At 68.4% G+C, this 57,250-nt stretch carries 46 protein-coding genes, 2 tRNA genes and 2 pseudogenes (1 of these 50 cut by a window edge); 17 read left to right on the forward strand and 33 right to left on the reverse strand.

All coding sequences use genetic code 11. The features are described from left to right. Positions 1-617, forward strand: a 617-nt coding sequence (locus HYV14_12830) for a PD-(D/E)XK nuclease family protein (protein MBI2386873.1), incomplete at its 5' end; no start/stop codon positions are given. Positions 618-778: 161 nt separating this feature from the next. Here the strand turns inward: HYV14_12830 and HYV14_12835 are convergent. Genes HYV14_12835 through HYV14_12860 form a run of 6 tightly spaced genes read right to left on the reverse strand, consistent with a single transcriptional unit; the run spans position 779 to position 6,765 of the window. Then, positions 779-4,249: a hypothetical protein gene (locus HYV14_12835; GenBank protein ID MBI2386874.1), complete on the reverse strand. Its 3,471-nt coding sequence runs from the start codon at positions 4,247-4,249 to the stop codon at positions 779-781. 57 nt (positions 4,250-4,306) lie between these two features. Then, on the reverse strand, positions 4,307-4,588 hold the full coding sequence (locus HYV14_12840; GenBank protein MBI2386875.1) for a hypothetical protein: 282 nt from the start codon (positions 4,586-4,588) through the stop codon (positions 4,307-4,309). A 4-nt stretch (positions 4,589-4,592) separates the two neighbouring features. Beyond that, positions 4,593-5,168 (reverse strand): peroxiredoxin, encoded by a 576-nt coding sequence (locus HYV14_12845; GenBank protein MBI2386876.1) that lies wholly within the window; start codon positions 5,166-5,168, stop codon positions 4,593-4,595. Between the two features lie 35 nt (positions 5,169-5,203). After that, the gene (locus tag HYV14_12850) at positions 5,204-5,512 is read right to left on the reverse strand and encodes a hypothetical protein (protein MBI2386877.1); all 309 of its coding nucleotides are present in this window, start codon (positions 5,510-5,512) and stop codon (positions 5,204-5,206) included. Continuing rightward, positions 5,509-6,441 (reverse strand): hypothetical protein, encoded by a 933-nt coding sequence (locus HYV14_12855; GenBank protein ID MBI2386878.1) that lies wholly within the window; start codon positions 6,439-6,441, stop codon positions 5,509-5,511. Before HYV14_12855 ends, HYV14_12850 begins: the two co-directional genes overlap by 4 nt. Further along, positions 6,442-6,765 (reverse strand): YbbC/YhhH family protein, encoded by a 324-nt coding sequence (locus HYV14_12860; protein ID MBI2386879.1) that lies wholly within the window; start codon positions 6,763-6,765, stop codon positions 6,442-6,444. Between the two features lie 287 nt (positions 6,766-7,052). On the opposite strand from HYV14_12860, the gene HYV14_12865 reads away from it, so the two are divergent. Continuing rightward, entirely contained in the window at positions 7,053-9,224 is a 2,172-nt protein-coding gene (locus tag HYV14_12865) for a CPBP family intramembrane metalloprotease (GenBank protein MBI2386880.1), read from the forward strand. On the opposite strand, the gene HYV14_12870 is transcribed toward HYV14_12865, so the two are convergent. Continuing rightward, positions 9,205-9,984 carry a hypothetical protein gene (locus HYV14_12870; protein MBI2386881.1) on the reverse strand — a complete coding sequence of 260 codons (780 nt, stop codon included), beginning with the start codon at positions 9,982-9,984 and terminating at the stop codon, positions 9,205-9,207. The two genes, HYV14_12865 and HYV14_12870, sit on opposite strands and share 20 nt — an antisense overlap. A 261-nt stretch (positions 9,985-10,245) precedes the next feature. Between HYV14_12870 and HYV14_12875 the strand changes: the two genes are divergently transcribed. From HYV14_12875 to HYV14_12885, 3 genes are all read left to right on the forward strand, one after another. Further along, a complete protein-coding gene (locus HYV14_12875) occupies positions 10,246-10,566 on the forward strand; it encodes a M48 family metallopeptidase (protein ID MBI2386882.1) in 321 nt (106 codons plus the stop codon). Between the two features lie 122 nt (positions 10,567-10,688). Next, positions 10,689-12,035 (forward strand): hypothetical protein, encoded by a 1,347-nt coding sequence (locus tag HYV14_12880; GenBank protein MBI2386883.1) that lies wholly within the window; start codon positions 10,689-10,691, stop codon positions 12,033-12,035. Continuing rightward, complete coding sequence (locus HYV14_12885) at positions 12,032-12,487, forward strand: barstar family protein (GenBank protein MBI2386884.1); 456 nt, start codon at positions 12,032-12,034, stop codon at positions 12,485-12,487. The genes HYV14_12880 and HYV14_12885 overlap by 4 nt, the downstream gene beginning before the upstream one ends. Before the next feature lie 25 nt (positions 12,488-12,512). On the opposite strand, the gene HYV14_12890 is transcribed toward HYV14_12885, so the two are convergent. The 9 genes from HYV14_12890 to HYV14_12930 form a co-directional block, all read right to left on the reverse strand. Next, the gene (locus HYV14_12890) at positions 12,513-15,599 is read right to left on the reverse strand and encodes an efflux RND transporter permease subunit (GenBank protein ID MBI2386885.1); all 3,087 of its coding nucleotides are present in this window, start codon (positions 15,597-15,599) and stop codon (positions 12,513-12,515) included. Beyond that, positions 15,596-17,011 carry a TolC family protein gene (locus tag HYV14_12895; protein MBI2386886.1) on the reverse strand — a complete coding sequence of 472 codons (1,416 nt, stop codon included), beginning with the start codon at positions 17,009-17,011 and terminating at the stop codon, positions 15,596-15,598. The genes HYV14_12890 and HYV14_12895 overlap by 4 nt, the downstream gene beginning before the upstream one ends. Positions 17,012-17,018: 7 nt before the next feature. Continuing rightward, positions 17,019-17,309: a (2Fe-2S) ferredoxin domain-containing protein gene (locus HYV14_12900; protein ID MBI2386887.1), complete on the reverse strand. Its 291-nt coding sequence runs from the start codon at positions 17,307-17,309 to the stop codon at positions 17,019-17,021. Positions 17,310-17,316: 7 nt separating this feature from the next. Next, a complete protein-coding gene (locus HYV14_12905) occupies positions 17,317-18,216 on the reverse strand; it encodes a DMT family transporter (GenBank protein MBI2386888.1) in 900 nt (299 codons plus the stop codon). A gap of 9 nt (positions 18,217-18,225) precedes the next feature. Continuing rightward, positions 18,226-20,130, reverse strand: a complete 1,905-nt coding sequence (locus tag HYV14_12910; GenBank protein MBI2386889.1) for an OPT/YSL family transporter — start codon at positions 20,128-20,130, stop codon at positions 18,226-18,228. A gap of 68 nt (positions 20,131-20,198) precedes the next feature. Continuing rightward, positions 20,199-20,792 (reverse strand): hemerythrin domain-containing protein, encoded by a 594-nt coding sequence (locus tag HYV14_12915; GenBank protein ID MBI2386890.1) that lies wholly within the window; start codon positions 20,790-20,792, stop codon positions 20,199-20,201. 72 nt (positions 20,793-20,864) lie between these two features. Then, a complete protein-coding gene (locus HYV14_12920; GenBank protein ID MBI2386891.1) occupies positions 20,865-22,016 on the reverse strand; it encodes a PAS-domain containing protein in 1,152 nt (383 codons plus the stop codon). 59 nt (positions 22,017-22,075) lie between these two features. Beyond that, the gene (locus HYV14_12925; protein MBI2386892.1) at positions 22,076-23,806 is read right to left on the reverse strand and encodes a DUF885 domain-containing protein; all 1,731 of its coding nucleotides are present in this window, start codon (positions 23,804-23,806) and stop codon (positions 22,076-22,078) included. Between the two features lie 32 nt (positions 23,807-23,838). Next, positions 23,839-24,483 carry an RNA-binding protein gene (locus tag HYV14_12930; GenBank protein MBI2386893.1) on the reverse strand — a complete coding sequence of 215 codons (645 nt, stop codon included), beginning with the start codon at positions 24,481-24,483 and terminating at the stop codon, positions 23,839-23,841. A 116-nt stretch (positions 24,484-24,599) separates the two neighbouring features. Here HYV14_12930 and HYV14_12935 point away from each other — a divergent pair, with 116 nt between their 5' ends. Then, on the forward strand, positions 24,600-24,746 hold the full coding sequence (locus tag HYV14_12935) for a hypothetical protein (protein MBI2386894.1): 147 nt from the start codon (positions 24,600-24,602) through the stop codon (positions 24,744-24,746). 1 nt (position 24,747) lies between these two features. Here HYV14_12935 and HYV14_12940 read toward each other — a convergent pair whose 3' ends face one another. Both HYV14_12940 and HYV14_12945 read right to left on the reverse strand, forming a co-directional pair. Next, positions 24,748-27,675 carry a DUF1669 domain-containing protein gene (locus HYV14_12940; GenBank protein MBI2386895.1) on the reverse strand — a complete coding sequence of 976 codons (2,928 nt, stop codon included), beginning with the start codon at positions 27,673-27,675 and terminating at the stop codon, positions 24,748-24,750. A 99-nt stretch (positions 27,676-27,774) separates the two neighbouring features. Continuing rightward, entirely contained in the window at positions 27,775-28,656 is an 882-nt protein-coding gene (locus HYV14_12945; protein MBI2386896.1) for a peptidyl-prolyl cis-trans isomerase, read from the reverse strand. Positions 28,657-28,711: 55 nt separating this feature from the next. Here HYV14_12945 and HYV14_12950 point away from each other — a divergent pair, with 55 nt between their 5' ends. The 6 genes and pseudogenes from HYV14_12950 (at position 28,712) to HYV14_12975 (ending at position 36,971) form a co-directional block, all read left to right on the forward strand. Next, on the forward strand, positions 28,712-29,047 hold the full coding sequence (locus HYV14_12950) for a DUF971 domain-containing protein (GenBank protein ID MBI2386897.1): 336 nt from the start codon (positions 28,712-28,714) through the stop codon (positions 29,045-29,047). Beyond that, positions 29,047-30,435: pseudogene (locus HYV14_12955) on the forward strand (tryptophanase). Before HYV14_12950 ends, HYV14_12955 begins: the two are co-directional and overlap by 1 nt. Further along, positions 30,432-32,492: a response regulator gene (locus HYV14_12960; protein MBI2386898.1), complete on the forward strand. Its 2,061-nt coding sequence runs from the start codon at positions 30,432-30,434 to the stop codon at positions 32,490-32,492. The pseudogene HYV14_12955 and the gene HYV14_12960 overlap by 4 nt, the downstream one beginning before the upstream one ends. Then, positions 32,492-34,486: an FAD-binding protein gene (locus HYV14_12965; protein MBI2386899.1), complete on the forward strand. Its 1,995-nt coding sequence runs from the start codon at positions 32,492-32,494 to the stop codon at positions 34,484-34,486. The genes HYV14_12960 and HYV14_12965 overlap by 1 nt, the downstream gene beginning before the upstream one ends. 3 nt (positions 34,487-34,489) lie before the next feature. Beyond that, positions 34,490-35,785 carry a (Fe-S)-binding protein gene (locus HYV14_12970; protein MBI2386900.1) on the forward strand — a complete coding sequence of 432 codons (1,296 nt, stop codon included), beginning with the start codon at positions 34,490-34,492 and terminating at the stop codon, positions 35,783-35,785. After that, on the forward strand, positions 35,775-36,971 hold the full coding sequence (locus HYV14_12975; GenBank protein MBI2386901.1) for a GAF domain-containing protein: 1,197 nt from the start codon (positions 35,775-35,777) through the stop codon (positions 36,969-36,971). The genes HYV14_12970 and HYV14_12975 overlap by 11 nt, the downstream gene beginning before the upstream one ends. Before the next feature lie 4 nt (positions 36,972-36,975). Here HYV14_12975 and HYV14_12980 read toward each other — a convergent pair whose 3' ends face one another. Beyond that, positions 36,976-37,437: a DUF2721 domain-containing protein gene (locus tag HYV14_12980; GenBank protein ID MBI2386902.1), complete on the reverse strand. Its 462-nt coding sequence runs from the start codon at positions 37,435-37,437 to the stop codon at positions 36,976-36,978. A 42-nt stretch (positions 37,438-37,479) separates the two neighbouring features. On the opposite strand from HYV14_12980, the gene HYV14_12985 reads away from it, so the two are divergent. Together HYV14_12985 and HYV14_12990 are read left to right on the forward strand one after the other, a co-directional pair. After that, a tRNA-Gly gene (locus HYV14_12985) sits at positions 37,480-37,553 on the forward strand. Between the two features lie 21 nt (positions 37,554-37,574). Beyond that, positions 37,575-38,027 carry an SRPBCC family protein gene (locus HYV14_12990; protein ID MBI2386903.1) on the forward strand — a complete coding sequence of 151 codons (453 nt, stop codon included), beginning with the start codon at positions 37,575-37,577 and terminating at the stop codon, positions 38,025-38,027. Here the strand turns inward: HYV14_12990 and HYV14_12995 are convergent. The 4 genes and pseudogenes from HYV14_12995 to HYV14_13010 all read right to left on the reverse strand — a co-directional run bounded on the left by HYV14_12995 (position 38,024) and on the right by HYV14_13010 (position 39,907). Further along, entirely contained in the window at positions 38,024-38,440 is a 417-nt protein-coding gene (locus HYV14_12995) for a hypothetical protein (GenBank protein ID MBI2386904.1), read from the reverse strand. The genes HYV14_12990 and HYV14_12995 overlap by 4 nt on opposite strands. Positions 38,441-38,509: 69 nt before the next feature. Next, positions 38,510-38,593 (reverse strand): annotated as a pseudogene (locus HYV14_13000) (SEC-C domain-containing protein). A gap of 354 nt (positions 38,594-38,947) precedes the next feature. Then, positions 38,948-39,037, reverse strand: a tRNA-Ser gene (locus tag HYV14_13005). 69 nt (positions 39,038-39,106) lie between these two features. Continuing rightward, positions 39,107-39,907, reverse strand: coding sequence for a hypothetical protein (locus HYV14_13010; protein MBI2386905.1), 801 nt, complete (start codon positions 39,905-39,907; stop codon positions 39,107-39,109). Between the two features lie 173 nt (positions 39,908-40,080). On the opposite strand from HYV14_13010, the gene HYV14_13015 reads away from it, so the two are divergent. After that, on the forward strand, positions 40,081-41,178 hold the full coding sequence (locus HYV14_13015) for an NrdH-redoxin (GenBank protein ID MBI2386906.1): 1,098 nt from the start codon (positions 40,081-40,083) through the stop codon (positions 41,176-41,178). Positions 41,179-41,233: 55 nt separating this feature from the next. After that, on the forward strand, positions 41,234-43,126 hold the full coding sequence (locus tag HYV14_13020; GenBank protein MBI2386907.1) for a glutamate synthase: 1,893 nt from the start codon (positions 41,234-41,236) through the stop codon (positions 43,124-43,126). A gap of 117 nt (positions 43,127-43,243) precedes the next feature. Here HYV14_13020 and HYV14_13025 read toward each other — a convergent pair whose 3' ends face one another. Continuing rightward, positions 43,244-43,942 (reverse strand): hypothetical protein, encoded by a 699-nt coding sequence (locus HYV14_13025; protein ID MBI2386908.1) that lies wholly within the window; start codon positions 43,940-43,942, stop codon positions 43,244-43,246. A 137-nt stretch (positions 43,943-44,079) separates the two neighbouring features. Here HYV14_13025 and HYV14_13030 point away from each other — a divergent pair, with 137 nt between their 5' ends. After that, a complete protein-coding gene (locus HYV14_13030) occupies positions 44,080-44,496 on the forward strand; it encodes a hypothetical protein (protein MBI2386909.1) in 417 nt (138 codons plus the stop codon). A gap of 6 nt (positions 44,497-44,502) precedes the next feature. Here HYV14_13030 and HYV14_13035 read toward each other — a convergent pair whose 3' ends face one another. The 9 genes in view from HYV14_13035 to HYV14_13075 are tightly spaced (at most 54 nt apart) and all read right to left on the reverse strand, a layout consistent with a single transcriptional unit that may run on beyond the window. Continuing rightward, positions 44,503-45,435: an acyltransferase gene (locus tag HYV14_13035; GenBank protein MBI2386910.1), complete on the reverse strand. Its 933-nt coding sequence runs from the start codon at positions 45,433-45,435 to the stop codon at positions 44,503-44,505. Next, on the reverse strand, positions 45,432-46,697 hold the full coding sequence (locus tag HYV14_13040) for a hydantoinase/carbamoylase family amidase (protein ID MBI2386911.1): 1,266 nt from the start codon (positions 46,695-46,697) through the stop codon (positions 45,432-45,434). Before HYV14_13040 ends, HYV14_13035 begins: the two co-directional genes overlap by 4 nt. Beyond that, complete coding sequence (locus HYV14_13045; protein ID MBI2386912.1) at positions 46,682-47,935, reverse strand: amidohydrolase family protein; 1,254 nt, start codon at positions 47,933-47,935, stop codon at positions 46,682-46,684. Before HYV14_13045 ends, HYV14_13040 begins: the two co-directional genes overlap by 16 nt. Further along, entirely contained in the window at positions 47,935-50,487 is a 2,553-nt protein-coding gene (gene xdh / locus HYV14_13050; protein MBI2386913.1) for a selenium-dependent xanthine dehydrogenase, read from the reverse strand. The genes HYV14_13045 and xdh overlap by 1 nt, the downstream gene beginning before the upstream one ends. Next, complete coding sequence (locus HYV14_13055) at positions 50,487-51,929, reverse strand: pyridoxal-phosphate dependent enzyme (protein MBI2386914.1); 1,443 nt, start codon at positions 51,927-51,929, stop codon at positions 50,487-50,489. Before HYV14_13055 ends, xdh begins: the two co-directional genes overlap by 1 nt. Positions 51,930-51,983: 54 nt before the next feature. Beyond that, positions 51,984-53,222, reverse strand: a complete 1,239-nt coding sequence (thrC, locus tag HYV14_13060; protein MBI2386915.1) for a threonine synthase — start codon at positions 53,220-53,222, stop codon at positions 51,984-51,986. 27 nt (positions 53,223-53,249) lie between these two features. Beyond that, positions 53,250-53,939 (reverse strand): nucleotide-binding protein, encoded by a 690-nt coding sequence (locus tag HYV14_13065; GenBank protein MBI2386916.1) that lies wholly within the window; start codon positions 53,937-53,939, stop codon positions 53,250-53,252. A 50-nt stretch (positions 53,940-53,989) separates the two neighbouring features. Further along, positions 53,990-55,597, reverse strand: coding sequence for a hypothetical protein (locus tag HYV14_13070; protein MBI2386917.1), 1,608 nt, complete (start codon positions 55,595-55,597; stop codon positions 53,990-53,992). Between the two features lie 39 nt (positions 55,598-55,636). Further along, a protein-coding gene (locus tag HYV14_13075) for a cytochrome c3 family protein (GenBank protein MBI2386918.1) crosses the window boundary here: on the reverse strand, positions 55,637-57,250 show its 3' portion. Its footprint extends 252 nt past the window's final position; the window shows 1,614 of its 1,866 coding nt (coding positions 253-1,866); the start codon falls outside the window, past its right edge; the stop codon is at positions 55,637-55,639.

The raw sequence follows: 57,250 nt of genomic DNA on the forward strand, positions 1-57,250 counted from the left end.
ACGCGGCCGCGACCGCCCGGGCCTGGGCCGGGCGCGCGGCGCTGCGCGCCGGCGCCGAGACGCCCCGGTCCCGCGCGGCGACCGCCTACCTGCGCGAGGCGCCGAAGCGTCCAGCCGCGCCCGACGAGCCGGGGGGGAGCCCGACGGGCGTCGAGGTCGGCCAGCTGTGCCATCTCACTCTCCAGGGCTGGGACTTCGCCTCGACCGCGGACCCGGCCGCGGCCTGCGCGGCGGCGCGGGCCCTGCTCGAGCGCCGCTCCCCCGGCCCGCGCTGGGCGCAGGCTGAGCGCGAGGCGGCCTCCGTGCTGAAGACCTTCCTGTCGTCTTCGGCTGCGGAGGAATTGGCGGGGGCCGAGATTCTGGGGCGGGAGGTGCCGTTCGCCTACGCCGACGGCGACACCGTCGTGCGCGGCGCGGCGGACCTCGTGTACCGCTCGAAGGGACGGCTCGTCGTCGCCGACTTCAAGAGCGAGAAGGTCGAGGAGCGCTCCGCGGCGAAGATCCGCGGCAAGTACGCCGAGCAGGGACGCGCCTATCTCGAGGCCGTCCGGCTCGCCTGGGGAGAGGACGCGGAATTCCGCCTTCTCTTCCTTCGTCGTCCCGACCTGTCCGTTTAACGGGTTGGCGGGGACCGCTCGCCAGGCTCTCACATTTCAATCCTTGATCCTCTCGACGAGGGTTTTGATCACAGTTGTGCTCAAAACCCCCGAGGGGGAAATTGAAATCGGACAAAGAGGACGTTCGCCGTGCAGGGGGAATGCGGCGGCCGCCGGGGAGGCTACGCGCCGGGCTTGCGGCGGTTCTCGAGGTCGCGGAGCTTCTGCTCGTAGTCCTTGCGCAGGGCCTCGCGCTCCTCGGCGAGCTTGCGGAGCTTGTCGTCGAACTGCGAGGCGTACTCGATCTTCGCCATGTTGAGCTCCTGGCGCAGGCGGCGTTCCTGCTCGCCGTAGCGCTCGGAGATCTCGGCTTCCTTCTGGGCGAGCAGGGAGCCCTGGCGGGTCTTCTCGGCCTCGAGCTCCTTGACGCGCGCCTCGTGCGAGGCGAGCAGGGTCTCGCGCTCGGAGCCGAGGCCCGACTCGAGCTCGCGGCGGCGGCGCTCGAAGTCGTCCTCGAGCTTCGCGCGGCGCTCGACGAAGGACTTCTCCAGGTCGCGGCGGCGCAGCTCGGCGGCGGCCTCGCGGCGCTCCGACTCCTCGCGCAGCGCGGTCGACTCGCGCTCGGCGGTCTCCCGCGCCTTCAGACGCAGAGCCTCCTCGCGCTCGCGCAGCGAGTGCTCGAACTCGGCGCGCGCGCGGGCGGCCTGCTCCTCGTAGGTCGCGATCAGCTCGCGCTCTTTGGCGATCAGCGCGGCGTCGGTCTCCTTCATGCGGCCGCGCAGGGCCTCCTCGACGAGCTTCTCCCGCTGCGCGAGAGAAGCCTCCAGCTCGCGGCGGCGCTGCTGCAGCTCCACGTCGCGCTCGTCCTCCCACTGCTTGCGCTCGCGCTCGATGGTGTCGCGCTGGGCCTTGAGCCAGACGGCCTCGCGATGCGAGAGCTCCTCCTGCATCTCGCTCTCCTTGCGGATCCAGGCCTGCTGGAGGGCGGACTCGGCGCGGGCCAGCTCGGCCATGCGCTCGTCGATGACCTTCTGCATGCGGCCCTCGAGGTCGGCGCGCAGGGTCTGCGCGGCGGCCTCGCGGTCGCGGGCCTCGATCTGGAGCTGGAGTCTCTGGGTGTCGAGCTCCTGCTGGCGGCGCTTCCAGGACTCCTCCTGCGCGGCGGCCTTGCGGGCGTGCTGGGCGTCGAGCTCCGACACGCGCAGCTCGAAGCGCTGCTCGAGCTCCTGGCGCAGGGCGGTGACGGCCGACTCCTTCTCGCGGAACGCGGCCTCCAGGCGCTCGCGCTCGGCGCGGAAGATGGCCTCGCGCTGGGCGGCCCATTCCTTGTCGCGTGAGGTCCACGCCAGCTGGAGGGCGGCCTGCGCGCGGGCGTACTTGTCCTTGAGCGACGCCTCGAGCCCGGCGGCGCGCTCGGAGAGCACGGCGCGCTCGCGGGCGACGGCGTCCTCATAGGTCTTGCGGTAGCGCTCCTCCTGGGCGGCGGCCTCGGTCTTCACCTGGGCCTCGCGGGCGAACGCGGCCTCGCGCAGCGCGCGCTCCTTCTCCGCGAAGCCGGCCTCGAGCCGCGTCTGCGTCTCGGCGGCCTGGCGGCGCAGCGTCTCGCGCTCCTCGTCGAGGGCGGCGCGCTTGGCGTCGAGCTCGGCGGCGGCGACCTCCTCCGCGTGGGCGCGCTCGGAGCGGGCGCGGCCTTCGGCCTCGCGCGTCAGGGCGGCCTGCTTCGTCTCCTGGCGCTTGAGCTCGTCGGCGAGCCGGCGGCGGAACTGCTCCTCGAGCGCCTGCAGCTTCGCCTCGTGCTGCGCCTCGTGCTGGGCCTCCTGCTTGAGCGCCTGGTCGAGAAGCTGCTGCTGCAGCGCCTCGGCGGCGTCGTCGTGGGCCTTCTTCCAGCGCGCCTGCTCGGCGGCGAGCACGCGGCGCAATTCCGCTTCGCGTCCCATGAAGGAGAGCGACAGCTCCTCCTCGCGCTTCGAGGCGGCGGCCTCCATCGCGCGGCGCTCGGCGGCGGACTGCTCGCCGAACTCGGCGCGGGCGCGCTCCAGGGAGTCGCGGTGCTCCTGCTGCAGCCGGCGCTCGCGCTCGGCCCAGCGTCCGGAGAACGAGGCGTCGATCTCGGCCTGGCGCTTGGCGAGCTCGGCCTCCATCTCGGCGCGGGCCTTCTCGGCGGCCTGGACGTCGGCGGCGCGCTGCGCGGCCAGCTCCTCCTCCTTGACCCGGTAGCGGGCCTCGAGCTCGCCGCGCTCGTCTTCGAGCCGCTGGCGGCTCTGGGCCAGGCTCTCGCGCAGCTTGGCCTGGTGGGCCTCCCACTGCTGCTTCTCGCGCTCGGTCCACTCCGTCTGCATCTGCAGGAAGCGCCGGCCGAGCTCCTCCTCCTTCGCGCGGTAGTGGTCCTGCAGCTCCTGCTGGCGGTGGAATATCTCCTCTTCCTTCTTCTGGTACCCGCCCTCCATCTCTCGCAGGCGCTCGTTGAGCGCGGCGTCGCGGGCGGCGTACTCGGCCTCCATCTCCGCGCGCTGGCTCGCCAGCTCCGCGCGGCTCTTGGCCAGGATGTCCTCGATGCGCTTCTGCTGCTGCTTCCAGACGTCCTTTTCTTTCAGAACGAGTTGATCCTGGAGCTGCTGGTACTTCGCGACGAGCTCGGCTTCCTGCTTCTCGTGATGAGCCAGGACGGCTTTATTCCGTTCCTGCAGCGACTCGTCGAGGCGGGCCTCCTTCTCGCGGTAGTGCTCCTCGAGGAAGCGGCGCTCGGCCTCCAGGCGCTCCTGCAGGCGGCCCCACTCCGCCTCGTTCTTGTGCTGATAGACGCGGTCGAGCTCGGCGGTGCGCTTGGCGTGCTCCTCGTCGAGGTGCCGGCGATGGTCCTCGAGCGCGTGCTCCTTCTGGCGCAGGCGCGCCTCGAACTGGGCGATCTTCGCCTCGAACTTCTCGCCGAGCGCGTGCTCCTCGCGGGCCAGCGCCTCGCGGTTGTGCTTGAGCAGGTCCTCGATGTCGCGCTCGTAGCGGCGGCGGAACTCGCCCTCCTTCGTCTTGATCTGCTCGTCGAGCAGGCGCTGCTGGCTCTCGAGGTCCTTCTCCTTGGAGCGGATGGCGTCGGTCTGGATCTTCAGGCGCTCGAGCAAGGAGGTCTTGGTGTCGGACAGCGCCTTCTCCTGGTGCGCGAGCGCGGCCTGCAGCTCGCGCTCGGCGTCCTGGCGGGCGTCCTTGACCGCGTCGATGACCTCGCGGCGCAGTCCTCCGATCATGGCCTCGCGGGCGGCGATCTCGCGCTTGAGCGCGTCGATCTGCATCGACAGCTGGAGGCGCTCCTCCTTTACATGCGCGTCCTGCTCCCGGGACATCTCGCGCTTCAGCTCCTCGCGGAGCGCGTCCTCCATCTTCTTGTGGTCCGAGATGGACGCTTCCCAGGCCTTGACCGTCTCGCGCCAGCGCTTGACCGTCTCGTCCTTCTCGCGGGAATCGAGGGCCGCCTCGTCGCGCGACTTGAGCGCCTTGGCCGCCTCCTGCCGGGCCTCGTTGAGCTCCGCGCCGAGCCGGTGCAGGCGCTCCAGCGCCCAGCGCAGGGCCAGGCGGGCGGTGTCGAGGTCGTTGACGGTCGAGGCGTCGAATTCCCCGGGGGGCTGGTCGGGGAACTGCGGCGGCTCAGGGCGGTTATCCATGGTCGTTCGACGCGTCGGCGCCGCGCAAAGGAATATTGCCTGATTGCTGTTACGAATTTATGCCGCGCCCGCGATCAAGGGGGGTGCGGCGGGTCTTCCGGGAGCAGGCGGGGGGATGTCGACGACGAACCGGCTCAACGTCGTCCGCGCGTAGACCCAGCTGATGAGGTAGAGCATGACGGCGGGCAGCACGGTCCAGCGCCGGAACGGCGACAGGAGCCGTTTCGTCCTGGGATGGATCGGCGCGCGCTTCTCCGCCTCCCGGACCGCGGTCATCACGAGCACTATCATGAGGCTGACGACGGCCATCGATAGGATGAGGAGTACGAGGAATCTCACGGGATCAGCGCCCTTTCAACCAGTCCAGCACCTTTTCCGCGTCGCTGTCCGGCGGGAATACCGGATAGAAGCACTTTTCGATCTTATCACCCTTGATCAGCAAAGTGCACCGCTTGGTCATCGTCTGGCCGCCGAAATGAAACGTCGGCAGGCGGAGAGCCTGAGTGAGCCTGAGCTCATGGTCGCTGAGCACATCGAAGGGAAGGTGCAGCCGTTCGACCATTTCCTTTTGATATTCGGAGGTTTGCGTGCTCAAACCGAACACTCGCGCGCCGAGACCGGTCAGGGCCGCGTAGTGATCGCGATAGGAGCAGGACTGAGGCGTGCAGCCGCGGGCGCCGGGGATCGCGTTCCACTCGTCCAGGCCGCCGGGGGGGTTCTGGCCCGGGAGCCCGGTCCTCGGGTAGCAGTAGACGACGGTCCAGGACGTTCCGAGCCGGGCCAGGTTCACCTTCTTGCCGGAGGTGGACGGAAGCTCGATGTCGGGAAGAGTCATGCCGGCCAAATGGCGGGCCGCGCCGTCATCGGCGGGAATGGGCAGGTCCGTCGGCAATCGGTGAAGGTCATCTGAGCGGGTCATTGGTTCCTCGGCCATCCGTTCGGCTCTCTGGGAGTTTACGCATATGATTCGTCGATCGCAAGGGTCAGCTCTTTCTTGGTCGCGATGAACGGCTGGACATCCAAGCCGGAGTCCCGTTCGAGCCGAGCGATAAGAGCTCGATCCGTCGGGTCCGCCATCGCGACGGCCAGGACCTTCCCGTCGATGAACAACGGGAGAACGAGGTCTTCCCGGGCAAACACTTCCGGGACCATTGCCTTCAGGCCCTGATCTCTTTGCATCACGAGGATCCTGTTCGCGTGCGAAGCGTACGGTATCCCCAACTGTTTCGCCGTTTCGAGGGCAGTGCTTTCGTCGTCGTTCATCTTTCAGGCTCCAACGCCGTCCCTTTCTCGAGCATGTCGACAGCCAGAACGAGAGCTTCGCGGTGCCCATCGGTTTTCGACGGAGACCGACCCTTGGCGTCGGCGACCATGCGGCGGTAGTGATCCGGGTAGCGCTCCTTGGCGCCGATCAGCTCGCATGCCTGCGCGAAGGCTTCACGCTGCATCGACTCGCGTTCGACCTCTTTGGGAACAGCGGCGGATCGCGAGAGACTCTGGACCGACGCCATCAAGGGAGTCGGGTCCAGTCGTTTCTGCTCTTCATATTGGTGGCCGTACTCGTGGATCATCGTGGCTAGATAGGCTTGTTCGAATCGATAGTAGCTGCGTTTTCGCGTTTGGGCGCGTCGAAACGATCCCCATGGCGCGCAGCGTATGCTGTATTCAGCGACGATCCGCCGGTCATCCACCTCCATGACCGACGGTGGTCCGCCCGCGCAGCCCCACATTTCGTGCTCTTGCGGTCGCCTGTGGGGCAGCCGGTAGACTTGATACTTTCGCCAGCGCTTGATCTTGGGATAGGGGTAGGACAAGTTGCGAGAATAGATATAGAAATCGCTCGTGTCCTGCATGATGACATCCACGCCGGTGATCCCGCCAGGGAATAATCTTGCTTCGGTTTGCAGGGCTCCCGCTATCGCCGCCTCGAGCATGAGAAAATCCTTCTCGGTGGCCTTGTAGTCTTCAAGCGCCGGTCCGTAGAATTCCCGCTTTTCGGCGGCATATGCGGTCACGAGAAGGAGATTTGCGATCAGTAGCGCCGTTATCATGGCTTCATATCGATGCTTGCTCGCGATGCGCGTAACGCAGGGGCTGACCAGCGGCGGCTTCAACAGTCCAACCAAACGAGGCCGCCGGCTGGTCAAGCCAATGGTTCGGCCGGCCGAGGACGGCAAGAAGACGTTGTTCAATCATTTGTAGTGCGTGACCCTAAGAATGCGCCCGTCGTCTTTCGCGATTAGAGCTTCCGCCGTTCCGCCCTTCCATCCTTCCGGGAGCGTTCCTTCCACCGTCCAAACTCCTTTCGATAGCCGGGCGTGAAACGGCTTTTCGCTTTCAATCTTTTCCTTGCCGTAAATAGGATTCCAGACAGCCACGGCGATGGCGATTGCCGTCTCTTCGTTCGGAACGCAGCCTTCTTTGGAATTACACGGATCCTTCGGTGGTCCTTTTGCCGTTGCGGCCAGAGCCGTGCTGAGTGCAAGAGCTACAACGAGTCCTGCGGTCTTATTCATGCGCCTCCGCACTCCGTTCCGTTAATACTTGATGGGCCGCCGAACGAGTATTAGGCTGACCCGCTCAATTCCGGCATAGATTCGGCCATCCTCGGATTGTACAGCCAAAACCAATAAATATCCAGGATTTCGAGCCCGTCAGATAAGAGGCGATAGGCCGCCCGGCGGGGGGGGCGATTGTGTGGTGTCGATGGGTGGTTTGGGCCCAATTGGGGTGGGCCTTTCGGCAAATGGGAGGGGGACCGAAGGCTCAGGTAGATCAGGCGCAGGGGGGCTATTCTAAGGATGTGAAGAAGCATTGGTCCTCCTTAGTCGCCGTATGGCTCGCCCTCAATCCTCTCTCCGCCGTCGCCCAGACGAAGGTCGGCGCCGTCGCCGCCCAAGGCTCCTCCGCCGGCGCCGCGTCAGCGGCAATTTCTGCCGTTATTCCTGGGCCGACGACGAATGCCGTTCTGCCATCGAATTCCGTGTCGTTATCGGTTCAAGGCTTGTCGGCGGCACCCGTACCGACCGCGGTCAAGATATCCGCCGGCAACGCCGTTCAATCCGTTCTCCCGCTCGTCGCGCCCGCTTCCATCGAGGTCCGGTCCCGCAAGGTCACCCCCTCCGTTGCCGTTAAGATGGTCGTTAATCCGTTAAGCGTTCTCAAAACCGGCCCCGCCGTTCCCGTCACCCGCTCAGAAAAGGCCGTCGCGGTCGTCCGCGACGAAGTCGCGAACTGGAGCCCCCGTACCCCCGAGGACAGCGTCCTCGCTCCGTCGTTCCAGCGCTCGTTCTCGAGCCTTTCCCTGGTCCGGTCCGCCGCTTCGACCCCCGAATCCCGCGACGTCGTCCCCGCTCCCCGCGCCCCGGCTCCCGTCCCCGGACGCCCGGCCCTCTCGAAGTCGTTCCTCATCGCCGGCGCCTCTTTCGTCGGCGTCGCCCTGATCTCCGCGGCCGTCCCCGCTCTGATGCCCGCCGCTGTCGTCGTCTGGAAAGGCGCCTTCGCCTGGTCCGGCCTCGCCGCGATGGCCGCCTCCCGGTATTGGCGCTCCCCCGGTTCCGCCCCCGACGTTCCTCGCGGCCCTCCCGCCAAAGCGGGGGGCTCCTTCTCTTCTTTCAAGGCCGCCTGGGCCGCGGCCCGCGACAGCGCCGCCGCCCAGCGCTCGTTCGAGAAACGCGTCGGCGGTTCCTCGTGGTCGTCCTTCCGCGACTGGGCCCTCGGCGGCCTGCGCACTGGCCTGTACTGGATGGCTCCTTCCCTGCTTCTGATGCTCGTCGGCGCCGCCTTAGCCAAGGGCGGCATGCTCCTTCTCGGCCTCAAGGCCGCGGCCGCCGCTCCCGCCGCCGCCGCCATGATCCCCCTGACGGCTCTGCTGGGAACCTACCTGCCGATGGCGCTCGCCGCCGAGGCCGGCAGCGTCGCCCTGTTCTTCGGCGTCGCGGCCTTGGCCCGCAAGCTCGGCGCCGGCCGCGCCGCCCCGTGGCTCGCCGGAGCCGCCGCGCTCGGCGCGTCGGCCGCCGTGCTGATGACCTTGACCTCGGCCCCGTTCATCATCCTCGTGAGCCTCGCCCTCGAGGCCGGCGTGCTCTGGACCGCCTGGCGCTCGGATTCCTTCCTGGCGCCGCTGGCCCTGCGCTCCATCCTGACGATGTTCTCCCTCGAGGCCGCGCGCCTCGGCGCGTGGATCAAGTTCGGCGCCGCGGGCGCCCTCGTCGGCCTGCCCCCGGTGTGGGGTGGCGTCGCCGTGGCCGGGCTCGTCTTTCTCGCGTTCAAGCTCAAGTCCCCGGGCCTGCGCCTGAGCGAGATCGGCTCCTGGTGGAACGCCGAGGACGGGGCCCAGCGGCCGAAATCGCCCGGGCGCATCCTCTCGGCCGGCCTCGTCTGGGGCCTGGTCGTCTACGCCATCGGCGACCTGACCTTCTGGGCGATCAACGCCATCGCCCCGGGCGCCGAGCCCGCCCCCGGCATCCTCGCCAAGATGCTGACCGCGGGCGTGGACCTCGTGCTCTATAACTTCGTCATCGTCGGCCTGCTCGAGGAGTACGTGTTCCGGCGGGGCCTGTTCAAATCGATGAACGGCTGGCTCGACAAGCGGGGCCTGAAGCCCGGAAAAGCCTTCTGGACGGCCGCGATCGGCTCGGCCCTGATCTTCTCCGGCGTGCACTACATCGACTGGGGCGCGATGCTGGGCTGGTTCGGGCTGGGAGACCCCGCGGCCTCGTCCGGCCTCGCCGCCGGCGCCTACGCCTTCACTTGGGCGGGCTTCGTCGCGCGCTCGGTCCTCGGCGTCGTGCTGGCCTGGATGTACAAGCGCTCGGGCCTTCTGCTGATCCCCATCGTCGCCCACTTCTGGGCCGACTCGATGGAGGGCCTGGGCTTGGCCTTCGGTCTTCCCGTCTTCCTCGCGCTGGCCGCCGGCGCGCTGCTCCTGTCCTTCGTGTTCCGCCCGAAGGCGCTCACACCGAAGTCGTCCTGAACAGGGGCTCGAGCCAGGTCTTGTAGAGCGCGCGCGAGAGCGCGTACACGGAGTAGGACGTGAAGAACGCCGCGATCACGTCCACCGTGTAGTGGTTGCGCGAGAGCAGCACGCCCACCGCCATCACGATGGAGCCCCCGAGCATCAGGCGCTTGAGCCCCGGGGTCTTGAACCAGAGGAAGAAGAGGAACGGGATCGCGGTGTGCCCTGAGAACACGAACTCGTTGGTGAAGGTCCAGGTGCCGAGTATGCGCGAGAAGATCGCGTCGTGCAGCCTCATGTCCACCATGTCCGTCGGCGCCCCGATCGGCGACAGGAACACGAACGCGGTCCGCACCACCATGTACACCGTCAGGAGGAAAAGGAGGAAGGGGATGCGCCGCGGGTTATACGCGACGGCCGCGCCCGCCGCGTACAGATGGAGCCCGAACCAGCCCCAGGACAGGATCGGCAACGTGTTGACGAGCGGCAGACGCCTCAGCAGCCAGTCGTTGCCGACCGGCAAAGCGCGCTGATCCGCCACCCAGCCGAGCTTGGTATAGAGCGCGTAGGAGAGGCAGAACAGGAACAGGACGCCCGCCAAAGTGCCGATCCACCACTTGTAGTGGATCCCGTGCCATTCGTCTTTGATCTCGGCGATCTCTTTGCGCGCCGCTTTGGGAAGGAGCTTCCGGAGCTCCTGGATCTCCCGGGCGGAGTCGGTGAAGCGGCGCTCCAACTCCGCCAGCTTTTCCTCGAGGAGATTCTCGGCAGGGGGCATGCCCGGATGATATAAAATCTCGTCGTGGAGCCCACCTCGAGTCCTTCTCTCCTGTCGGAAGTCCGCGACTTCCTGTCAGGTTTAAAGAACGACTGGCCCGAGCTATTCGGCCCGCGAAAATCCGTCCGGCCGAAGGCCGAAGCTCCCGCCCCGATCGCCGTTCCCCAGACGCCCGTTCCCCGTAAGGCTCTCCCGTCCGTCCTCATCCCTTCCGTTGCCGTCGATGCTCCCCTGAAAGCCGGTCTTCCCGAGGAGGATCTTGTGGCGTTATTCCGTTCAAGGGCGGAGTACTGGGCCCCCTATTTGGGGGTAACCTTCAACCGAGTGAGCGTCAAGGACCAGCGCACGCTGTGGGGCTCTTGCACGAGAGAGGGCAACCTCAACTTCTCCTGGCGCCTGGCCCTCGCCCCGGATCCGGTCCTCGACTACCTGATCGTCCACGAGCTCTCCCATCGCGCCCAGATGAACCATTCCCGTCGTTTCTGGGCCGTCGTCGAGACTTTGTGCCCCGGTCACCGGTCCCACCGCCGCTGGCTGCGCAAGAACGGCCGCGCGCTCCACTCAGCGAAGCGGCTTTCTTGACCGCCAAGACGAGATAAAGCGGTCGGAGGGCTCCTCCATCGAACTGTTTCCGGAAACAGTTAGACGGGCTTGACTCTCCCCGAATGCGGGGTTACCCTAGTCGATAGATTATGATTCTTCGCTTGGCGGCAATCGCCTTTCTCGCGGCGGTCTCATCCGCCAAAAACATCGCTACTCCCGCCGGAGATTCCGCCGTTCGCCGCGTCTTGATGGAAGCGCGCGGCTCCGTTACACCTGCGAAGGGGATCAGTTCGTCGCTCCGAGAGCTCATCGACCCGATGCCGCCGGAGACGCGCGCCGCGGCCCGCGTCGGGCTCGACGCTCTCGATCGGGGCTCCCTGACCGACGCTGAGCTCGCCGACCTCAGTCGGGCGTATGTTCACCTCGGAGCTGCCGAGCCCGGCGTGCGGGCTGGTCTGACGCTGCAGGAGCGGGACCCGAAGGGCACCCAGGGACTGGTCCTTGCCGCCTCGGCGAAGCTCGAGCAGCGGGACTTCGCCGCGAGCGCCTCTTTGGCCGAGCAGGCCCTCAAGATCAACCCAAGTGATCTCGACGCCAGAGCTGTTCTTGAGATCTCCAAAGGGCGCGGCGCCCCGGTGAAGACCGCCGGCTCCGTCGTCCCGAGCGGAGAGGTCGGGGGCTTGAACCCGGAGCGTCCCCTCGACGAACGGCCGCTGAAGCCGGCCATCCGGCTCGGTCCCTCGTCCGCTCCACCCGAGGTCTACCATGACTCCACACAGACGTCATCTCGCGGCATGCCGTGGCTGCCTTATGCCTTGGGGGGAAGCCTTACGCTTATCGGCTTCGGCCTCGCACTCAAGCACGCCCGCGAAGAGGCCGGGGAATTCGTGCAGAAGACCGAGGATCAGGCGGTTGACCGAGCGGCTAATCTGTATTTCAAAGCAGAGGAATTCGTCAGAGAGAATCCCAAGACGACGATCGCCGCGGGCGTCGTCGCCGTCGCAGTCGCCGGTTGGTTGATTTTACCGGCGGCCGGAGTCGGGGGCGGGGGGATGATGCTCGCTGCGGCCGGCGGGCCCGCCGCGGGTTCCGTCGCCGCCGGGAGCGGTATCTCCGTGACACAAGCCGCTGTCGCAGGAGCGGTGGCGGCCGCCCCCCTGCTGATGCGGGCCGGCGCGGACACGGCTCGGGGCAGTGATGTGTCGCCGGATGAGCCCATCTCGTCGAATGGGCGGACGCCCGAGGACATCACCGAAAGTCAATGGAAGCGCATACGCGAGGTGATCAAGCGGATTCGTTCACAGGTCAAGAATCCGTATAAGAAGGACGGAACCCCATTCAAAAATCAGGGTCCGGGCCATCTGCCCGAGAGGCCGGATGGTTACTACACGGAATATACCGTTCCAGGCGCGGATGGGCAGAGAGGTCTTGAGAGGCTCATCGTTGGAGGCAAGGGAGAGATGTACTTCTCTCCCGATCACTACTATACTTTCATCCCCTTACCATGACATCTTACTCACGCCCTCTCTCCGATCGTCTCGCCGATTCCGAAAAAGAACACGTCTGCTGCCTTTCCTCGGATCGAGAGCGCGAAGCGCATGAAGCGGCCTCTCGATTGGGATTCCTTCATCAAACGATCGATTTGGCGGACTCGCTGAGCCCCTCGGGAATCATCGAGGCCTTCGGCAAGGCGCTCGAATTTCCCGAGCCCTACGGCCGTAATTGGGATGCCCTGATCGACTGCCTGCGTTATCTGCCGGATTCCACGGGCTATGTCCTGATCGTCAAATCCATCGATCGCCTTTGGAAGTCCGATCCTAACCTTTACTATAAACTGACCCACATCCTCAGGGACATCGGCCAAGAATCTCATTCCTGGAAGAACGAGCGCATACCCTTTAAGACGATTCTTTTGACCGAGGATTCGGAGCTTATCCGGGTCGTCGGATGCAGCCTCTAGCTCGCCGGCATGGCGCGCGGGCGGATCATGCGCGCTTGAGCAAGCGCGCCCAGCGCGCCTTGACCCACGCCATCCACCCGTCCACCGTCACGTACGCCGCCGGGATGAGGAACACCGTCATCGGCATCGCGAAGGTCAGGCCCCAGGCGAGAGCCAGCGCCATGGGCGCCACGAAGGGCTCGTAGCCGCCGAAGCCGTACGCCGTGGGGAACAGCCCCAGCAAGGTCGTGATCGAGCTCGCGAAGATGGCCCGCAGCCGTTCCGCCCCGGCGTCCACGGCGGCCTGCTCGACGGGCACCCCAGCGGCGCGCTTCTCGTTGATGAAGTTGACGATCACGATGGCGTTGTTGACGACGACGCCCGTCATCGCCACGACGCCGAGCATGGCCATGAACGACGCCGGCTGGCCGTGGACGAGCAGCGCGTAGACCACGCCGATCAGGCCGATCGGGACCGTCAGCAGGATGATGAAGGGCTGCACGTAGGAGCCGAAAAGCACGGCGAGGATCACGAAGTCGAGCATGACCGCGACGCCGAAGGAGCGGGCGAGCGAGCGCATCGACTTCGCGGTCTCCTCCTCCTCGCCGCCGTAGACCAGCTCGTAGCCGGGGAAGCGCTTCGGCACGTCGGCGAACTTCTCCTTCAGGAGGCGGTTGGCCTCGCGCGAGGTGACGACCTCCTCGTCCACGTCGGCGTAGACGGAGACCGCGGGCTTGTAGTTGTAGCGCGGCAGGAACGGGGCCCCGCGCTTCTCCTCGATGCGGGCCACGCGCGACAGGCGCACGGCCTGACCTTTCGGATTGAGGGCGTCGAGGCCGAGCAGGTCCTGCGGCGAGTCGCGCTGCTCGGGCTTCAGGCGCAGGCGTATCTCGACCTCCTCGTCGGGGAGCTGGATGCGGGAGGCCTTCATGCCGTCGACCGCGTAGAACAGGTCGCGCGCGATGCTCTCGGCGTCGACGCCGGCGAAGGCGGCCTCGATCTCGTCGGGGATCACGCGCCACTGCCACTTGCCGTCCTCGAGGGAGTCCCGGATGTCGGAGACGCCCTTCAGGGACTGGAGGTAGGCCCTGATCTCGAGGGCGATCTCGCGGTTGACCGCGGGCTCGCGCCCGCGCACGCGCACCATGATCGCCTCGCCTACGGGCGGTCCCGGGGCGAGCTCGTTGATGGTGACGCCGGCCGCGCCCGGCGGCAGGCCGATGCGGGCGCGCAGGTCGGCGACGATCTCCTTGGTGCGGCGCGGGCGCTTCTCCTCGGGGGTGAGGTACACGCGCACCTGGCCGTAGTTGGTGCCGAGGCGCTCCTGATCCTCCTGCCCCTTCAGCCCGACGGCCGCGGTCTGGACCTCGAGCTCGGAGGGAGGCAGGCCGGCGACGGCCTTCTCGACGTGCCGCACGGCGTCCTCGGTCGCCTCAAGGTTCGTCCCCGGGGGCATCTCGACCTGGATGAAGAACTGGTCGATGAGGCCCTCCGGGAAGAGGACGAACTTCAGGCGCCAGTAGGCGACGCCGGAGGTGAAGAGGAGGAAGGCGAGCAGCAGCAGCGCGAACTTGCCTCGGTGGGAGATCACCCAGGTGATCGCGCGGCGGTACCAGCCCACGCCGGCCAGGTACCAGCGCCCGCCCGCGCTCTCGCCGACGGGCTTGCCGAACGGCAGCAGCTCGAGGACGTGGCCGGGCAGGATGAAGAAGGCCTCGAACAGGCTCGCCGCGAAGCACATGATGACGACGACCGGGATCATGAACAGGAACTTGCCCATGATGCCGGTCATCATCGCGAACGGCAGGAACGCGCACGAGGAGACCATGACCGAGCCGAGCACGGGCCACATCACCTCGCGCGTGCCGTCCACGGCGGCGTCGAACGGCTCCTTGCCCCGCTCCAGGTGCTTGTAGATGTTCTCCGCGACGACGACGGAGTCGTCGTCGAGCATGCCGAGGACGATGATGAAGGCGAGCAGGGACATCAGGTTGAAGGTGAAGCCGAGCGGCACGGCGAAGACGAGGGCGGAGGCGAAGGAGATCGGCACGCCCAGCGCCGCGACCGCGGCCAGGCGCCAGTCGAGGAACAGGAACAGCGCGGCGAGGATCAGGAAGCCGCCCTGGAGCATGTTGCCGGTCATGACCTTGAGCCGGCGCTTGACGAAGAAGCTCACGTCGTCGGAGATCACGAGCTCCAGGCCCTTCGCCGCGGCCCGCGCGGCCTGTTCGTCGCGCAGCCTCATCACGCGCCCGGTCAGCTCGATCACGTCGGCGGACTTGTGCTTGCTGACGTGGAGCTCGATCGAGGGCTTGCCGCCGGCGCGCGTGCGGATGGCCCCTTCCGCGAAGCCGGCGGCGACGCGGGCGAGGTCGCGCACGCGCAGGTTCTCGCGCGCCTCGTTGCCGCGCACGACGATGGAGCCGACCTCCTCCGGGGTGAAGACGGCGCCGCGCACGCGCACCCAGTTCTCGAGGGTGCCGGCCCAGGTCGAGCCGGCCGAGCGGTCGACGTTGCGGCCGCGGATCGCGGCGGCGACCTCGCCCATGGTCAGGCGGTGGCGCGCGAGCTTCTCGCGGTCGACCTCGACCAGGACCTCCCGCTCGCGATCGCCCTTGAAGGCGACGCGGGAGACGCCGTCGAGCTCCTCGACCTGGTCCTTGAGCTCCTCGGCGAAGCGGTCCCGCTCCTCGTCCGTGCCGCCGGCGACGGAGAGGGTGATCAGCGGGCGGTCGGCGGTCAGCTCCTGGACGATCGGCTTGTCGGCGAGGTCGGGCAGGTCCTCGACGCGCTGGGCCGCCTGGTAGAGGTCGTTGACCGCCTTGTCCTTCTCGCGCTGGGTGAGGTCCTCGTCGAGGCGCAGCACGATGATGGAGAGGTTCTCGAGGGACCAGCTCTCCGCGCGGTCGACGCCGGAGACGCCACGGACCTGGTCCTCGATCTTGCGGGTGACGAGGGTCTCGACCTCCTCGGGGGAGGCGCCGGGATAGGGGGTGCTGACGAGGACGATGTCGAACTTGATGTCCGGGAAGGCCTCCCGGCGCGAGGTGAAGAAGTGCCAGCCGCCGATCACGCAGAGGACGAAGGTGATGAGGTTGGAGAGGACGGGGCGGCGGAGGAAGAACTGGATCACGGGCCTCCGGCGACGCCGGCCTGGCGGGCGAGCTCGAGGAGGGCGAGGGCCTCGTCGGTCTCGGCCCGCGTGAGCTCGGCGCGCGCGCGCCGCAGGTCCTGCTGGAAACGGACGAGCAGGTCCGTCGTGGCCCGGCCGCTGCGGAAGTCGGACTCGCCCGCGGCGAGCTTGTCGCGCTCGATCGCCTCGAGGCGGCGGGCGGCCGCGAGGCGGCGGCGGGACAGCGACAGGGTCTCCCGGCCGTCGCGCCAGGCGCGGCGGGCGGCGTTCTCGGCGCCGGCGAGCTCGGCCTCGGCGGCGGAGAGGGCGAGGGCCGCCTGGCGGCGCGTGAGCCGCTCCTGCCGGAAGGTCAGCGGGACGACGACGCTCATGCCCACCGCCGCGACGGGGTGACGCCAGCCGCGCATGTCGCTCCACGCGCCGCCGTAGGTCGAGTCGAGGCCGCCGAAGGCGTAGGACGCGTCGAGCGAGAGGTCCGGCAGGGCGTCGAGGTCCGCGACGCGCGCGGCCCACAGCAGCGCGTCGCGCCGGCTCCGGGCGCTCGCGAGGTCGGGGCGGGCGGCGAGCGCCTCGGTCTCGCCCGGGGGGAGGTCCGCGTCGGCGGGCAGCCCGCTCGGGGCGGCGGTCGAGACCTCGAGGTCCTGCGCCGGGCCCTCGGCGCGAAGGGCGGCGGAGAGCGCATGACGGGCCCGCTCGCGCGCGGAGAGGGCGAGCAGGAGCTCGGTCTCCGCCGACTCGAGGGCGGCCTGGGCCTGGAGCTTGTCCGAGGCCTCGGCGGTGCCGTAGCGGCGCTTCTCCTCGGTCCGCTTCAGGAGGAGCCGCGCGTCCGCCACCGCCTCCTCGCGGATGACCTGGAGCCGCTGGGCGGCGCGCAGCTCGATGACGGCGGAGGCGGCCGCCGACGCGGCGGCGGCGCGGGCGAGCGCGAAGTCGGCGGCGGCCGCGGCCGCGCCGGAGCGGGCGCGGGAGCGCCGGGCGACGTCGGGGCGGCCCCAGAAGTAGCGCAGCAGCCTCTGCTTGAGCTCGAACGCGAGGCGGGAGTCGACGGTCGGGTCGACCGGCCGGAAGGCCGACGGGTTGACGAGGCGCTCGCCGCGCCAGACGAGCTTCGCCTCGGTGCCGAGCAGGGTCGTCTGGGACAGCCCCGTCTCCCAGCGCTCGGTGCGCGCGCGCGCGCCCTGGAACGCGGGCGCCGTTCGCGGCGCGCGGTCGTCCTGATAGGAGTAGGAGCCGAGCGCCTTGGGGTCGAGGTTCGAGAGCAGCAGCGGCTCCTCGAGGGCGGCCGAATCGCGGCGCGCGCGCGCGGCGGCCGCCTCGGGGGAGCGCTCGACGGCGAGGCGCATCGCCTCGGGCAGGGTCAGCGGCGCGGCCGAGGCCGCGGCGGCGAGGGCGACGGCGAGTCCGGCGAGCATCGTCGTCCTAGTCCTCCAGCTTCTTGATGATCTCGGGCACGTCGGCCGCGGTCACCCCGGAGAGCCATTCCCCGCCGGGATAGACGAAGGCGTTGGGGCCCTGCTCGCACAGGTCGAGGCAGCCTGATTTCGCGACGCGCACCTTGCCCTTGAGGCCCTTCTCCTTGACCGCGTGCTTGAGCGACTCGCACAGCTCGACTCCGCCGCGGCCGGGGTTCCCGCAGGCGACGCGCCCGCCATGGCGGACGTTCACGCAGACGAAGACGGTCTTCTTGAAGGGAACGGGCTTCTTGTCCATGAGGGGATTATAGCGCGACGGGGAGGGCTTCGGCGGCGTGCTGACGCGCCTCCTGGGTGAGGCGAGCGGTCCAGACCGCCCCGGAGAACGAGCACGCCAGCCCGATGATCTGGACGCCCTGGATCGCGTCCCGGCCGAGGGCCCAGGAGAACACGAGGGTCAGCGCCGGGTAGGAGAGCATGAAGGTCGTCGCCTTGGAGAGGTCCATGTTGCGGATCGCCATGTACCAGAGGACGAAGTTCAGAGACGACATGAGCAGGCCCTGCAGAACGAGGAAGCCGAGCGCCTCGGGCGACCAGGACCAGCGGCCGTCGTGGAGGAGCGTCCACAGGCAGACCGGGATCATCGTCAGGATGCCGTAGAACACGCGCCCGCCGGACAAGGTCAGCGCGTCGAGGTCCCGGGGAAGGCGCTTGGCGAAGATGTGCGAGAGCTGATACAGCCACGGCGTGCAGAGGATCATCAGGTCGCCCTTCCAGCGCGGCGAGGAGAGGTCGTGCATCATGACGAGGCCGGTGCCGCTCATGACCAGGAGTGCCGCGAGCGTGAGCTTGAGCGTGGGCCGCTCGCCGAGCAGCCACGCGGTCAGCGCGGCCGAGTAGAGGACCTCGACCTGGGCGACGATCGCGGCGTTGGCGGGGGTCGTGTGCGCGAGTGCGGAGATATAGATGACCGTGGCCGCGCCGCTGCACAGTCCCATCATCGCCAGCGACGGGGCGATCTCCCGCGCGACGACGCGCCGCCAGCGGCCCTTGGCCAGCAGCCACGGGGACATCGCGGCCAGGCCGACGACCAGGCCGCCGGTCGCGAAGAGCGCTCCGGAGAAATGCGTCATCCCGAACGCGCCGATCAGCGGCCACAGCGCCGTGATGGCCCAGTCGACGACGAGAGCCGCGATGGGGGACATCCGCGGCGGCTAGTTCAGCATCCCCGTCGCCGCGAGCAGCGCGACGGCCACGCCGATCAGCGACTCGCCGGCGATGAGGCCGGAGCTGACGGTGATGATGTAGCGGTCCGCGAACGCGGGCTTCTTCTCCTCCAGGATCAGCGCGATCAGCGCGCCGAGGAACATGGACAGGGAGTTGAAGAAGGGGATGACCATGGACAGCCCCAGGCCCGTCGCCGAGGGGATGTACTTCTGGTATTTCGGGAGGCTCTTCTCGACGAGCGGGATGAGGATGCCGAGGATGCCGCCGATGATCATGCCGTTGCGGGCCGTGGGATGCAGGGCGTGGATGCCCGTGGCCAGGAGCTTGGCCACCGCCGCCCAGACCTGCGCGGACGGGGCGGGCCACTGGTTGGTGCCCAAGGACGCGGCCGTCGGCACGAGCAGATAGAAGGCCGGGATCACGACGAGGGTGCCCGCGAAGATGCCCAGGAACTGGGCGATGAACTGCTTGCGCGGGTTGGCGCCGAGCAGGTAGCCGCTCTTGAGGTCGGTGAGCAGGTCGGCCGACGCGCCGGCCGCGCCCGCCGTCGCGCTGGCGGTCATCAGGTTCGTCGCGATGTCGGCGGGAGCCAGGAAGCCGAACGCGAGCTGGGTGATCTTGCCCATGGCGCCGATCGGCGTGGTGTCCGACTCTCCGGTCACGCGGCAGGCCACGATGGAGAGGAAGAAGGTCATGAGGACCGCGACGCAGCCCATCCACCAGCGCGTCTCGAAGGCGAAGTAGAGCACGGCGACGACGCCCAGGCCCGACAACGCGGTGCCCAGCAGGAACCACGAGCTGGGGACCTCGATGGCCTCCATCGCGTCCTCGGTCGCGGTGTTCTTGCGCTTCGCGCCCTGGGCGGAGACGAGGGACGCCATGCCGCTGAAGGCGCGCACGATGGTCTTCCACTGGAGCAGGAACATGAACAGGCCCGAGGTGACCATCATCGAGGCGCCGGTCCACGTGGACCACGTCACGATGGCCCGGTAGCCGAGCTTGGTTCCGTCGATGGCGCCGAGGCTCACCATCCACGGGGCGAGCACGCCGTAGTTGATGCAGGCGCCGAGGAGCAAGGACCACGCGATCTTCCAGCCCATGATGGCGCCGGCGGCGAGCATGATGGTGCTCATCTCGAAGGAGATCGTGTACTTGGAGAGGGCGTAGCCGCCGATGGAGCCGGGGAAGTCCAGGCTGCCGGGGATGGCGAAGGGCTTGCCCGCGTCGCGCAGCCAGGCGACGACGCCGCCGACGACGCCGGCGAGGCCCAGCGAGCGCGCCTTCAGGGCCGCTTCCGCGCCCTTGGAGTGGAGGCTCTTCAGGGTCTCGGCGGCGGCGATGCCGCTGGGGAACTTGAGCTGCTCGACGTTGATCATCTGCCGCTTCATCGGGATGGCCATGAACACGCCGAGCGCCGACAGGAAAAGGGTCCAGAAGGCCAAGGTCGGCCAGGGCATGTGGTGCCCGGTGACCATCAGGTAGGCCGCGATCGCGCTCGTCATCGTGCCGCCGGTGGAGTAGCCGGCCGAGGAGGCGGTGGACTGCATGCAGTTGTTCTCGAGGATGGACATCTCCGTCGGGAACCAGCGCGGGAAGGCCGCCATCATCGTCTTGTGGATGGCGTAGGAGAGGATGCAGGCCGTGATGGCGACGCCCAGGCCCCAGCCGGTCTTGAGGCCGACGTACAGATTGGACAGGGCCATGAAGCCGCCGAGGAACGAGCCCATGACGACGGCGCGAAGGGTCAGCTGGGGCATGTCGTCGCCCTGGTAGACCTTCTTGTACCACCGCATCTCGAGCTGGGCCGGGGTCAGCTTCGACTTGAGGCCGGGATGGTCCTCGGGCAGGTCGAGGAATTCCTCGCCCATCACTTCCACTTTGGGTTCGTTCATGGAAGAAATCATACTACACGACGGCCCGGCGGGCGCTGTTTTTCGCGGGGGGCGTCAGCTGTCCGGGCTCAATGGCACATCCCGCCGGAGGGGCGAGCCAGCTCCGGCGCGGGATAAGCGGCCAGCAATCGATCGACGAGCGCGATATACCCGGCCCGGCGCTCGGGGCCCATGCGCTCGGCCTCGACGCGGTCGAACTGTTCCTTAAGAGCCGTCCAGCGCGCCTCGGGGAGGGCTTCCATCGCCATCGGGTAGAGGATGCCGTCCTCCTTGCCGATGTGCGCGGCGAGGAGGGCGGAATAGCCCGAGGCGGCGCGGGCGGCGTCCTTCAGCGCGGCCGTCTCGCCGGCGCGGACGCGTTCGAGCGCCTCGGACAGCAGCTTGACGTACGCGCGTCCTTGGGCGTGCTCCATGAGCATCACCGCGATGGGGCCGCCCTGGCGCGGGAACCCGGCTTCCTCCATCGCGGGGAACAAGAGGTCCTCCTCCTTCCCGTGGTGGGCGTGGTCGGCGAAGACCTTGATGAAGTCGAGCGCGGCGTCGAGGTCGGCCAGCGCCACGGTCTTGCTCTCGCCGAGGCGCAGGCACATCCCGTTGAGCGCGCGCAGCATGCGCAGGATGGTCTGGTGGTCGTCCATGAGTTCTTTGATCGCGGGCTTCATCGTTCGCCTCCTCCTCCGCAGAGCGGTAGGAAGAGTCTAGCAATTCCGGAAATGAATATCCGGTATTATCGGTCAGCGGGCGAGGAGGCCCGCGGGGAGGCGGAGCGTGAACGTGGAGCCGGCGCCGGGGACGCCGTCGGCGGTCAAAGTCCCGCCGTAGCGCAGGGCGACGCGGCGGCAGATCGCCAGGCCGATGCCGCTGCCCGAGTAGTCGCTGGAGGCGTGCAGGCGCAGGAACGGCTGGAAGATCTTCTCCGCGTACGCCGGGTCGAAGCCGATGCCGTCGTCGGCGACGGTGATCTCCAGGACGTCGCCGTCCCGCCGGCCGGCGATCCTCACGACGGGAGGCCGGTCGGGGCGCCGGAACTTGACGGCGTTGGAGACCAGGTTCAGCAGGAGGTTGTGCATCGGGATCGCGTGCGCGCGCACGACCGGCAGGGGCCCAGCCTCGATGCGGGCGCCGGAGGCGGCGATCTCGGCGGCCAGGTCGGACCTCACCTCGGCGAGGACGGCGTTCAGGTCGACGTCCTCGATGGGGAGGGCGTCTCGTCCGATCCGGGACAAGGTGAGCATGTCGGTCACGAGCTTCAGCGCGGCGGCGGCCGACCGCCTGATGCGCTCGACGTAGTCGAGGTCGCCGGCGTCGAGCTTGCTCTTCGCGCGAGCCTCCAGGAGGTCGCCGAAGCCGATGATCCGGCGCAGCGGCGCGCTGAGGTCGTGGGAGGCCGCGTAGGCGTACATCTCGAGCTCGGCGTTGGACTGGGCGAGCGCCTCGGTCTTCTCGCCGATCTCCTTGTCGTGGCGCACGCGGTCGGTGATGTCGTGGAAGTTCCAGATGCGCCCGTAGCGGCGCCCGTCCTCGCCGACCACCGGGCTCGAGTAGCGCTCGAAGACCCGCCCGTCGCGCAGCGCGAGCTCGTCGGAGCTCTTCTCGTCCGGATGCTGATACAGGTGCCGCACCCGCTCGACGAAGCCCTCCGGATCGACGAGCTTCGACAGCACGCTCGCGATCGCCTGCTCGTCGGAGCCGGTCGCCAGCACGGCCTCCGGGATGCCCCACATCTCCACGAACCTCTTGTTTCGCGAGACGATCATCCCCTTCGGATCGACGACGAGGATGCCGTCGGGAGAGCTTTCCAGCTGGGCCGCCAGCAGCGCGGCGTGATAGGACAGCTCGGAGGCGCCGGGGGAACGAGGGCGCGGCACTTTCTTGGGAGCGGCCACGCCGGTATTATATGAAAGTCCCCGGCGAAACAGGACCTTCGTGATCGGACCGGCCCCCGCTATCTCGAGGGGAACGTCTCAAGGACCGAGCCGCGGAGCACGGGCAGGGGAAGAGGGCCGTGCCGCAGGACGGCGTCGTGGAAGGCCTTGATGTCGAAGCGGCGGCCGGTGCGCGCCTTGACCTCGTCGCGCAGGGCCGCGATCTCCAGCTGACCGACCTTGTAGGCGAGCGCCTGTCCGGGCCAGACGGTGTAGCGGTCCACCTCGGCCTCGATCTCCTCCCGCGACATCGGGGTGTTGGAGCGCATGAACTCGACCGCCTTTTCCCGCGTCCAGCCTTTCGCGTGGATCCCGGTGTCGACGACGAGGCGCGCGGCGCGCAGGGCCTGGTCGGAGAGCATGCCGAGCCGCGAGAGGTCGTCCCCGTACAGGCCCATCTCGTCGCCGAGGCGCTCGGCGTACAGCGCCCAGCCCTCGACGTACGCGGTGAAGCCGGCGCTGCGGCGGAACTGCGGCAGCTCCCTGTTCTCGAGCGCGAGCGCGATCTGCAGGTGATGCCCCGGCACGCCCTCATGGACGGCGAGCGAGGTCATCGAGAAGCGCGGGCGCGACTCCGGCTTGTACGTGTTGATGTAGTACGCGCCGGGCCGGGAGAGATCGGTCGGGGGCTGGAAGTAGCGGGCCGCCGCCTCGTTCTTCTCCTGGAACGCCTCGACGGGCTTCACGACGAGGGCGGTCCGCGGCAAGGTCCCGAACCATTCCGGAAGCCTCGCCGTCGCCCTGCCGACGAGGAGCTCCGCGTCCTTGAGCACCTCCTCGCGCGTCTTGAAGAAGTTGGCGGGATCCGCCCGCACGGTCTCGAGATAGCTCTCCAGGTCCCCCGCGTGGCCGGCGCGCCGGGCGATCTGCGTCATCTCGCCGCGGAGGACCTCGAGCTCGGCGAGGCCGATCCTGTGAAGCTCGTCGGCGGACTTGTCCGCGGTGGTGTGGGAGCGGATCTTATGCCGGTACATCGCGCGCCCGCCCGGCACGGCGGACAGGCCGATGTCCCCGCCGGTCCGCGTCTTCTCGAGATAGCCGTCCTTGAGGAAATCCGCCAGCTCCTTGACGGCGGGCAGCACCTCGTCCGAGACGATCTTCAGCAGGCGGGGCTTCCACTCCGAAAGCAGGGGCTCCGGCAGGCGCTCGCACGCCTCCGCGTAGGGCGACTCGTCGACGGGGGCAGCGAGCATCTCTTCGAGCTGGCGGATCAGCTTCTCGGTCGGGACGCGCGCGGCGACGCGGCCGGTCTTCAGGCCCGAGGCGACGTTCTCGCGGTGGCGCTTGAGGTAGAGCGGCACCGCCTTCAGGCGCCTCTCGAGCGCGGCGGCGTCCGCGGCGTCCCTCATCGGCTGGGCGGTCTGGATGACGGTCGGGATCCACGACTGGCCGCCGTCCATGTGGTCGACCTCGAACTCCGGGAACGGGAACGAGAGGCCGTCGAGCTCGTCGTCGAGCATGGCCTTCATCACTTCCACCGACAGGCGCTCCTCGGGCGTCAAGGCCTTGAGGTTGAGCGCGCGCGCCCGCTTGAGCAGGGCCTCGTCGGCCGTCCTGCGTTCGGCGCGGCCGGCGGGGCTGTTGTCGTCGAGCCGGTCGTCGTGCCCGCGCTCGCCGTAGAACGTGGCGAGCAGGGGGGAGAGGCGCATCTGGGCCGCCCAGTAGTCGGCGAAGAGCCGGGAGGAGGCCTCGTCGGCGCGGACGGGAGCGGCGATCAGCAGCGCGGCCAGCAGCAGAGGGAATCTGGCCATGGGTCCGGGATTATCGCGCATGAGCGGGTTCGCTAGTCCTTTTTAGGAACCCACTTCGGGCCCCGCACGGGCGGCTTGCGCTCGAACGGCTTCTTGGCGGCGTCGAAGGGCTTCTTCTCCCAAGGCTTCTTCGCGGCGTCGAAGGGCTTCCTCTCCCAAGGCTTCTTCGCGGCGTCGAAGGGCTTCTTCTCCCAAGGCTTCTTCGCCGCGTCGAAAGGCTTCTTGACCCAGGGCTTCTTCGCGAACGGGGCGGCGGGGGCGGCGGGCGCTGCGGGAGGCGGCGCGGAGTCGCGGCGGTCCGAGGCGGCGGGCTGGCCGCGGCGGTCCTTGCCGGAGCGGCGTTCGACGAAGCCGGGCCGATTCGCCTTCGGCGGATCGCCGGCGGGCGCGGCGAAGCTGGGCTTGGGCGCGTAGCCCGCGGGACGGTCCTTCTGGGGGCGGCCCTCGACGACGAAGATCTTCCGGTCGCCGACGAACGCGCCGTTGAGCTTCTCGACGGCGGCCTTAGCCTCGGCGTCGGTGGACATCTCGACGAACCCGAACCCCTTGGGGCGTCCGGTCTCGCGGTCGAGGATCACCTTGGCGCTCAGGACGGTGCCGCACGCGGAGAAGAGCTTGGCCAGGTCTTCCTTCGTGGTCTTATAAGGGAAGCCGCCGACATAGATGTTGTTAGCCATGAAGGTCATTGTACGATTCTTGACGGCCTCGCAGGAGGTCACGAGGGCCAAATAATAGGTTTACGCTCCCGTTCGGGCGTCCGGGGTTATACTCAAAGGGTTCAGGAGGTGCCTTTATGGCCACCGAAAGGAAGGCGAAGAAGGGTCTGCGGCGGGCGCACCCCGACCGCCCCGGACACGTCGGCGAGGTCCGCATCCTGGAGTCCTCCCGGACGCGAGGCCTGAACATCCGCGTCCACCGTCCCTCGAAGCGCGCGCGCTGAGCTACGCGTCGGGCGTGGAGGCGGGGACCGCGAACTTCGGCTCGCGCCTCGGCGCGCGCGGCTTCATGCCCCGCTCGAACATCTGCAGGAAGGCGGCCGCGTAGCGCGCGATCTCGTCGGCGTCGTTGAAGAAGTTCGCGTTCTCGAAGCTCAGGGTCTCGGCGCGCGACGAGAAGTTGAAGGAGCCGCTCTCGAGCATCTTCCCGTCGAAGATGGCGAACTTGTTGTGCATCTTCTGGTAGCGCGGGTCGCGCGTCCGGTCGGGTCCGGCGATCAGACGCAGATCGAAGCCGTGCCAGGCGAACCACTCGTCGAGCTTCGAGGTCCCGGTCTGGCTCTTGTCCATGACGATCCGGACGTCGACGCCCCGCTCCTTGGCGCGCAGCAGCGCCTCGGCGATCGGCTGGGAGAAGAAGCTGAACATCGCGACCTGTATCGTGGCTTTCGAGGCCTCGATCGCCCGGATCAAGGCCTGCTCGATGCCCGCGTTGGGCGAGAACATGTGGACCGGGAAGCGCTGGCGGCCGAGCTTGATCGGCTTGTCGGTCTCCATCGGGGGATCGGGCGGCAGGGGCTTGCTCCTGCCGGCCATCTCGGGCTCGGCGTCGTCGGCCTCGGGCAGGGCGGCGTCGGTCCGGTTGACCACCTCGTCGAGCTTGTCCATGTCGACGTCCTCGGCGAGGGCGCGCATGTAGTCGAAATACCTGACGTAGCCCGAGACGCGGGCCTTCTCGATGGAGAAGAAGACGTTCTCGTAATGGTCCTCCTCCGACTGACGGGTGTAGTTGAAGGAGCCCATCGAGACGAGGCCGTCGTCGGCGATGATGAACTTGTTGTGCATGATGCCGCCGAGGCGGCCCTTGAGGAGGAGCACGTCGAAGCCTTCCTTGATGAGGTCGACGATCATCTGCTTCGGCTTGCGCGGGGTGACGCCGTCGTCCTCGTAGCCGGTCGTGTACACGTGGCTGCGGTCGAGCACGACCTCGATCTTGACCCCGCGCTTCTTCGCCCGGTGGAGCGCGTCCCAGACGCTCTCCATGTTGAACTCGTACATCGCGATGCGCAGCGTCTTGGCGGCGGCGTCGATCTGCTTGACGAGCTCGGCCTCGATCGGCTCATGAGGGCGGATGGCGCTCGCGGGAAAGTCCACGCCGTTGAAGGCGACCCGGCGGGCCGGGGGCAGCGGATCGTGGCCGGGCTCGGGCGCCGGGGGCGGCCCGCGCGGCTCGAGGGCGTTCTCGCGCATCTGCGCGTCGGTCGGGACCTCGCCCTCGGGGTAGGCCGGGGCCGTCTCCGCGATGTCGAACATGTGCTGGAACGTCTTCGCGAAGGCCGCGACGTCGGTCTTGTCGTCGATGAAGTTCGCGTTCTCGAAGTTGGCGATGCCCGCGTTCTTGCTCGCGTTGCCCGAGCCGGTCTCCACGAGTTCGCCGTCGAAGATGAAGTACTTGTTGTGCATCTTCTCGGCGAGCGGGTAGTCGCTCTCCTCGCCGTTCGGGCCGCCGAGGATGCGGACCTGGATGCCGCGGCGCTGCAGCCAGCCCAGGAAGAGCTGGACGTGCTCGTGCTGGGTCTGGCTCTTGTCGGCGACGAGGCGGACCTTCACGCCGCGCTTGACGGCGCGCTCCAGGGCGTCGATGATCTTGCGGGAGGTGATGACGAAGGCCGCGGCGTCGACGGCGGTCTTGGAGGCGTCGATCGCGGCGGCGATCGAGTCCTCGAACAGCTCGCCGGGGTTGAAGATCCAGGCCGGCAGTCTGGTCCCGTTGAAGACGATCCGCTTCTGCGCGTCGGAGGGAGGCGCGGGGATGTCGAGCGTCCACTGCTTCGTCGCCGACTCGGCGACGCTGACGCTGAGCGCCCGCAGATGCGCCCAGGCGTCCTGGTAGGCCTTGACGCGGTCGGCGTCGGCGGAGAAGAGGACGTTCTCGTAGTGGTTCTTCTCCGAGGTGTAGGTCCAGTTGTAAGAGCCGAACTCGGCCATCTTGCCGTCGAACACGGCGAACTTGTGGTGGTTGATGCCGTACTTGGTCGGGCTGCCGATCACGGTGACGTCGACCTGGTTGCGGATCAGTGCCCAGATCTGCTCGCTGCGGTAGCGCTTGTAGTCGGCGTCGGGCTCGTTGCGCGGGTTGACGCTGGTGTCGCACAGGATCACCTCGACCTTGACGCCGCGCTTCTTGGCGGCGAGCAGGGCCTTGAGGATCCCGCGCGAGGTGAACTCGTACAGCGCGATCTGGATGGAGTCCTTCGCGGTCTCGATGGCCCGGACGATGTGAGACTCGACGGGCTCGTTCGGCCGGAAGGCGACCGAGGGGAAGTTCTCCCCGTTGAACGCGACCGGGCGGGGGGTCGTCGGGCCGCCGCCGTCGTCGCCGGGCTGGGCGGGCGGGGGCGTCTTGACCTTGGCGAGCGGGTGGAACGCGCCCTCGGTGAAGGCGGCCAGGGAAGCGGGGACGTAGGACTCGACGCCGAGCTTGGCCTCGAAGGAGCGCGCGGCGTGCTCGCGGCCGCCGGCGAGGTCGCGAGCGTCGGGGGCCGGGGTCTCGAGCTCGGTCTTCAGGCCCTCGAGGGCGGTCTTCGGCGCCTGCTGCTCGCCGGGGCGGGCGGGCTTGCTCGGCTTGGCCGCGGCGGGCAGGACCGGCCGGGCGGCGAGCGCGGACGCAACGGCGGCGGCCGGCAGCGCGGGGATCGCGGCCGCCGGCGCGGCGAGGGACGGCGCGAGAGCCGGGGCCGTCAGAGCGGAGCCGGAAAGTCCGGGGGCGACCGGGGTCGGACCCGGGACGAACGATCCCGCCGTGCCGAACGAGCCGGAGACCGGCGCGATCGGGGCGCTGAGGCTGACCCGGACGGGTGCCGCGACTTGGGCGAAGACCGGCCCGGGTCCGGCGACGATGAGGGCGAGCGCGAGCCGCCACATTCGACGCATTGACGCCAGTATAGCCTGCGTCCCCCCGGCCGGCTCAGGGGTATAGGGCCCAAGGACCGCGAGGCAAAGGGCCCGGAAAGCCGGGTCCGGAGGACCTAACTACTTGCCTTTGGGCCGGCCGGGCGTCTTGATGTCGGCCTTGCGGCGCAGCTCGAGGAGGTACGGCTGGGAGGCGTCCTTGAGCTTCTCGGCGAGGAGCATCTCGCGGAGGTCTTCCTTGACCTCGTCGAACGACGCGGCCTGGGCGGCGCGCTTGGCGACGACCTGGAGGATGTGCTGGCCGCGGGGGCCGGGAACGATCTTCAGCTCGCCGGCGTCGAGGGAGAAGGCGACCTCGTCGATCTCGGGAGGCAGCATCCCGCGCGAGACGAAGCCGTAGTCGCCTCCGGCGGCCTTGCCGCTGGCGGCCAGCGACTTCTCGCGGGCCAGGGCCTGAAAGTCCGCGCCGCCCTTGATCTTGGCGGCGAGCTCGTTCGCGTCGGCCTCGTTCTTCGCCAGGATGTGGCGCAGGTGCACGGCCTCGGGCTTGCCGAGCTTGTCCTTGTTGGCGTCGAAGGCCTTCTTCAGCTCGTCGTCGCCGACCTTGATGCCTTTGGCGTCCATGACGAGGCGCTCCCGCACGAGCTCCTCGGCGAGGTCCTCCCGGACCTTGGCGACCGTCGTCCCGGCCTGCTCGAGCTGGCTGACGAGGAGCTCGCGGCTGCCGAACTGGGCCTGGAGCCGGGCGAAGCGGCGGTCCACCTCGGCGGGGGCGGCCGTGATCTTCTTGGAGGCCGCGGCCTGGCGCATGAGCAGCTCGTCGATCATCTCCTCGAGCGTCTGGGAGCCGTAGCGCTTCCAGAGGCGCTCCAGCACCTCGGACTGCCGGATGGCCGTGCCGTTGACGCGCACGACGTCGAAGTCGCCGGGGACGGCCGCGGCGTGGGCGGCGGGAACGAGGGCGGCAATCAGCGCGGCGGCGGCGATGGCGTTGCGGTACATGGGCTCTCCTTTAATAGTGCGGAGATGATATAATAAAATTCTGAAGAACCCTGTCATGCTGAATTTCACTCCCCGCTCCATCGAGAAAGTCGAGGACGCCCGCCTGCGCATCGTCTGGGACGACGGCCACCAGACCGAGCTGCCCTTCCATCTTCTGCGCCGCCATTGTCCCTGCGCCATGTGCAAGGACGAGTGGACGGGGGAATCCCTGCTCGATCCCGCGACCGTGCCCGAAACCCTCGGCGCCACGCGCGCCGACGTCGTCGGAAACTACGCGCTGAGCTTCGCGTTCAGCGACGGCCACGGCACGGGCATCTACACCTTCGAGATGCTGCGCAAGCTCTGCCGCTGCAAGGACTGCGAGTATCACCCGGGCTCGGAGACCAACTGATGGACGAGGGCTGGAAGACGATCATCGAGCCGTTCAAGATCAAGAGCGTCGAGCCGCTCGGCTTCACGACGCGCGCGCAGCGCGAGAAGGCCCTGCGCGACGCGGACTAAAACCTGTTCTCCATCCCCGCCGACAAGGTCCTCATCGACCTGCTGACCGACTCCGGCACCTCGGCGATGTCCGCCGAGCAGTGGTCGGCGATCATGCGCGGCGACGAGTCGTACGCCGGCGCGCGCAGCTTCTACGAGCTGGAGCGGACGGTGCGCGACCTGACCGGCCTGCGCTTCGTGATGCCCGTCCACCAGGGGCGCGCGGCCGAGCGGGTCCTGTTCTCCGTCGCGGGCGGCAAGGGCAAGGTCGTCCTTTCGAACTCCCACTTCGACACGACGCGCGCCAACGTCGAGGCGTCCGGCGCCGAGGCGATCGACCTGCCGGTCCCCGAGGCGCTCGACTTCGCGTCGCCCGGCGACTTCAAGGGCGACATCGACCTGCGCGCGCTCGAGGCGAAGCTCAAGGAGCTCGGCCGCGAGCGGGTCACGATGATCGTGATGACGCTGACGAACAACTCCCTCGGCGGCCAGCCCGTCTCGATGGCGAACCTGCGCGCGGCCGCCGAGATCGCCCGGCACTACAAGGTCCCGCTCTTCCTCGACATCGCGCGCTTCGCCGAGAACGCCTGGTTCATCAAGCGCCGCGAGTCCGGGTACGCCACGCGGCCGGTGCGCGAGATCGTCCGGGAGATGTTCTCCTACGCCGACGGCTGCTGGATGAGCGCGAAGAAGGACGCCTTCGTCAACATCGGCGGCTTCCTCGCGCTCAACGACGAGAAGTGGATGAACGAGGCGCGCGAGACGCTCATCCTCGGCGAGGGCTTCACCACCTACGGCGGCCTGGCGGGCCGGGACCTGGAAGCGATGGCCGTCGGCCTGCGCGAGGTCCTCGACGAGCACTATCTCGAGTACCGCATCCGCTCGATCGAATACCTCGGAGACGGCCTGCGCAAGGCGGGCGTTCCGATCGTGGAGCCGCCCGGCGGCCACGCCGTCTACCTCGACGCCCGGCGCCTGCTGCCGCACATCCCGGCCTCCGGCTATCCGGCCCAGGCCCTGGCCTGCGAGCTGTATCTGACGGCGGGCGTGCGCTCGGTCGAGATCGGGTCCCTGATGTTCGGCCGCCGCGAGGACGGGAAGTTCCTGCCCGCGCGCATGGAGCTCGTGCGCCTGGCGATCCCGCGCCGCGTGTACACGCAGAGCCACGTGGACTTCCTGATCGAGGTCGTCTCCGACGTCGCCCGGCGCGCGAAGTCGATCCGGCCGCTGCGGCTGGTGTCGGCGTCGCCGCGCCTGGCCCATTTCACCGCGAAGCTGGCACCCGAGGTCCTGGCGTGAACCCGAAGGGCCGCGTCCTGCTCGTCGGCGCCGATACCGCGCTCGTCAACGAGATGGCGCCGTCCATGGTCGGCCGGGAGTTCGAGCTGGTCGCCTCGCCCGACGCCCGCGCCGCCGCGCTGCGCCTGGCCACCGAGGCCTTCTCCGCCGTCGTGATCGACGCGACCCGCGTGCCGCCGGCGGACCGCGACTCGCTCTCCCACCTGCAGAAGGACAAGGGCGGCTTCGCGTTGTTCGTCCTGGAGCCCGCGACCTTGCTCTCGCCCGCGCAGGCGGCGCCGCTGCGCCGGCTGATGTGGCCGTCGCCGAAGGGCTTCCTCGACCAGGTGCGCGCCGTCGAAGTCCCCGTCGTCTTCCTCGTCGAGCAGAGCCTGTACATCGCCCAGGCGGTCCAGAACGCCCTGCGGCAGTCCGGCATCGTCTTCATCCAGATGGAGACCCCGGTCGGGCTCGTCGAGATGCTGGCCGATCAGAACCGCCTCGCCGAGGAGCAGCGCGCCTCGGCGCAGAAGGCGACCGGCTTCTGGGAGCGGCTCGCCGGCAAGGCCGAGGAGGCCGAGGCGCCGCAGGCGATGCTCGGCAAGGTGGCGGTCGTGCGCTTCAGCCGGGCCTGGGCCGACGCCGCGGCCCTCGACGCCAAGCTGCGCCAGACGATCCCCGGCGCCGTCGCCTACCAGGTGACGACCGTCGATCCCATCCGCGCCGCGACGGCGTCCGTCAAGGGCGGCGTTCCCACGGTCCTGCCGCGCGAGGCGGCCGTTCGCGTCGCCGAGATCCTGACCGACGGGCTCGAGGCGGTGCGCTCCGGCCCTCGCGAGGTCGAGCGCATCCTCCTCATCGACAACGAGCTGACCACGCTGGCGCGCCTCTCCGAGGCCCTGCTCGCGCGCGGCTACGAGGTCGCGACGACGACCGACGGCGAAGAGGGCATGCGGCTCATGGAGAAGAAGCCCTTCGCGCTCGCGGCCGTCGGCGGCAGCGCCCTGGAGGCGACGAAGCTCGCCGGGGCTAAGCTGGCCCTGGCGATGCGCGAGAAGGACAAGGACCTGCGCATCGTCCTCATGATCGACCAGTTCCCGGCCCAGGACGCGCTCAAGGGCGTCAGCCGCGCCGTCGAGCTCGGCCTCGACGACGCCATCCTCAAGCCCATCGACGTCACGCGCCTGATGCTCTCCATCGAGCGCGCGCTCGAGCGCCGCTTCCTGCTCCTCGAGAACCTCCGCCTGCGCAAGGCCGCCGAGGTCGCCGCGCAGAAGCTCGCCGAGGTCAACGGCTTCCAGACCAAGTTCTTCGCGACCGTCGCGCACGACGTCAAGAACCCGCTGACCGCCATCCTCGGCTACTCCGAGGTGCTCGGCATGCGGCTGAAGGACAAGCCCGACGACCTCAAGTGCGCCTCGCACATCCATAACGCGGCGAAGACCTTGAACCTGCTCGTCTCCGACCTCGTGGACCTGGCCGCCATCGAGTCCGGCAAGCTTCGCGTCGAGATCGGGGCCATGGACCTCGCCGCCGTCATCAACGAGGTCAAGTCGCGGGTGGACGTCGTCGCCTCGCGCAAGCAGATCCAGTTCGGGACGGCCCTCCCCGCCGCGATCCCTCCGCTGCAGGGCGACCCCAACCGCATCGGCCAGGTCATCCAGAACCTGAGCACGAACGCGATCCAGTACACGAAAGAAGGCGGCAAGGTCGTCATCGAGGTCCGGGTCGAGCCCGAGTGGGTCATCGTCGGCGTGCGCGACACCGGCATCGGCATCTCCAAAGAGGACCTTCCGCGCGTCTGGGAGCGCTTCTTCCAGACGAAGGAGGCGCAGACGATGCGCAAGGCCGGCTTCGGCCTGGGCCTGAAGATCTCGCGCGAGATCGTGCAGATGCACGGCGGCGACATGGGCATCGAGTCCGAGCTCGGCGTCGGCTCCTTCTTCTTCTTCAAGCTGCCGATCCCCAAGACGCAGCCGGCGACGGCCGCCGCGCCGCCCGCGCCTCCGGCGCCGCCGGGCCCGGCCATGATCCGCATGGCCACGCAGCCCCCGCCGACGAACCCGCCGGGGGCCTGATGGGCCTTGCCGAGCTCCAGGCGCAGGTGGCGCCCGGCTCGCTCCGCTGCGAGCCCGCCGAGCTCGCGGTCTATTCCTACGACGGCGCGCTCGCCCGGGCCCGGCCGGACGCGGTCCTCATCGCGAGCAGCGCGGCGGACGTCCGCCGCGCGGTGGCCTGGTGCGCGGAGAACAAGGTCCCTTTCATCGCGCGCGGCGCCGGCACGAACCTCTCCGGCGGCTGCATCCCGGCCAAGGGCGGCCTCGTGATCTCGCTGGCGCGGCTCAACCGCATCCTGTCGCTCGACGCCGCCCGGCGCGTCGCCTGCGTCGAGCCCGGCGTCGTCAACCTCGACCTCCAGAAGGAAGCGGAGAAGGTCGGGCTGTTCTACGCTCCCGACCCGGCGAGCTTCCGGGTCTCCACGCTCGGCGGCAACGCCGCCGAGAACGCGGGGGGGCCGCGCTGCCTGAAGTACGGCGTGACGACGAACCACGTGCTCGCCGTCGAGGCGGTGATGCCGAACGGGGAGATCGCGCGTTTCTCCTTGGATGACGACGGCCCCGAGCTGCTGAGCCTGCTCATCGGCGCCGAGGGCACGCTCGGCGTGCTCGTCAAGCTTTGGCTCAAGCTGACGCCGCTGCCGGAGGACACGCGCACCGTCCTCGCGGGCTTCCCGTCCATCGACGCGGCGGTCGCCTGCGTGTCGGCGATCATCGCGGCCGGCGTCCTGCCGCGCGCCCTCGAGGCGATGGACCGGCCGACCGTCGAGTCGGTCGAGGTCGGACGCTCGCTCGGCTATCCGAAGGATCCCGCGATCCTGCTCATCGAGCTGGACGGCCCCGCCGCCGTCTGCGCGCGCGAGGCGGCCGAGGTCGAGCGCCTGTGCGCCCAGTCCGGCGCGACCACCGTGCGCGCCGCGACCGACCCCGTCGAGCGCGAACGCCTGTGGGAGGGCCGGCGCGGGGCCTACGCGGCGCTCGCCCGCCTGGCGCCGAACGTGCTCGTCGAGGACGGGGTCGTGCCGCGCGACAAGCTGCCCGACATCGTCCGGCGCATCCAGGAGATCGCGGCCGAGCACAAGGTGAAGGCCTACCTGCTGTTCCACGCGGGGGACGGCAACATCCACCCGAACATCGCCTACGACGAGCGGGACGCGGAGGAGACCGCGCGGGTCAAGGCCGCGGGCCATGAGATGCTCCAGGCCTGCGTGGAGCTCGGGGGCTCGCTGTCGGGGGAGCACGGGATAGGGCTGGACAAGCGCGACGCCATGGCGTGGCTCTTCTCTAATGAAACATTGAAACTCTTTCATCGGGTGAAGGACGCGGTCGACCCCGAGCATCTGGCGAATCCCGACAAGATCTTTCCGGCCGCCGGAAAGGCGGCGGGCGGAAAGTCCTTCATTCGTCCGCTCTCCGGCGCCCTGTCGGAGTACGCGAAGCTGCTCGTCGACAAGGTCCGGACGGCGCCGGCCGGCGCCTCGTTCCGCGTCCGCGGCGCGTCCACGCGCTGGAAGGACGAGACCCCCGAGGGCGCCGTCGAGCTGCTGACCACGGGCCTCGGCCGCATCGCCGACCTCGACAAGCGCAACTACACGCTCACCGTCGAGACCGGCGTCTCGGTCCACGCCCTGCAGCGCGAGCTGGAAAGCCAGGGCGTCTTCGTGCGCCTGCCCAAGTCCGGAGGCACGGTCGGCGGGCTGCTCGCGACGCGTCCCTGGGCCGGCCTGCGCGAGGACATCCTGGGCATGCGCGTGCTCCTCTCGAACGGCGAGGTCGTCGAGCTGGGGGGCAAGGTCGTCAAGAACGTGGCGGGCTACGACCTGGCCCGCCTGCTGCTCGGCTCGTGGGGGACCTTCGGCGTCATCCTCGAGGCGACCATGAAGCTCCACGCCCGCCCCGTCGAGGCTCCTGCGTCCCCGCCGCCCGCTTCGCCGCCCAAGCTCTCGCGCTGGGCCTTGCGGGTCCGCAAGGCGTTCGACGCGGACGGCCGCCTGAACCCGGGGCTGGCGGGCTGACTTATGGCCGAATCCCTCGGACGCCTCATCACGGACCTCGGGGAGCGCTCCCTGTACGACTCGGTGGCCCAGTGCTCCCGCTGCGGCTACTGCGAGCAGGCCTGCCCCACCTACGTCGCCACCGGCGACGAGTCCAGGTCTCCCCGCGGCCGCAACCAGATCGTGCGGCTGATGATCGAGGGGAAGCTCGACGATCCGAAGGCCGCGATGGAGGCATTGTCGACGTGTCTGACGTGCGGGGCCTGCACGACGGCCTGTTACGCGAAGGTTCCCGTCGTCGACATCGTCCTCGAGGGAAGGCGCATGCTCCGGGGCGAGACGCATTGGCTCGTGAAGGCGGCGTGCCGGATCATGGTGACGGGTCCCCGGCTCTTCGCCGTCCTGTTGAAGATCGGTTTTCTGTTCAAAAAGTCCGGCCTATCGGCGTTGGGGCGGCCGGCGCTGCGCGCCGCCGGACTGTCCGTCCTCGCCTCGATGGACGAGCACACGGCCGAATCCCCGTTCTGGAACCTCGACGACCTGACCCACAAGCGCGAGGACCCGGAGTCTCCCGCCTACCGCTACTTCGCTCCCTGCGGCCCCCGCTATCTGTTCCCGCGCGTCGGCCAGGCGACGATGTCCGCTCTGGACGCGCTGATGGGCCAAGGGGCCTACCTCGACAACCCGTGCTGCGGCCTGCTGGCGCACAACTACGGGGAGCTCGAGGACGCCCGCGCGCTCGCCAAAAAGAACATCGAGCACGCGGAGAAGCGGCAGGACGCGGCGCCGATCATCGGCGACTGCTCCTCGTGCGTGGCCTTCCTCAAGTCCTATCCCCAGCTCTTCCTGAGGCCGGAGGACGCGCCTTGGCGGACGCGCGCCGAGGCGTTCTCCAAGCGCGTGCGCGACGCGATCGAGGTCTACGGCGAATGCGCCGACAAGCTTCCCGCCGCCGTCGCGGAGGGCGTCGAGACCACGTACCACGATTCCTGCCGCGCGATCAATCCTCAGGGGATCAAGACCCAGCCTCGTCTCGCCGCCAAGAAGGCCGCGGGCGCTTCCTACTGCGAGATGGCCGGCGCCGACGCCTGCTGCGGCGGCGCCGGGGCGTTCGCTTTCGTCCATGAGGAACTCTCCGAGGAGCTTCTCAAGAAGAAGATCGGCAACGCCGCGGCCGTGCAGGCGGGGCTCGTCCTGACGAGCTCGACTTCCTGCCTCATCCAGCTTGCCCGGGGTTTGAGGAAATACTATCCTGACGCCCGGGTGCTCCATCTCTCCGAGTTCGTCGCGGGGGCCCTCGAGAAAAAACATGGGGCGTAGACAAGAACTGGAGCAGCGGCAGTCCCTTTTGGCCCGGTTCGGCCGCATGGTCGCGGCGGAAACCAGCCTCGACACCCTCCTGACGATCATCGCCGAGGAGGTGCGCAACATCCTCTCCGCCGACCGCTGCTCGGTGTTCCTCGTCGACTTCTACAAGGGCGAGCTGTGGACGAAGATCGCGCTCGGCATGGAGGAGAAGGTCCTTCGCATCCCGATCGGCCAGGGCATCGCCGGCTTCGTTGCGCGCACCGGCTCCGCGGTCAACATCCGCGACGCCTACAAGGACACCCGCTTCGCCCAGGACCTCGACCGCATCACCGGCTACCAGACCCGCACCGTGCTCGCCGTGCCCCTGCGCGGCCGCGACGGCAAGGCCCTCGGCGTCTTCGAGGTCCTGAACAAATCCAGAGGTTCGTTTACCGAAGAGGACGAGGGGCTGCTGCGCATCCTCGCCACCATGGCCGCCACCTTCATCGAGAACGCCACCCTCTACGACGACCTGCGCCGCTCGCACCTCGAGACCATCTACCGCATGGCGCTCGTGGCCGAGTACCGCGACCAGGAGGACACCGGCCGCCACCTGCGCCGCATGAGCCGCTTCTCCGGCATACTCGCCCAGGGCATGGGCCTCTCCTTCCTCGAGGCCGAGGAGATCCGCTACGCGGCGCCTCTGCACGACATCGGCAAGGTCGCCATCCCCGACTCGATCCTCCGCAAGCCGGCGAAGCTCACGCCCGAGGAGTTCGAGGAGATGAAGAAGCACACGATCTACGGCGCGAAGATGCTGGCCAACGCCGAGAGCCGCCTGCTGCGCCTGGCCGCGAAGATCGCCGTCGGCCACCACGAGTGGTACGACGGCACCGGCTATCCGTACGCGCTCAAGGGCGACGCGATCTCGATCGAGGCGCGCATCGTCACCGTCGCCGACGTCTTCGACGCGCTGTCGTCGAAGCGCGTCTACAAGGGCGAGTGGAGCGTGTCGGACGCCGTCAAGTACATCCAGGAGAAGTCCGGGAAGCAGTTCGACCCGAAGGTCGTCGCCGTCCTCGTCGAGAAGCTCGGGGAGATCCTCGAGGCCCGCGACGAGGAGAACCGGCGCATGGTCGAAGACGAGGCCGCCTCCCTCCAGCAGCACTTCCCGCTCCCGCAGCCCACGACGCCGCCGCCCGCCCCCAAGACCGCCTAGGCGCTCAACGCGCCTTCAGGTGGGGGGACAGCTCGATGTCGAGCGCGCGCAGCCCCAGCGACAAGTCGAGCAGGAAGTACGCCACTCCGGCCATCAGCGCGAGCACGTCGAGCGCGAAGACGGTCACCGCCAGGCCTCCGACGGGCCAGCCCGCCAGGATCTTCAGGAAGAGAAGGAAGACCATCAGGCACGACAGGAATAGGCTCGCGCCGTAAAACGTGATGCAGGCCTGCAGCCAGTGGGCGCGCTTCTGCGTGATGACGAGCTGCTCATGGAGCGCCTCGCGGCCGGCGGCGGCCGGGTTCCCGAGCTCGCGGCCGAGCGAGCGGCAGCGGTCGATCGCCCGCCCCAGGCGGCTCGTCGCCGGGCCGAGCAGGAGCCCGACGGCCGTGACCAGCACGGCGGGGGAGATCGCGAACTGGAGGACGCGCGCCAGCGTCTCGGGGTCGGCCTCGGGAAAGCTCATGTTGCCCCATCCTACCAATTCTTGCTATGATGGTCGGGAACCGCGGGCGTGGTTCAATGGTAGAACGGGTCCTTGCCAAGGATCAGACGGCGGTTCGATTCCGCTCGCCCGCTCCAATTTTCTCCCCCTCCCGAAACATGCTGAACGTCAACCGCCGCATCCTCATCAGCGCTCCCTACGAATCGGTCCGCAGCTACCTGCGCGATCTCTCCGAGATCGTCCATTATGAACCCAAGGTCGACTCCATCTCGGTCTCCTCCGAGGGCGAGGCTGCCGAGGCCGCCGGCCATTTCTTCGGGATGCCGTGGCACGGCACCTTCCGCTTCGACTTCGAGCCGGACGGCGGCTACCGCGGCGTCATGCTCTCCGGCCCGCTCAAACGGATGGAGTGCCGCATGCTGATCCGTCCCGTCAACGGCGGCACCATCCTCGAGCACGACGAGGAGTACGAGCTGCCCCTCTTCCTCCGCCCGCTTCAGCCGATGGTCCGCCGCTGGCTGAACCACACCCTCGAGACCGAGCTCGACGTCATCAAGGAGCGCGCCGAGGCCCTCAACCGGCGCATCCAGCTCAAAGTCCTCGAGTCTTAAGCGGCGATCAGCCGATAAGCGCGCTCGAAGACGAGCGCGCCCGCCGCCCACGCCGGAAAGAAGTCCAGGCGCACGAGGCTCATGACGGCCCATTTGCGGCCGCGGTACTCGGGCTCCCACGGCGCCTCGCCGACCGCCGCGCGCAGCGCGAGGCCGGTCAGCAGCTCGCAGATCATGATGACCGCGGCGTAGAAGGCGGCGCGCAGCGGCCACGCCCATCCCCCGACGAGCGGCAGCAGCAGCCGGAACCCCGGGTACAGCAAGGCGTATATGGGGAACATCCACACATAGGAATATCCCAACAGCCGCCGGTCGCGCTTGCCCGAGGTCAGGGCCGTGAAGACCACCTCGGCCGCCACCCCCACGCACGCCAGGAGCATCGTTCTCTCGAGATGGATCATGGTGTCAGGCATTCCGCTTTTTTCAGTTTTCCCTGGTCGGACCGGTCAAAGTGAAAAAAGCGGAATGCCTGACACCAATATTCAGGCGCCGTGGCACTTCTTGAACTTCTTGCCGGAGCCGCAGTGGCAGGGGTCGTTGCGGCCGACCTCGGGCCCGGTCTTCACCACGGTCACGCCGGGCTTGTGCGCCTCTTCCTCGAAGTCGCCCTTCTCGACGCGGTCCTTGTTCTTCTCGAGCCAGGCCTGGACGGCCTTCATGTCCTTGATGTCGACGCCTTCCTTCTGCATGTGGCCGGCGAGGACGCGCAGCTGCTTGAGGAAGGCCGGGTCCTTCCACTTGCGGAAGAAGGTGCCCATCATGCCCTTCATCTTGGGATCGTTGGCGATCTCGGGGGGCAGGGGCGGCATGCCCGCGGGCATGCCGGGGATCGAAGCGCCGCCCTGGACGGGGGCGGGCTCCTCTTTCTTGAACGGGTTCTTTATCTTGGGGAGCCAGGACATGGTGTCACCTGAAAAAAATGGCGGAAGGGGAGGGATTCGAACCCTCGAGGGACTTGCATCCCTGGCAGTTTTCGAGACTGCTACCTTCAACCGCTCGGTCACCCTTCCGTGTACGCGCGCGAAGAGCGGTTGATGAGGGATTTTAGCATACCCGCGAGGGGCGGGGCGCGCCGAGGATCAGCGGGGCGTCAGCGTGCACTCCAGCTCTTCGTCCTGCGAGGCGCTCCAGTCCCCGTCGTACTGGCAGGTGTGGAGGTTCGCCTTGAACTTGCCGGAGGAGCGCAGGGCGGCCTGGGGCAGCTGGAGGACGTCCTCGCCCCAGTAGCCGCGCGGGGTGACCTCGTAGTTGAGGCTGCCCTCGTACGCCGCGGGCAGGGCGTCGCAGCGGGAGTCGATGGCCGAGCCGAGGCGCGGGCTCGCTCCCTCCGCGCGGGAGGTCTTGAGCGCCAGCATGCCGAGGTCGAGCTCGCCCGTGAAGGCGGAATCGGCGCTCTTGCCCGTGCAGCGCAGGGCGGCGGTCTTTGGCTGGGCGGCGGGGCAGGCGTCGTAGGCGATCGCGCCGGTCTTGAAGCGGACCAGGTCCTCGCAGCGGACCGAGTGGGCGGCCACGGCGCTCGTCACCTGGTAGGTCTTGAGGTCCACGCGGTCCACGTCCGCGCAGATGTCGCAGCTCTCGTAGTAGTAATACGCCGCGGAGTCGGTCAGCAGGACGAGCGAGACTCCGACGGAGCGGGACGCGGAGTAGCCCACGGCCCCGAAGCCGCGGAAGGGCTTGCCGTCCGCGGCCGAGAACACCGGAGACGCCCACTTCATGGATCGCGTCAGGGCCGCCTCGCAGACCGGCCTCTGGGGGAAATCGCCTTCCTTTGCGCGGGCGGGCGCGGCGGCGAGCGCCGACTCCAAGGTCGCGACCTGGGCGGGAGCGCGGAGCGGGAAAAGAGCGGCGGCGGCGGCGACGGCGCAAAGGGTCTTCTTCATCGGAGGGGGCTCCATTCGGTCGGTTGGTCGGCGATAAGACATTCTACAGGCGATCGCTCTTGCCCGTGCGACGCGGGCGTGACGATCGCCGCGGGCTTTGGGCCTCCGGCGTTCAGGGCCTTAGGTCCTAGGCCGGCGCGCGGATGGCAAGAACGTCGCACCTTATTCTCCTCATGGCAAGGCTCGCGATCATCCTGGCGCTGGCGCTCGCGGGCTCGGTCCGGTCGGCTGAAGCCCCGCCCGCCGTCGAGGCCTTCACCCGTCCGGGCTGCCCGCACTGCGCCCGGGCCGCGGTCTGGCTGTCCGGGCTCGAGTCGCGGCGGCCGGGCGTGCGGGTCGTCCGGCACGACATCGCGAGCGACCCTCTCGCGGCGGCGCGGCTCGTGCGCCTGTCGCGCCGGGACGGTCATCCGGGGGCGCTCGTGCCCTCGTTCCTCGTGGGTGAACGGCTCGTCGTCGGCTTCCGCGACGGGGACACGACCGGCCGCCTGATCGAGGACCTGCTTTCCGGCGCGGCTCCCGCGTCGCCTGAAGAGGTGGTGCTGCCGGTGCTCGGCCGCGTCAGCGCGGCGCGCTCCGGCCTGCTCGCCTTCACGCTCGCGGTCGGGCTGGCCGACGGCTTCAACCCCTGCGCGATGTGGGTGCTGCTCTTCCTGTTGTCGCTGCTCGCCCACGTCCATAGCCGCGCCCGGATGATCGCGATCGCGGGGACCTTCCTGTTCGTGAGCGGCGCGGTGTACTACCTGTTCATGACGGCCTGGCTCGGGGCCTTCCTCGCGCTGGGAGATTCCCGGCCCCTTCAGGCGGGATTGGGATTGCTGGCGCTGGCGGCCGCGGCCATCCACCTCAAGGACGCGCTGGCCCCCGGCGCCGGCCCGAGCCTGAGCATACCCGACTCCGCCAAGCCGGGGATCTACGCCCGCGTCCGCGAGATCGTCACGGCCCGGAACCTGCCGGCCGCGCTGGCCGCCGCCTGCGCGCTCGCCGTCGGGGTCAATCTCGTCGAGATGCTGTGCACGGCGGGGCTGCCCGCCATCTACACCCAGGTGCTCGCCTCCCACCACCTCGGCTTCTGGGAGCGGCAGGGTTACCTGCTGGTCTACATCGCCGCCTACATGCTCGACGACGGACTCATGACCGCGGCGGCCGTGGCGACCCTGTCGACGGCGCGACTGCAGGAGCGCGGAGGCCGGATCCTTCAGCTGGTCAGCGGCGCCGTGCTCGCGGCGTTGGGGCTGGCTTTGCTGTTCAAGCCGGAGTGGCTGAGCTGATGCCGCGGGCGGTTTTCCCGGGTGTACAATATCCCAGAATGAGAGGGTCGCTCTGATGGCCGATTTCGTCCCGCAGCCGCTCGGACGGCTGGCCGCGCGCATGTTCCGCGAGCTCGAGCTCAAGGACGCGATCTTCGACCTTCCTCGCCGCTCCTTCTTCATGGGGGACCCGAAGAAGGACTTCTCCGTCCGCTTCCACGGCATGACCGCCTCCTCGCCGCTGGGGCCGGCCGCGGGGCCGCACACCCAGCTGGCCCAGAACATCGTGCTGGCCTGGCTCGGCGGCGCGCGGATCTTCGAGCTGAAGACCGTGCAGGTCATGGACCGCCTCAAGATCCCGCGGCCGTGCATCGACATGCGCAACGTGGGCTACAACGTCGAGTGGTCCCAGGAGCTGCGCGCCGAGGAGTCGCTCGACGAGTACGTGAAGGCCTCGATGCTCATCGACCTCTTGAAGGCGAGCGGGAAGATCCCGCTGGCGCCCGGCTTCGACCGTTCGGTGTTCGACCTGAGCGTCGGCTACGACCTGAAAGGGGTGAAGAGCGACAAGGTCCGGACCTTCATCGCCGGCATGAAGGACGCGGGCGCGGTCGTCGCGCGCCTGCGCGCGGAGCTGCCCGAGAGCCTGCGCCGGACCGGGTTCTCGACGAGGATCTCCGGCTCGGTCACGCTCAGCACCTTCCACGGCTGCCCGCCCGACGAGATCGAGGCCATCGCCGACTTCATGATGTCGGAGCTGGGGCTCGACTGCATCATCAAGCTCAACCCGACCTTGCTCGGCCCCAAGGACCTGCGCGCCTTGTTCAACGACGCGTTGGGCTACGCCGACATCGCCGTTCCGGAAGAGGCCTTCGCCAAGGACGCGACCTGGGAGCAGGCCTGCGGCTTCGTGACGCGCCTGTCGGCGAATGCCAGGACGCTCGGCCGCGGCTTCGGGGTCAAGTTCAGCAACACCCTCGTCGTCGAGAACAAGGAGGGCTTCCTGCCCGCCGCGGAGAAGACGATGTACCTCTCGGGGGCGCCGCTGCACGTCCTGGCGATGACCTTGGTCGGCCGCTTCCGCGAGCGCTTCGGCGACTCGGTGCCGGTCTCGTTCTCGGCGGGCATCGACAAGACGAACTTCCCGGACGCCGTCTCCCTCGGCCTCGTGCCCGTGACGGTGTGCAGCGACCTGCTCGCCCCCGGCGGCTACGGGCGGCTCAAGGGCTACTCCGAGGAGCTGGCCCGGCGCATGGACGCCGCCGGCGCCGCGACGATCCCGCAGTTCATCGCCAAGACCCGAGGCGGCTCGGTCCTCGCCAATACCAAGGCCTACGTCGCCGAGGCGACGAACGACCCGCGCTACGCGAAGGCGAAGAACTCGGCTTTGCCCAAGAAGCTGGGCACCCACCTGGTCCTCTTCGACTGCGTGACGTGCGACAAGTGCGTCCCGGTGTGTCCCAACGACGCCAACTTCACCTACGTCCTGCCGCGCGGCGAGGTGCCCGTCGTCAAGCTCCGGCGCGAGGGCGGCTCCTGGACGAGCCGGACCGAGGGCTCCCTGCGCTTTGACAAGAAGCACCAGCTCGCCAACTTCGCCGACTTCTGCAACGAGTGCGGCAACTGCGACGTGTTCTGCCCCGAGGACGGGGGACCGTACATCGTCAAGCCGCGCTTTTTCGGTACACGTGGATTCTGGGCGCAAAGCAAGGAGCGCGACGGATTCTTCATCGAGAACGGCGCCGTGCTCGGACGCTTCTCGGGGCGGGAGTACGGCCTGACTTTCCGCGACGGCGAAGCCGAATACTCGGGGCCGGGGTTCCGGGTGACCTACCGCCCCGAGGACCCGGCGGGCACCGCGCGGGGCGCGGCCGAGGACGAGGTGGACCTCACCTACGCCCTGATCATGGACCTCCTGCGCAAGGCGCTCCTGGCGCCCGACGCCGTGAGCTACGTCAACGCCGGCTAGTCCGACCGCCCGTCGGTGCTATCTCCGGCCTGACTTATCCACGCTGTTCACGGCGGCACTGTCGTCAACGACAGTCGAACCACGCGGCCAGGAAACGGCGCTCCAGCGGCGGTTGGGCTAGCGCAGGCCGGCGGAGCTGCGGATGTCCCGTTCGTCGAGCAGGAAGATGACGAAGCGCTTGTTGGCCGCCTCGACCGCCGGGCTCTCCTTGAGCTCGTAGAGCTCGGGGAGGTTCTCGGCCTGTCCGATCTTGTACAGGGCCATCTGTGCCGCGTCGGTCGCCCAGGCGCCCATCGCCTCGGAGACGGCGGGGACCTTCAGGCCCGCGAGGCCCTCGATGACGGGCAGGTTCGACGGCTCGCCGCCGAGCTCGACCCAGACGCGGCCGGCCGTGCCGCGGACCATGTAGGACCGCTCGGCGCTGGCGGGCATGTCGGCGTACATCAGCGCCGCGGCTTCCTTGGCGATGAGCGGGCCGTACACGCGGGGGTAGGCGGGGAGCGAGGGGGCGAGCCAGATCGTCGTCTTGCCGGAGCGGACCGTCACGCTGACGGCCTCGGTCTGGACGTCGGTGCCGAGCTTGACCTCGATGCCCTTGTCGTTGAGGTAAGCGACGACGCGGCCGCCGGCCTCGGGGCCGTCGTTCATCGCGACGAGGGCACGCTCGATCGCGGCGATGGACTTGGCGCGATCGACGGCCTGCGCGGCCTTCCTCGATTCGAGGTCCTGGAGGTGGTTCTCGAAATCGATCTCGGCGGCACGGTCCTGGGCGGCGGCGGGGACGGCGAGGATCAAAGCGAGGATCGCGTACTTCAAGAGGGGCCTCCTTGCGGCGATGAGGCATTGTACCCTGTCCCCCGGGGCGCGCGCGCGGGCCTTGCGGCCCAGCCCGTTCCTGCCAAAGGTCCCAGGAAGGCCGGTTCGTTGCTCCAATGAACGAGGGGGGTGAGCCCATGACCGGAAGAATCGTCGTGCTCATTCTGGCGGCGGCGCTCGCGGCGTGCCAGACGCCCCAGTCGCGCATCAAGAAGAACCAGGCCGCGTTCGACGCCTACCCGCCGGAGGTCCAGACGGCCATCCGGGAGGGCCGGGTGGAGGTCGGCTTCACGGGGGAGCAGGCCGTGATGGCCCTCGGCAAGCCCACCCGAGTCTACTCGCAGAAGACGGCCGCCTCGAGCCAGGAGGTGTGGGAATACGGCAGCGGCGGCGGCTCGAGCGTGGGGTTCGGCTTCGGCATGTCCAGCATGGGAGGCGGCAGCGGCTACGGCACCGGGATCGGCGTCAACTCCGACGTCTCGGACCCGCGGGCGCGGACGCGCCTGATCCTGGAGAGCGGCAAGATCGTCACCATCGAGCGCCGCGAGAAGTGACGAGCCTCAGTAGATCTTGGGCCGGACGTCGCGCTTGAGGTCCCAGCCCGACGGGTCGGGCTTCTTGAGCGACCCGAGGTCGAGGTCGGCGATCACGAGGTCCGGGCGCGGGGAGCGGTTGGAGACCTTTTCGCCGTCGGGGCCGGCGAAGTAGCTCGCGCCGAAGTAGGGCTGGTTCCACGGCTTCTCCTCGCCGCGGCGGTTGGAGCCGCCGATGAAGAGGCGGTGGCGGCATGCGTCGACGAGGAATTCCTGATTCCATAGACGCCGCGATTTGGCCCCGAAGGTGACGGCGGGGGAGAACACGAGCTCCGCGCCCGCCTCGGCCAAGGCCGCGACGACGCCCTCGAAATGGCGGTCGTAGCAGATGGCCACGCCGACCTTCCCGACCGAGGTCTTGAAGACGGGAAAGTAAGGGTTCTTGCCGAGTATCTTCGGCGATCTCTTATTCTGCGGCCCTTCGCTGCGTCCGTAATAATACGTCTCCGCGAACTCGCCCTGCTCGTTGGCGCCGCAGGGGATGTGCGTCTTGCGGTACTTGCCGATGATCGTCCCGTCGGCCTCGATGACGACCGCGGTGTTGAAGCGCTTCTTCGACTCGGCGTCGAGCTCGTAGATCGGCGCCACGACGACGATGCCGTTGTCCCTCGCGGCCTCGGCGAAGGCGTTCACGCTGGGCCCCGTCGCCGCGTCCTCGGCCATGGCCAGCCACATCGGGTCCTTGGTCATGGCGAAGTACGGCCCGGTGCACAGCTCCCCGAGGCAGACGATCTTCCCCCCGGCCTTCGCGGCGACGCGGATCAGGCCGGCGTTGTGCTCCACGTTCGCGCCGCGGACCGCGTCGAGGCGGCGCTTGAGCCCCCGAAGGTCCTTCACGGACTCCGGCATGTCCGGGTACGCGTTGACCGTCTGGATCATAGCCGCGCGGACGAGGCTCATCGCGTTTCCTCGGCCAAGGCGAGGGCCGCGCCCAGAAGGACGTTCACGCCGTTCGCGCACTGCTTCAGCGTCGAGAACTCCCGCGGGTTGTGGCTGATCCCGTCGTACTCGCCCGGGACGAAGACCATCGCCGTCTTGCACACCCGGCTCCACTCCTGGGCGTCGTGGCCGGCGCCGGAGAGGATGGGCTCGTGCGACAGCCCCAGACGGTCGGCCTGGGCGGCGATGAGGGACTGCACGGACGCGTCGAAGGGCACGTGCGGGGTCTTGGCCGTGCGGCGGCTGGTGATGGTCACGCCGTCCCGTTTGGCGACCTCGCGGCACAGGGCGGCGAAGTCCTTCTCCGCCTTCTTCATCAGCGCGTCGGAGGGGTTGCGCAGGTCCACGGAGACGATCGCGCGGCCGGGCACGACGTTGACCATGCCCGGGACGTGGCGCACCGCGCCCATCGCCGCGCGCATCTCGCGGCCGTAGCGGCCCGAGGCCGTCATCTCGCGCAGGGCGACGTTGAGCCGGGCGGCGGCCAGGCCCGCGTCGCGGCGGAAGCTCATCGGCGTGGTGCCCGCGTGGCAGGACTTGCCGATGATGGTCAGCTCCTGCCACGAGATCGCCTGCACGCCCATGACGACGCCGCAGTCGAGGCCTTTGTGGCGGAGGATCGGGCCTTGCTCGATGTGGCACTCGACGTAGGCGTGGGGCGCGAGCTTGCCGACCGGCTCGGTCCCGAGGAAGCCGATCTTCTCGAGCTCGCCCTTGACGGTCAGGCCGTCGCGGTCCTGGAGGGCGTAGGCCGCTTCGAGCGGCAGGCGGCGCGTGGCCACGGCGCTGCCCAGCATGTCGGTGCCGAAGCGGCAGCCCTCCTCGTCGGTGAAGAAGCCGACGATCAGCGGGCGGCGCGTGACGACCTTGGCGTCGTTGAGCGTGCGCACGACCTCGAGCGCGCCGAGCACGCCGAGGCAGCCGTCGAAGCGGCCGGCGGTGGGGACGGAGTCGATGTGCGAGCCGAGCATGACGGGGGCGAGATGATCCTCGAGGCCGCGGCGGCGGCCGTACACGTTGCCGATGCGGTCGATCGTCACGTGCAGACCGGCCTGCCGGAACCATTTCACGACGAGGCGACGGCCCGCGCCGTCGGCGGCGGTCAACGCGAGGCGGTTCACACCCATGATTCCGGTGCGTTCGTCCTTGTAGGCGCCGATCTTCCCGAGCTCCGACAACGAGGAATAGAGCCGCTTGCCGTCGATGCTCAAAGCCTTCGCCATAACCTCTCCGTCTGCTTGAGGGTGAAATCCCGGACCTTGTCCTCTCTCACCGTCGTCATCCGTCCGCGCCGGACGATCACCTTCCCCTGGCTGACGACGCTGTCGACATGTTTGCTCGTGAGGCCGTACAGAAAATGTCCCGCGGCGTTTTGGGCCGTCACCGGCGTCGGAGGCCGGTAATCGAGGATGACGAGGTTGTTCTCCCCGTCGCCCGAGAATCTGTTCTCGGCGATGTAATCGTGAGCCCGCCGCAGGCGCCGGTACGCCGCGAGCGGGGACAGCCCGCCGCGGGGCTGGGCCGCGAGATACGCCGCGCGCGCCGAGGCGAGCATGTCGCCATGCATCCCATCGGTCCCCAACAGGAGGCGGTCGCCCAATCCCTTGGGGTCGAAGCCCCCGACGGCGTTGTTTTGGTTGCTCTCTTCGTTTTGAACGAACCACGAACGGCTGGAACGGAAGAGGGCTCGTTCCGCGGCGTTCAGGTGAAGACCATGCACGAGCAAGGTTTTCGGGGACTCGAGTATGCCCGTGCGCGCGAGGCGCTGAATGACGCGCATCCCGTGCCGGCGCTGGCAGTCCTGTTGATCGTCGACGGCTTCGGCGACATGGATATGGATGCCGCTGTTGTGGCCGATGGCCATCGCGATGGCGCGGTACAAAAGATCGTCGCCGACGGTGAAGGACGCGTGAAGGCCCACGAGGCCTTGGCGCTTGCGCAGGTAGCGATCGGTTTCTTCGAGGCCCGCCTCGCGCTTGGCCTTCCCGTCGCGGTCGGAGAGCTCCACGCACAGCAGATGGGAAAGGCCGATCTCGTCGAGGGCGTCGGCGATGATGTCGAGGCTTCCTTTGACGGAGTTTGGAGACGAATGATGATCAATAATAAACGTCGCGCCGGCCTTCGCCGCCGCGATGCCGCCCGCCATGGCGCTGGCGCGGATCATGTCCTTGTCGAGCCGCTTGTCGAGGTTCCACCAGACGAGCTTGAGCATGTCGGGGAAATTCCTCGGGGCGCGCTTCGCCGGCGGCATCCCGCAGGCGAGGGCGGAGTAGAGATGATGATGCGCGACGACGAAGGACTTGGTGACCAGCCGCCCGGAGCAGTCGACGGCCCTCGCGCCGCGGGGGATCCGCGGGATGAAGCGGGACTTCCCTTGAGAGCCCGGCTCGACCGCCAGATGGCCGCGGCGGACCTTCAGCGTGCGCCAGTCGACGAACGACGCGTCCCGGAGGTAGAGCATCAGTCCTTCATGGGCAAGGTGCGCCGGCGCTTGCCGTCGAACGCCCAGAGGGCGTTGGCCACGGCTCCGGCCGTCGGCACCAGGCCGATCTCGCCCACGCCCTTGGCGCCGTAAGGGCCGAGCGGGTCGGGGACCTCGACGGCGATGACGGTGAGCTTCGGGGTCTCCTTGGCGCGCAGCACGCCGCAGTCGCGCAGCTTCGTCGACTTCGGGCGGCCGTTCTCCATGACCAACTCCTCGCTGATCGCGTAGCCGAGGCCCATGTGGAGCGACCCCTCGATCTGGCCTTCGAACAAGGTCGGGTTCATGACCTTGCCCGCGTCATGGGCGGCGATGAGCTCTTCGACGCGGCCGTCCTCGTCGACGACGGCGACCTGGGTCGCGTAGCTGTAGGAGTAATGGGTGACGATCGGCTTGCCGTGGGTGTCGTAGCCGGGCTTGGTGGTCCAGTCGCAGACCCACTTGCCGCGGTAGCGGCGTCCGGCCATCGCGGCGAGGCCGTCGCGCTTGAGGTCGCTCTTGAACGCCCTGCAGGCGTCGATGAGCGCGTTGCCGACGAGGCTCGTCGCGCGGGAGGCGGTGGTCATGCCCGCAGGGGCGCCGTCGCTCGTGCGCGCGCGCACGGAGAGCTTGTCCGGGGCCAGCCCCGTCTCGGAGCAGACGACCTGCACCGCGATCGTATCCACGCCCTGGCCCATCTCGGTCCAGCCGTGGTGTATCTCGACGCGGCCGGCCGGGAGGACCACGAGCTCCACCTCGGAGAAATCGGGCATGCCGTTGCCGATGCCGGTGTTCTTGATGCCGCAGCCGATTCCCGCGTGTTTCGCGGCCTGGAAGCGGTCCTTCACCGCCTCGAGCGTCGCGCGCACGCCGACGCCGCCGGTCAGAATCTGACCGGTCGAGGTGGTCAGGCCGTCGACCAGGGCGTTGTCCCAGCGGAACTGCCAGCGGTCGAATTTGCCTTTTTCGCAGAGCTCATCGACGGAACACTCCATCGCGAAGGTCGCTTGATTCGCGCCGAAGCCGCGCATCGCGCCGCAGGGGACGTTGTTGGTGATGACCGCCGTCGCCTCCACGTCGACATGGGGCACGCAGTAGCCGCCGGTGGAGTGTCCCGCGGCCCGCTCGAGGACCTTCATGCCCACGGACGCGTAGGCGCCGGAGTCGCCGTAGATGCGCGCATATAACGCTTTCAGCTTTCCGTCCTTCCCGCAGCCGAGTTTGTATTCCATCCGCAGCGGGTGACGCTTGGAGTGCATCAAAATGGATTCTTCCCGGGTGATCTCGAGCTTGACGGGCTTGCCGAGGAGATGCGCCGCCAAGGCCGCCTGGCTTTGCGCGAGCATGTCTTCCTTCCCGCCGAATCCGCCCCCGTTAGGCACCAGCACGACATCCACTTCCGTTTCTTCGACGTTGAGCATGGCCGCGAGCTGCTTGCGGTCCTCGTAAATCCCTTGGCTTTGGGTGTAGACGATGATCCGCCCGTCCTCGGGCAAGGCCAAGGCGGCCTCCGGCTCCATGTACGCGTGCTCGATCCACTGCGTCTGGTACACCGCCTCGTGAACGAAGTCGCACTCGGCCAAGGCTTTTGTCGCGTCGCCCTTCTTGGCTTTCGAGACGCTCAATACGTTGCCTTTGGGCTGGAGTTTCGGGGCCCCCGGAGCGAGAGCCGAGGGCACGTCGAGGACAGGCGTGAGGACCTCGTACTCGACCTTCACGGCCTTCGCGGCGGCCTGGGCGTGGGCGCGGGTGTCGGCCACGACCAGGGCCAGCACGTCTCCCACGTAGCCGGTGATCTCTCCGGCGGCGACCATCACGGGCCAGTCCTGTATGATCGAACCCTGCAAACGGCGGCCCGGGATGTCGGCCGCGAGGAAGACCTTGGTCACGCCCGTCATGGCCGACGCGGCGGAGGTATCGATTTTGAGCACCTTCGCGCGGGGATGGTCGGAGAGGCGCACCGCCGCGTGGAGCATGCCGGGGACCGTCATGTCGGCCACGTACGGCCGGCGGCCCAGCACCGCGTCCTTGATGTCGTACTTGGGCAGGCGCGTGCCGACCGGGCCCGCTCCCTCGGGCGGCGCCGAGGGCTTGCCGGTGCGCAAGGTCTTCGCCGCGTCCGCGATCGAGGCGACGATCTTCTTGTAGCCGGTGCAGCGGCACAGATGCTGGTTCAGGCCGCGCTCGATCTCGTCGTGCGTGGGCTCCGGAGTCTTCTTGACCAGGTTCCAGGCCCGCATCACGATGCCCGGGATGCAGAAGCCGCACTGCGCGCCGCCGTTGTGGGCGAAGGCGTCGGCGAAGGCGTCCTGCGCGGGCTTGCCCATGCCCTCGGTGGTGACGACCTCCTTGCCTTCGACCTGCTTCATCGCGGTCACGCAGGACAGCACGGCCTTGCCGCCGAGCTCGACGGTGCAGCAGCCGCAGGCGGCCTGGGGGGAGCAGCCGTCCTTGGCGGAGATGACGCCTTCCTCGTCGCGCAGCCAGCGCAGCAGCGAGCCCTCGGGCGCTCCTTTATATTCCTTCTCGACGCCGTTGAGCTTGAACTTCATCAGTCGAGGCCGGTCCTCGCGTTGAACTCTCCGATGAGCTTGTCCCACTCCTTCGCGCTCGCGAACGTCTCGGCCCAGAACTCGGGGTCCCACAGGCGGCGCAGCTCGTCGGAGGTCCGTCCCTGCTGCTCGACCCAGGTGAAGTACTTGAGGTTGTGCAGGGCCTTGCGGTCGCGGTAGTTCAGCTCGCGCAGGTTGTCCGTGTTCGCCCCGCGCATGCGGCGGTCCATGTCCATCGCCGCCTGCAACGGCGTGTACTTGCCATGGGCCTCCTCGAGCTCGACGAGTCGGGAGCCGTACAGGTCCACCGAGTCGGTGAAGATGGTGAACACGACGTCGTCCTTGCCGAGCTCGTAGTACTTGGCGAGCTTGACGGCGGAGAGCATGTTGGAGATGCCGGAGATGCCGAGCAGGCCCAGGTTCTCCACGGCGGCTTTGTCCACGCCCTCGGTGAGCAGGTGCTTGCGGCCCGCGGGGTCGTTGAACAGGCGCAGCAGGCGCATGCAGTCCTCGTCGTCGATGGCGACGACCATGTCGGTGTTGCGCACGTTGTGCACCCAGGGGATGTGCTTGTCGCCGATGCCCTCGATGCGGTGCTCGCCGAAGCCGTTCATGAACAAGGTCGGGCACTGCTGGGCCTCGGAGGCGGCCACGCGCACCGCCGGGAACTTCGTGCGCAGGTAGTCGCCGGCGGCGATGGTGCCCGCCGAGCCGGTGGCGGAGACGTAGCCCGCCAGGCGGCCGTTCTTGCCCTTCACCTTCTCGAAGACTTCCTCGATCGCCCCGCCGGTCACGTGGTAGTGCCAGGTCGGGTTGCCGAACTCCTCGAACTGGTTGAAGATCACGCAGTCCTTGCGCGTCTTCTTGATCTCCCAGCATTTATCGTAAATCTCTTTGACGTTGGATTCCGTTCCGGGCGTCGCGATGACCTCGGCCCCGATGGACTTGAGCCACGCGAAGCGCTCCTTGCTCATGCCCTCGGGCAGGATCGCCACGGCGGTGCAGCCGAGCAAAGCGCTGTCGAACGCCCCGCCGCGGCAGTAGTTGCCCGTCGAAGGCCACACCGCTTTCTGGGACGTGGGATCGAACTCTCCCGTCACGAGGCGGGGGGCGAGGCAGGAGAAGGCCGCGCCGACCTTATGGGCGCCGGTGGGGAAGTGCTTCCCGACGAGGCCGATGACGCGGGCGTCGATGCCGGTGATCGACTTCGGTATCTCGAGATAGTTCACGCCGCCGAAGAGGCCGGTCTTGGCGTCGTTCTTCCAGGTGATGCGGAACAGGTTGGCCGGGTCGAGGTCGTTCATGCCGACCTTCTTGAGGCGGGCGTGGGCCGAGGCGGGAGCCTTGGAGGGATCCTTCATCTGCGCGAAGGTGGGGATGACGACGCCGCGCTCCTTGCACAGCTTGGCCGTCTTCTTCAGCACCGCTTCGTTGATCTTCATGGATCTCCCTGACGCAGCTGTTTCCGGAAACAGTCGACTGACGGTACCGTCAGTTTAAGAAATCTTCTCGCGAGCGGCCACGCGCCGGACCGAGGCCATGCTCGTCCCCACCTCGTGTGGCCGTCCCGCCGCCTTCATCGCGCTGCCGACGTCCTTCAAGCCGCTGCCCGTGATCACGATCACCGCCGTGTCGTTCTCGCGGACCTTTCCCGACGCCGCGCACTTGGCCAGGCCGGCGTAGGCGGCCGCTCCGGCCGGCTCGGCGAAAACGCCGGCGCCCCGGGCGACCGCCGGTATCGCGGCGAGTATCTCGCGGTCGGTCACGGTCACGGCGAAGCCGTCGGACTGCTTGAGGGCATGGACGGCGGCCGCGCCGTCGCGGGGGATGCTCACCGAGATGCTGTCAGCAACAGTCCTGCCACTCGCCGCGCGGATGGGGCCGCCGGATCTCCAGGCGTCCGCGACGGCCGCGCTGCCCTCGGCCTGCACGGCGACCATCCGGGGCAGACTGTCGATGAGGCCGAGCGCGTGGAATTCGGCGAAGCCTTTCCAGAGGCCGCTGATGATGTTCCCGTCTCCGACGGAGACGAACACGAGATCGGGGACCTTCCAATCCAGCTGCTCGCAGATCTCGAAGGCGCAGGTCTTCTTGCCCTCGCGGGTGAAGGGGTTGTAGCCGGTGTTGCGGTTGTACCAGCCGAACTCGTCGCAGGCCTGGCGGCACAGGTCGAAGGCCTGGTCGTAGGTGCCGTCCACGCTGAGGACGGTCGCCCCGAAGACGAGGAGCTGGGCCAGCTTGGCGGGGGGCGCGGTCCGGGGCACGAAGATGACGGGCTTGGTCTCGCGCTGGGCCATCATGCAGGCCAAGGACGCGGCGGCGTTCCCGGTCGAGGCGCCGGCGACGGTCTTCTCTCCGGTCTCGAAGGCGCGCGCCGCGACGACGGCGCTCGCCCGGTCTTTGAAGGAGGCCGACGGGTTGCGGCCGTCGTCCTTCAGGTACAGGTGCTTAAGCCCGAGTCCGGCGCCGAGCTTTCGGGCGTGGTAGAGAGGCGTCCAGCCGGCGGACACGGGCGGAATTCCCGTTCTGCCGTCGAGCGGCAGGATGTCGAGGTAGCGCCAGAGGCTGCGCTCCGGATCGGCCTTCAGCGACTTCCGGCCTATCCGTTTTCGAAGGGCCTTGTGATCATAGACGACCGAGAGGTTCCCGCCGCAGCGCGGGCAGACGTATTTCGCGTCGGACAGGCCGCACTGCGACCCGCACGCGACGCAGCGGAATCCCTCGATCTTCTTCATGACCTCTCGACGACGGTGCGGCTCGCGCTACTTGACGAGGACGGCGTCCTCGAGGGCCACGGGGAACTTGTACATCCCTCCGAGGTCCTTGTTGAGCACGACCTTGCCCTTCACGGTGATGACCTGGCCGACGGCGGACTCGTCCTTGAGGATGACCGTCAGGTCGTCGCTGCCGTCCTTCGCCTTGCCGGAGCCGTCGCGCAGATGGGCCCAGTTGCGCTCGAGGATGCCGGAGTTGTACTTGACGACCTTGCCGGCGACGGCGACTTCCTTGCCGGCGAGGGCGGCCTTCTGCGCGTAGACCTCGCCGATGGTGCGGCCGTCGGGGCCGGCTGCCTTCTCCACCTTGATCGGGCCCTTCACCTCGGCGCGGCCGCCGTGCGCGCCCGCGGGCGCGCCCTTCGAGGCTCCGGCGTGCGGGTCCGCGGGGGCCGCGGCGTCGCCGAGGGTGCCGAACGCGATGACGTCGAACTTGCGCTTCAGGGACGGGCTCTCGAAATCCCGCATGTCCATCGCGTTGGTCACGGTCGCCGCGGCGCCCTTCTTGACGGTCGCCTTGGCGACGGCGGCCCATTTCTTCTCGCCGGCGGGGGTCTTGATGAGCAGATAGGTGTAGCCGCCGGCGTCCATGGTCTCGACCACGGTGCCGGTCAGGTCGCCGGCCGAGGCGAGGGGGAAGAGGGCGATCACGGCGAAGACGGCCAGAAGAAGTTTCATTGAGTCCTCCACGGGATTATAGCGGCATCATAGCAATCGGAGCGGGCGTCTCATAGCGTGCGGGACAAGGTGACGCTGATGTGGGAAAACGACGACGGCAAGGGGGTGGCGGTGTAGGTGTATTTGAGGGCGAGGCTGGTCTTGCCCATGGCGTAGGTCAGGCCGGCGGTCGTCGTATACTGCTCGATCGCGGCGAAGCTCGCGTCGGCGTTCAGGCTCAGGCCCCAGAGCGTCGCGTAAGTCAGCGCGCCGGTGAGGTGCTTCGAGTCGTAGACCGTCCCCTCGGTAGTCCGGGTCTCGCTGAAGCTTGCCCCCAGGCTGGTGTTCAGGCGCGGGGCGGGCGTGGCGGAGGCGTTCAAGTTTACCTGGTCGCTGTCCGATCCGCCTCCCGTGGCGTAGGAGCGGTCGCGCGCGTGGTCGTAGCGCAAGGTGGTCTCGCCGCCGCCGTATCGGCGGGTGCCGCCCAGGCCGGCGCGGCTGCTGCGGTGGCCGGCCGGGGCGTCCGCGGTCAGCGGGATGGATTCGTTGGTGTTCAGGTCGGCGAAGAAGTTGAGCGTCTTGCGGGGCCTGAGGTCCAATCGGGTTCCCAGGGAATCGCCCAGGGAGGCGGCGCCCGAGGCCGAGCGAGACCATCCCGCGAACCCGTTGAAGGCCGTCAGAAGCTTCCCCTCGCGGAAGGCGAGGCTGAGATAGGGGGAGACGCTGGCCCGGCGCGTCGCCAGGCCGCGGCCGGAGGCCCCCGCCGCCGTGGAGTTGACGAAGTTGCCGCGCCGGACGGGACGGCTGCTGGTGATGAGCATGGAATGAGACATGTCGTGGGTCCTTCGCAGGAGGTCCCGCCGCGAGTCGTTGGTGTAGTTGAGCGAGTGCTTCCAGGCCCCGGCCCTGACGTCGTTCGTCCTCAGGCTGACGAAATTGGAGAGCGATTTCGACTTTGTCGCGCCGTCGGTCGCGAAGCGCAGGTATTCCGTGTGCAAGGTCAGGTACTGCAGCCGAAGACGCTTGAGATTGCTCAGGCCGTAGTCGAGGGAGCCTCTCTGAGTCGTCGCGAGAGGGGAGGGCAGGACGGCGCCGGGGTCCTCGGTCCGCTGGCGCTCCTGATTGAGGCGCAAGCGCAGGCCCCGCAGCTGGTAGGAGAGGTCTTCGCTCATGAGGGTCTGGCGCTGATCGGTGGAGACGTCTCCGAAGGCGTTCTTGATCCGGTTGTATTGCCTGTTGGCGTTGATCGCGGGAAGGCGGGGCAACGAGAGGCCGGTGCTGTACCCCCAGAAATTATTCGTGTATCTGCTCTCGGGGCTGCCCAGGTATTTCGTGCTCTGGACCGAGTAGTTGGGAGCGAAGCGGACATAGCGCCGGACGTCGTGATGGAATAAGTCCAGCGAGGCGTTGCCGCCGATGACGCGCTGGCCGGTCGCGCCGGTATTCACCGTGGAGTTGATGTTGGAGCCCTCGGAGTATTCTCCGCCGGCGGCGAAGGTTCCTAAGTAGGGGTGCAGCAGGTTCCCGCTGAGGTTCAGGCCGTAGGCCTGGCCCCAGGAGGAGAAGCGCCCCCTCCCGGAAGGGTCCCGGGTCGTGATGTCGTTGAAGTTCCAGCTCATCGATCCCGAGCGCGTGAGCGCGCGCGCCGGTCCCCCCGCCAGATTCAGCAGAAGGACCAAAGCGGCTGCCCGGCTCCGGTGCGACCGCGGCATAAGCTCTTATGGTTCGTAGGTCCCCGACCCCGAGCCATGGCAGCCCGTCGTGCCTTGCATGCTGCAATTGGGTTCGTCGTAGCCGGTCCGGCTCGAGGCCTTCCGGAAACCCGTGATGACGAGTTTTTCATAGGTGCCGGTGCCGCCGTAGTTGTACGGCTTCGGATCGGAGGCGTAGCCGATCAAGCGCGAGCGCTGGGACCCGTGCGGGACGACGGTGTGGCAGGTGACGCAGTAGACGCCGGTCCTGCGGTGATCGCTCTTCTCGTGAACGTTGTTGACGAAGTTGCTTCCCGACAGCATCGGGTGGCAGTTCACGCAGAACAAGTTCGTGGACCACGAGTTCCGGTTGCTCTTGACGTCATCGAGGCTCCACAAGCCGCCGGACGCGTTCTTGGGCCAGTAGCGGCGCGGCCCTGCGAGAAGCTTGTTCGCGGCGGAGCCGTGAGGCCCCTTGGGGTCGCTGGGGTTGTCGGACGCATGGCAGTCGGAGCAGGTCATGGTCTGATTGCCGGGGCCGCCGCCCGCGTTCCACGGCGACGACAGCTGCTCCGCCGTCAGGGCCCTGGGCGAGACCGCCCCGGTCTGCTCGTTTGCCGGGTTGCGCACGGGGTGGGCGGAGCGGTTGTTCGGATTGAACTCGATGGACTGGTCGCTCGAGTTCGCCGGGGGGGTGTTGCCGAACGCGTAGTAGGTGTGGCACTTGAAGCAGAGCTGATACTCCTTATAATTCACCGTGTCGTTGAAGACTTGGCGAACGTAGGAGGCGGCGGCGAGCCAGGAGCCCGCGCCGTAAGCGGGCTCGACGCCCCAGGCTCCGAGGAGGGCCTCCCCGATCCCGTTGCCGGGCGTGGCATGGGTGCCGGTCCTGGCGCGGTGGGGATTGTGGCAGTCCCAGCATTCGGCGTGGCGCTTGCCCGGTCCCAGGTTCGAGGCGTCGAGTTCGGGGTTCTTGTGGACTCCGGAGACGGTCTCCGCCGGATGCTTCGAGGCTTTCGCGTAGAGGTTCTTTATGTTCTTCGCGCCGAGCAGGGCGGGGGCGCCGTGGCACGTGAAGCAGGTGTTCTCCTCCGCGTCGCGAAGGACGTAGGCCTGCGCGGACGAGGCCCCGTGGACCTTGTGGCAGTTCCGGCAGGAGTATTCTCCGACCGTCGTCGGCGCCGCGCCCGCCGGCGTGTAGACCGCGTTCGAGAGCGCGTGGGCGCTGGCGGTGTAGTCCGTCTTGACGTGGCAGGAGGTGCACAGCGCCGCGTTGGCGTTGGACTTCACGAGGAAGCTGCCGTAGGTGTTGTCGTGGGCGTCGTGACAGGAGGTGCATTCGACGCGGTTCGTCTCCCCGTAGACCTTCACCGGGTCCCCGGCCGGGGGCAGCTGGATCTCAGGGTCGGTGCCGGGCTGCGCGGGGGGGCCGGCGCCGGGCTTGACGTCGTAGAGCACCGGGTGGTCGTTGGCGAGATTGGTGCCGATGACCTTCGACGATCCGAGTCCGCCGGTCATCTCCAGCGAGTTGGGTGCCGCGCTGAACACCGCGCCCAAAGCCGTCACGCCGTCGTGGCAGGACAGGCAGAGCTTCGTTTTCGACGCGTTGAGGTCGCTCATCGTCGGCGTCTTCATGCCAAG

This window comes from Elusimicrobiota bacterium (assembly GCA_016182905.1).
Taxonomy (GTDB): domain Bacteria; phylum Elusimicrobiota; class Elusimicrobia; order UBA1565; family UBA9628; genus GWA2-66-18.

Bases quoted from the DNA above. Each gene is read 5' to 3' on its own strand.
- HYV14_12835 (MBI2386874.1), bottom strand. From the start codon at position 4,249: ATGGATAACCGCCCTGAGCCGCCGCAGTTCCCCGACCAGCCCCCCGGG.
- HYV14_12845 (MBI2386876.1), bottom strand. From the start codon at position 5,168: ATGACCCGCTCAGATGACCTTCACCGATTGCCGACGGACCTGCCCATT.
- HYV14_12850 (MBI2386877.1), bottom strand. From the start codon at position 5,512: ATGAACGACGACGAAAGCACTGCCCTCGAAACGGCGAAACAGTTGGGG.
- HYV14_12860 (MBI2386879.1), bottom strand. From the start codon at position 6,765: ATGAATAAGACCGCAGGACTCGTTGTAGCTCTTGCACTCAGCACGGCT.
- HYV14_12870 (MBI2386881.1), bottom strand. From the start codon at position 9,984: ATGCCCCCTGCCGAGAATCTCCTCGAGGAAAAGCTGGCGGAGTTGGAG.
- HYV14_12885 (MBI2386884.1), top strand. From the start codon at position 12,032: ATGACATCTTACTCACGCCCTCTCTCCGATCGTCTCGCCGATTCCGAA.
- HYV14_12895 (MBI2386886.1), bottom strand. From the start codon at position 17,011: ATGCTCGCCGGACTCGCCGTCGCCCTCGCCGCCGCGGCCTCGGCCGCG.
- HYV14_12900 (MBI2386887.1), bottom strand. From the start codon at position 17,309: ATGGACAAGAAGCCCGTTCCCTTCAAGAAGACCGTCTTCGTCTGCGTG.
- HYV14_12905 (MBI2386888.1), bottom strand. From the start codon at position 18,216: ATGTCCCCCATCGCGGCTCTCGTCGTCGACTGGGCCATCACGGCGCTG.
- HYV14_12910 (MBI2386889.1), bottom strand. From the start codon at position 20,130: ATGAACGAACCCAAAGTGGAAGTGATGGGCGAGGAATTCCTCGACCTG.
- HYV14_12915 (MBI2386890.1), bottom strand. From the start codon at position 20,792: ATGAAGCCCGCGATCAAAGAACTCATGGACGACCACCAGACCATCCTG.
- HYV14_12925 (MBI2386892.1), bottom strand. From the start codon at position 23,806: ATGGCCAGATTCCCTCTGCTGCTGGCCGCGCTGCTGATCGCCGCTCCC.
- HYV14_12930 (MBI2386893.1), bottom strand. From the start codon at position 24,483: ATGGCTAACAACATCTATGTCGGCGGCTTCCCTTATAAGACCACGAAG.
- HYV14_12935 (MBI2386894.1), top strand. From the start codon at position 24,600: ATGGCCACCGAAAGGAAGGCGAAGAAGGGTCTGCGGCGGGCGCACCCC.
- HYV14_12940 (MBI2386895.1), bottom strand. From the start codon at position 27,675: ATGCGTCGAATGTGGCGGCTCGCGCTCGCCCTCATCGTCGCCGGACCC.
- HYV14_12945 (MBI2386896.1), bottom strand. From the start codon at position 28,656: ATGTACCGCAACGCCATCGCCGCCGCCGCGCTGATTGCCGCCCTCGTT.
- HYV14_12950 (MBI2386897.1), top strand. From the start codon at position 28,712: ATGCTGAATTTCACTCCCCGCTCCATCGAGAAAGTCGAGGACGCCCGC.
- HYV14_12965 (MBI2386899.1), top strand. From the start codon at position 32,492: ATGGGCCTTGCCGAGCTCCAGGCGCAGGTGGCGCCCGGCTCGCTCCGC.
- HYV14_12970 (MBI2386900.1), top strand. From the start codon at position 34,490: ATGGCCGAATCCCTCGGACGCCTCATCACGGACCTCGGGGAGCGCTCC.
- HYV14_12975 (MBI2386901.1), top strand. From the start codon at position 35,775: ATGGGGCGTAGACAAGAACTGGAGCAGCGGCAGTCCCTTTTGGCCCGG.
- HYV14_12980 (MBI2386902.1), bottom strand. From the start codon at position 37,437: ATGAGCTTTCCCGAGGCCGACCCCGAGACGCTGGCGCGCGTCCTCCAG.
- HYV14_12990 (MBI2386903.1), top strand. From the start codon at position 37,575: ATGCTGAACGTCAACCGCCGCATCCTCATCAGCGCTCCCTACGAATCG.
- HYV14_12995 (MBI2386904.1), bottom strand. From the start codon at position 38,440: ATGCCTGACACCATGATCCATCTCGAGAGAACGATGCTCCTGGCGTGC.
- HYV14_13010 (MBI2386905.1), bottom strand. From the start codon at position 39,907: ATGAAGAAGACCCTTTGCGCCGTCGCCGCCGCCGCCGCTCTTTTCCCG.
- HYV14_13015 (MBI2386906.1), top strand. From the start codon at position 40,081: ATGGCAAGGCTCGCGATCATCCTGGCGCTGGCGCTCGCGGGCTCGGTC.
- HYV14_13020 (MBI2386907.1), top strand. From the start codon at position 41,234: ATGGCCGATTTCGTCCCGCAGCCGCTCGGACGGCTGGCCGCGCGCATG.
- HYV14_13030 (MBI2386909.1), top strand. From the start codon at position 44,080: ATGACCGGAAGAATCGTCGTGCTCATTCTGGCGGCGGCGCTCGCGGCG.
- HYV14_13035 (MBI2386910.1), bottom strand. From the start codon at position 45,435: ATGAGCCTCGTCCGCGCGGCTATGATCCAGACGGTCAACGCGTACCCG.
- HYV14_13040 (MBI2386911.1), bottom strand. From the start codon at position 46,697: ATGGCGAAGGCTTTGAGCATCGACGGCAAGCGGCTCTATTCCTCGTTG.
- HYV14_13045 (MBI2386912.1), bottom strand. From the start codon at position 47,935: ATGCTCTACCTCCGGGACGCGTCGTTCGTCGACTGGCGCACGCTGAAG.
- xdh (MBI2386913.1), bottom strand. From the start codon at position 50,487: ATGAAGTTCAAGCTCAACGGCGTCGAGAAGGAATATAAAGGAGCGCCC.
- HYV14_13055 (MBI2386914.1), bottom strand. From the start codon at position 51,929: ATGAAGATCAACGAAGCGGTGCTGAAGAAGACGGCCAAGCTGTGCAAG.
- thrC (MBI2386915.1), bottom strand. From the start codon at position 53,222: ATGAAGAAGATCGAGGGATTCCGCTGCGTCGCGTGCGGGTCGCAGTGC.
- HYV14_13065 (MBI2386916.1), bottom strand. From the start codon at position 53,939: ATGAAACTTCTTCTGGCCGTCTTCGCCGTGATCGCCCTCTTCCCCCTC.